The 57,671-nt window shown below is 72.8% G+C and carries 46 protein-coding genes; 29 read left to right on the top strand and 17 right to left on the bottom strand.

Going from position 1 to position 57,671, the window contains the following annotated elements; translation table 11 throughout:
* The first annotated feature begins 150 nt into the window (after positions 1–150).
* The 3 genes from DDW44_RS10365 to DDW44_RS10355 all read left to right on the top strand — a co-directional run bounded on the left by DDW44_RS10365 (position 151) and on the right by DDW44_RS10355 (position 3,256).
* Complete coding sequence (locus DDW44_RS10365) at positions 151–906, top strand: peptidase (protein WP_108906236.1); 756 nt, start codon at positions 151–153, stop codon at positions 904–906.
* A 155-nt stretch (positions 907–1,061) separates the two neighbouring features.
* On the top strand, positions 1,062–1,985 hold the full coding sequence (locus DDW44_RS10360) for a COG1470 family protein (protein ID WP_108908794.1): 924 nt from the start codon (positions 1,062–1,064) through the stop codon (positions 1,983–1,985).
* Positions 1,982–3,256 carry a hypothetical protein gene (locus DDW44_RS10355; protein WP_108906235.1) on the top strand — a complete coding sequence of 425 codons (1,275 nt, stop codon included), beginning with the start codon at positions 1,982–1,984 and terminating at the stop codon, positions 3,254–3,256. Before DDW44_RS10360 ends, DDW44_RS10355 begins: the two co-directional genes overlap by 4 nt.
* Positions 3,257–3,356: 100 nt before the next feature.
* On the opposite strand, the gene DDW44_RS10350 is transcribed toward DDW44_RS10355, so the two are convergent.
* Complete coding sequence (locus DDW44_RS10350; RefSeq protein ID WP_018889867.1) at positions 3,357–4,859, bottom strand: peptide MFS transporter; 1,503 nt, start codon at positions 4,857–4,859, stop codon at positions 3,357–3,359.
* A gap of 455 nt (positions 4,860–5,314) precedes the next feature.
* Between DDW44_RS10350 and DDW44_RS10345 the strand changes: the two genes are divergently transcribed.
* Both DDW44_RS10345 and DDW44_RS10340 read left to right on the top strand, forming a co-directional pair.
* Positions 5,315–5,992: a response regulator transcription factor gene (locus DDW44_RS10345; protein WP_051093123.1), complete on the top strand. Its 678-nt coding sequence runs from the start codon at positions 5,315–5,317 to the stop codon at positions 5,990–5,992.
* Between the two features lie 282 nt (positions 5,993–6,274).
* A complete protein-coding gene (locus DDW44_RS10340) occupies positions 6,275–7,543 on the top strand; it encodes an ATP-binding protein (RefSeq protein WP_108908793.1) in 1,269 nt (422 codons plus the stop codon).
* A 113-nt stretch (positions 7,544–7,656) separates the two neighbouring features.
* On the opposite strand, the gene DDW44_RS10335 is transcribed toward DDW44_RS10340, so the two are convergent.
* Positions 7,657–8,166: a GtrA family protein gene (locus tag DDW44_RS10335; RefSeq protein ID WP_108906234.1), complete on the bottom strand. Its 510-nt coding sequence runs from the start codon at positions 8,164–8,166 to the stop codon at positions 7,657–7,659.
* Between the two features lie 175 nt (positions 8,167–8,341).
* On the opposite strand from DDW44_RS10335, the gene DDW44_RS10330 reads away from it, so the two are divergent.
* From DDW44_RS10330 to DDW44_RS10320, 3 genes are read left to right on the top strand one after another with little or no spacing between them, the layout of a single operon-like run.
* On the top strand, positions 8,342–9,481 hold the full coding sequence (locus tag DDW44_RS10330; RefSeq protein ID WP_078503339.1) for a 5-(carboxyamino)imidazole ribonucleotide synthase: 1,140 nt from the start codon (positions 8,342–8,344) through the stop codon (positions 9,479–9,481).
* On the top strand, positions 9,478–10,017 hold the full coding sequence (purE, locus tag DDW44_RS10325) for a 5-(carboxyamino)imidazole ribonucleotide mutase (RefSeq protein WP_017945845.1): 540 nt from the start codon (positions 9,478–9,480) through the stop codon (positions 10,015–10,017). Before DDW44_RS10330 ends, purE begins: the two co-directional genes overlap by 4 nt.
* A gap of 9 nt (positions 10,018–10,026) precedes the next feature.
* Positions 10,027–11,223, top strand: a complete 1,197-nt coding sequence (locus DDW44_RS10320) for a dipeptidase (protein ID WP_170813480.1) — start codon at positions 10,027–10,029, stop codon at positions 11,221–11,223.
* A gap of 54 nt (positions 11,224–11,277) precedes the next feature.
* Here DDW44_RS10320 and DDW44_RS10315 read toward each other — a convergent pair whose 3' ends face one another.
* Positions 11,278–11,790, bottom strand: a complete 513-nt coding sequence (locus tag DDW44_RS10315) for a CGNR zinc finger domain-containing protein (protein WP_108906233.1) — start codon at positions 11,788–11,790, stop codon at positions 11,278–11,280.
* A 96-nt stretch (positions 11,791–11,886) separates the two neighbouring features.
* Here DDW44_RS10315 and DDW44_RS10310 point away from each other — a divergent pair, with 96 nt between their 5' ends.
* A complete protein-coding gene (locus DDW44_RS10310; RefSeq protein ID WP_018889873.1) occupies positions 11,887–12,249 on the top strand; it encodes a VOC family protein in 363 nt (120 codons plus the stop codon).
* A 12-nt stretch (positions 12,250–12,261) separates the two neighbouring features.
* On the opposite strand, the gene DDW44_RS10305 is transcribed toward DDW44_RS10310, so the two are convergent.
* Entirely contained in the window at positions 12,262–13,602 is a 1,341-nt protein-coding gene (locus DDW44_RS10305) for a UDP-glucose dehydrogenase family protein (protein WP_018889874.1), read from the bottom strand.
* Positions 13,603–13,796: 194 nt separating this feature from the next.
* On the opposite strand from DDW44_RS10305, the gene DDW44_RS10300 reads away from it, so the two are divergent.
* Positions 13,797–14,945 carry an acyl-CoA dehydrogenase gene (locus DDW44_RS10300; RefSeq protein WP_267805839.1) on the top strand — a complete coding sequence of 383 codons (1,149 nt, stop codon included), beginning with the start codon at positions 13,797–13,799 and terminating at the stop codon, positions 14,943–14,945.
* 124 nt (positions 14,946–15,069) lie between these two features.
* Here the strand turns inward: DDW44_RS10300 and DDW44_RS10295 are convergent, their stop codons facing one another.
* Positions 15,070–16,065, bottom strand: coding sequence for a YHYH protein (locus tag DDW44_RS10295; protein ID WP_244223996.1), 996 nt, complete (start codon positions 16,063–16,065; stop codon positions 15,070–15,072).
* A 511-nt stretch (positions 16,066–16,576) separates the two neighbouring features.
* Between DDW44_RS10295 and DDW44_RS10290 the strand changes: the two genes are divergently transcribed.
* Positions 16,577–17,152, top strand: coding sequence for a carboxymuconolactone decarboxylase family protein (locus DDW44_RS10290; RefSeq protein WP_027734737.1), 576 nt, complete (start codon positions 16,577–16,579; stop codon positions 17,150–17,152).
* Positions 17,153–17,390: 238 nt separating this feature from the next.
* Positions 17,391–18,314 carry an aminoglycoside phosphotransferase family protein gene (locus DDW44_RS10285; protein WP_027734736.1) on the top strand — a complete coding sequence of 308 codons (924 nt, stop codon included), beginning with the start codon at positions 17,391–17,393 and terminating at the stop codon, positions 18,312–18,314.
* A gap of 36 nt (positions 18,315–18,350) precedes the next feature.
* Here DDW44_RS10285 and DDW44_RS10280 read toward each other — a convergent pair whose 3' ends face one another.
* Both DDW44_RS10280 and DDW44_RS10275 read right to left on the bottom strand, forming a co-directional pair.
* Positions 18,351–18,791: an ATP-binding protein gene (locus DDW44_RS10280; protein ID WP_108906231.1), complete on the bottom strand. Its 441-nt coding sequence runs from the start codon at positions 18,789–18,791 to the stop codon at positions 18,351–18,353.
* 305 nt (positions 18,792–19,096) lie between these two features.
* Positions 19,097–20,314 carry an LCP family protein gene (locus DDW44_RS10275; RefSeq protein WP_170813470.1) on the bottom strand — a complete coding sequence of 406 codons (1,218 nt, stop codon included), beginning with the start codon at positions 20,312–20,314 and terminating at the stop codon, positions 19,097–19,099.
* Between the two features lie 118 nt (positions 20,315–20,432).
* Here DDW44_RS10275 and DDW44_RS10270 point away from each other — a divergent pair, with 118 nt between their 5' ends.
* Positions 20,433–20,981, top strand: coding sequence for an acyl-CoA thioesterase (locus DDW44_RS10270; protein ID WP_026164960.1), 549 nt, complete (start codon positions 20,433–20,435; stop codon positions 20,979–20,981).
* Positions 20,982–21,047: 66 nt separating this feature from the next.
* On the opposite strand, the gene DDW44_RS10265 is transcribed toward DDW44_RS10270, so the two are convergent.
* Positions 21,048–22,631 (bottom strand): LCP family protein, encoded by a 1,584-nt coding sequence (locus DDW44_RS10265; protein WP_483027305.1) that lies wholly within the window; start codon positions 22,629–22,631, stop codon positions 21,048–21,050.
* A gap of 189 nt (positions 22,632–22,820) precedes the next feature.
* Between DDW44_RS10265 and DDW44_RS10260 the strand changes: the two genes are divergently transcribed.
* Entirely contained in the window at positions 22,821–23,858 is a 1,038-nt protein-coding gene (locus tag DDW44_RS10260; protein WP_018889884.1) for a glycosyltransferase family 2 protein, read from the top strand.
* A gap of 290 nt (positions 23,859–24,148) precedes the next feature.
* On the opposite strand, the gene DDW44_RS10255 is transcribed toward DDW44_RS10260, so the two are convergent.
* The 4 genes from DDW44_RS10255 to DDW44_RS10240 all read right to left on the bottom strand — a co-directional run bounded on the left by DDW44_RS10255 (position 24,149) and on the right by DDW44_RS10240 (position 30,224).
* Positions 24,149–25,858 (bottom strand): LCP family protein, encoded by a 1,710-nt coding sequence (locus DDW44_RS10255; protein ID WP_206307317.1) that lies wholly within the window; start codon positions 25,856–25,858, stop codon positions 24,149–24,151.
* A 65-nt stretch (positions 25,859–25,923) separates the two neighbouring features.
* Positions 25,924–27,660, bottom strand: coding sequence for an LCP family protein (locus DDW44_RS10250; RefSeq protein WP_108906229.1), 1,737 nt, complete (start codon positions 27,658–27,660; stop codon positions 25,924–25,926).
* Positions 27,661–27,892: 232 nt separating this feature from the next.
* The gene (locus DDW44_RS10245) at positions 27,893–29,137 is read right to left on the bottom strand and encodes an LCP family protein (RefSeq protein WP_108906228.1); all 1,245 of its coding nucleotides are present in this window, start codon (positions 29,135–29,137) and stop codon (positions 27,893–27,895) included.
* Positions 29,138–29,471: 334 nt separating this feature from the next.
* A complete protein-coding gene (locus DDW44_RS10240; RefSeq protein ID WP_108906227.1) occupies positions 29,472–30,224 on the bottom strand; it encodes a TIGR03089 family protein in 753 nt (250 codons plus the stop codon).
* Positions 30,225–30,351: 127 nt separating this feature from the next.
* On the opposite strand from DDW44_RS10240, the gene DDW44_RS10235 reads away from it, so the two are divergent.
* The 3 genes from DDW44_RS10235 (at position 30,352) to DDW44_RS10225 (ending at position 34,351) form a co-directional block, all read left to right on the top strand.
* Complete coding sequence (locus DDW44_RS10235) at positions 30,352–31,833, top strand: peptidoglycan recognition protein family protein (RefSeq protein WP_108906226.1); 1,482 nt, start codon at positions 30,352–30,354, stop codon at positions 31,831–31,833.
* 135 nt (positions 31,834–31,968) lie between these two features.
* Positions 31,969–33,060, top strand: a complete 1,092-nt coding sequence (gene manB / locus DDW44_RS10230) for a mannose-1-phosphate guanylyltransferase (protein WP_108906225.1) — start codon at positions 31,969–31,971, stop codon at positions 33,058–33,060.
* A 250-nt stretch (positions 33,061–33,310) separates the two neighbouring features.
* Positions 33,311–34,351, top strand: coding sequence for a DNA-3-methyladenine glycosylase family protein (locus DDW44_RS10225; protein ID WP_108906224.1), 1,041 nt, complete (start codon positions 33,311–33,313; stop codon positions 34,349–34,351).
* A gap of 387 nt (positions 34,352–34,738) precedes the next feature.
* Here DDW44_RS10225 and DDW44_RS10220 read toward each other — a convergent pair whose 3' ends face one another.
* The 3 genes from DDW44_RS10220 to DDW44_RS10210 form a co-directional block, all read right to left on the bottom strand.
* Positions 34,739–36,037 (bottom strand): coenzyme F420-0:L-glutamate ligase, encoded by a 1,299-nt coding sequence (locus DDW44_RS10220; RefSeq protein WP_108906223.1) that lies wholly within the window; start codon positions 36,035–36,037, stop codon positions 34,739–34,741.
* Complete coding sequence (gene cofD / locus DDW44_RS10215; protein WP_026164965.1) at positions 36,034–36,990, bottom strand: 2-phospho-L-lactate transferase; 957 nt, start codon at positions 36,988–36,990, stop codon at positions 36,034–36,036. The genes DDW44_RS10220 and cofD overlap by 4 nt, the downstream gene beginning before the upstream one ends.
* Before the next feature lie 168 nt (positions 36,991–37,158).
* Complete coding sequence (locus DDW44_RS10210; RefSeq protein ID WP_027734723.1) at positions 37,159–37,662, bottom strand: cysteine dioxygenase; 504 nt, start codon at positions 37,660–37,662, stop codon at positions 37,159–37,161.
* 678 nt (positions 37,663–38,340) lie between these two features.
* On the opposite strand from DDW44_RS10210, the gene DDW44_RS10205 reads away from it, so the two are divergent.
* The 3 genes from DDW44_RS10205 (at position 38,341) to DDW44_RS10195 (ending at position 44,959) form a co-directional block, all read left to right on the top strand.
* Positions 38,341–38,604 (top strand): WhiB family transcriptional regulator, encoded by a 264-nt coding sequence (locus DDW44_RS10205; protein ID WP_017945871.1) that lies wholly within the window; start codon positions 38,341–38,343, stop codon positions 38,602–38,604.
* 797 nt (positions 38,605–39,401) lie between these two features.
* The gene (locus tag DDW44_RS10200) at positions 39,402–43,358 is read left to right on the top strand and encodes a glycosyltransferase (RefSeq protein WP_108906222.1); all 3,957 of its coding nucleotides are present in this window, start codon (positions 39,402–39,404) and stop codon (positions 43,356–43,358) included.
* A complete protein-coding gene (locus tag DDW44_RS10195; RefSeq protein ID WP_108906221.1) occupies positions 43,355–44,959 on the top strand; it encodes a DUF5719 family protein in 1,605 nt (534 codons plus the stop codon). Before DDW44_RS10200 ends, DDW44_RS10195 begins: the two co-directional genes overlap by 4 nt.
* 352 nt (positions 44,960–45,311) lie before the next feature.
* On the opposite strand, the gene DDW44_RS10190 is transcribed toward DDW44_RS10195, so the two are convergent.
* The gene (locus DDW44_RS10190) at positions 45,312–45,740 is read right to left on the bottom strand and encodes a metallopeptidase family protein (RefSeq protein WP_027734720.1); all 429 of its coding nucleotides are present in this window, start codon (positions 45,738–45,740) and stop codon (positions 45,312–45,314) included.
* 400 nt (positions 45,741–46,140) lie between these two features.
* Here DDW44_RS10190 and DDW44_RS10185 point away from each other — a divergent pair, with 400 nt between their 5' ends.
* The 8 genes from DDW44_RS10185 to DDW44_RS10150 all read left to right on the top strand — a co-directional run bounded on the left by DDW44_RS10185 (position 46,141) and on the right by DDW44_RS10150 (position 55,007).
* Positions 46,141–46,569: a DUF3499 domain-containing protein gene (locus DDW44_RS10185; RefSeq protein ID WP_108908790.1), complete on the top strand. Its 429-nt coding sequence runs from the start codon at positions 46,141–46,143 to the stop codon at positions 46,567–46,569.
* Positions 46,570–46,785: 216 nt separating this feature from the next.
* Entirely contained in the window at positions 46,786–48,162 is a 1,377-nt protein-coding gene (locus DDW44_RS10180; protein WP_108906220.1) for a phosphomannomutase/phosphoglucomutase, read from the top strand.
* A 422-nt stretch (positions 48,163–48,584) separates the two neighbouring features.
* Positions 48,585–48,767 carry a Trm112 family protein gene (locus DDW44_RS10175; protein WP_017945877.1) on the top strand — a complete coding sequence of 61 codons (183 nt, stop codon included), beginning with the start codon at positions 48,585–48,587 and terminating at the stop codon, positions 48,765–48,767.
* A gap of 51 nt (positions 48,768–48,818) precedes the next feature.
* On the top strand, positions 48,819–49,952 hold the full coding sequence (locus DDW44_RS10170; RefSeq protein WP_108906219.1) for an SIS domain-containing protein: 1,134 nt from the start codon (positions 48,819–48,821) through the stop codon (positions 49,950–49,952).
* Positions 49,953–50,163: 211 nt separating this feature from the next.
* A complete protein-coding gene (manA, locus tag DDW44_RS10165; protein WP_017945879.1) occupies positions 50,164–51,315 on the top strand; it encodes a mannose-6-phosphate isomerase, class I in 1,152 nt (383 codons plus the stop codon).
* A 164-nt stretch (positions 51,316–51,479) separates the two neighbouring features.
* Positions 51,480–52,457: a cation diffusion facilitator family transporter gene (locus tag DDW44_RS10160; protein ID WP_108906218.1), complete on the top strand. Its 978-nt coding sequence runs from the start codon at positions 51,480–51,482 to the stop codon at positions 52,455–52,457.
* A gap of 342 nt (positions 52,458–52,799) precedes the next feature.
* Entirely contained in the window at positions 52,800–54,257 is a 1,458-nt protein-coding gene (ahcY, locus tag DDW44_RS10155) for an adenosylhomocysteinase (RefSeq protein ID WP_017945881.1), read from the top strand.
* Positions 54,258–54,392: 135 nt separating this feature from the next.
* On the top strand, positions 54,393–55,007 hold the full coding sequence (locus DDW44_RS10150; protein WP_108906217.1) for a hypothetical protein: 615 nt from the start codon (positions 54,393–54,395) through the stop codon (positions 55,005–55,007).
* Positions 55,008–55,189: 182 nt separating this feature from the next.
* On the opposite strand, the gene DDW44_RS10145 is transcribed toward DDW44_RS10150, so the two are convergent.
* Complete coding sequence (locus DDW44_RS10145) at positions 55,190–56,149, bottom strand: RDD family protein (RefSeq protein WP_206307316.1); 960 nt, start codon at positions 56,147–56,149, stop codon at positions 55,190–55,192.
* Between the two features lie 176 nt (positions 56,150–56,325).
* Between DDW44_RS10145 and DDW44_RS10140 the strand changes: the two genes are divergently transcribed.
* On the top strand, positions 56,326–57,333 hold the full coding sequence (locus DDW44_RS10140; RefSeq protein WP_017945884.1) for a stage II sporulation protein M: 1,008 nt from the start codon (positions 56,326–56,328) through the stop codon (positions 57,331–57,333).
* The last annotated feature ends 338 nt before the right edge of the window (positions 57,334–57,671 follow it).

Raw genomic sequence — 57,671 nt, 5'->3', positions numbered from 1 at the left:
CCGGGCGCCGGGGACGCGCAAGCTGTTGTGGAGCACGGCGATCCGCCGTGCTCTTCGTCTTCCCTCCGCACGTGCCGGGGCGTACCTTGAGCGCCCGATCTGATGTGTCGTCAGTTGACTGCGGCGACTTCCGGCATGAGGGGATTCGAGGTGTCGTACCAGAAGCGGACAGCTCTCACGCTGGCGGTGGCGCTGGCGTGCTCGGTGGTGCTGACGGCCGCACCGACCGCCGGTGCCGCCGTCGTGGACGTCGACTACCGGTGCCAGACGCCCATCGGGCCCAAGGCCGCGGTGTCGCCCATCGACATCAAGGCCGTCAGGAGCGGCAGCGGCTACCGGCTCACGATGTCGTTCGGCAAGGGCGTCTCGTCCAGCCCGGTCGAGCTCGGCAAGGGAGCGATGAACCCGAGCGCGGTCATCGAGCTCGGCGGCGCGGAGGAGGGCAGCGTCCCCGTCTCGGGGCCGCCCAACGCCGAGGCGATCCCGCCCGACACCCCCATCAAGATCAACGATCTGACCGGGACGTACACCCCCGGGAAGAGCGGCAAGGTCACCTTCACCGCCGGGGTGCTCACCATCAAGGCACTCGGGACGACGACCACCTGCACCCCCGGGAACAACCCGAAGCCCTCGCTCGAGATGGACGTCCAGGCCTCGGGCGACGGGCAGCAGTCCGGGGGTTCCGGCTCGGGGTCCGGCGGATCCGGAGGTTCCGGGGGGTCCGGCTCCGGTTCCGACGGATCGGGGGGCTCCGGTTCCGCGGCGGGCTCGGGAGCCGGGGAGCTGCCGAGGACCGGTCCACTCGACTCCGCACCCGCGCTCGGCGCGCTCGGCGGCACCGTGCTCCTGACCGGAGCCGCCGGTGTGCTGTGGCTGACCCGGCGCGGACAGCGGTCCGCGGGCTGACCGTGCCGGCCCGTGCCCGACTCGCGGCCGCGGCCGGTGCCTTGCTGACCGTGCTCTGGCCCGCGGCGCCCGCCGCGCCTGCGGTGCCCGCGGCGCCTGCCATGCCTGCCGTGCCTGCGGTGCCCGCCGCGCCTGCGGTACCCGCCGTGCGCGCATTGCCTGGGCAGGACCGGAGCGCCGAGGCCGCGGAGGAGGCCGCGGAGACCGCCGAGACCGCCGAGACCGCGGCGGCCGCCGGGTCCGTGGCGGCCGGGCAGGAGTGGAGGGCCGAGCCCGCGACCGGCGGCAGACCGTACGTCTACCTGGAAGGCAGGCCGGGCGCGGTCCTGGAGGACGGGATCTCCGTGACCAACCCGGCAGCCGAACCGCTGACGGTCCGGCTGCGGGCCACCGGCACGGCCTGGCTGGCCTTCGCGGAGGACCGGGTGACCGTCCCCGCCCGCACCCGGGCCGATGTCCCCTTCGCCGTCACGGTCCCGGCCACCGCACCCCCGGGCGACCGCCCCGCGAAGGTCGTGGTGTCGGCCGGGGGACATGAGGCGGCCGTACGGGTCCATGTGCGCGTCACCGGCCCCGAGCTGGGCGCGCTCACCGTGGAGGACCTCCGGGTCGAGGGCCGCTCCATCCGCTACACCCTCGTCAACCGGGGCAACACCGTGCTGGAACCCCGCCTCGCCGTACGCGCCGACGGGCTCACCGGCGCACTGCTGCGGCGCCCCGCCCGGACCCTGCCGGTCGAACTGGGCCCTGGCCGGAGCCTCGAACTGTCCGAACCGTGGCCCGATCCGCCCGCCCTCGACTCCGTCGACATCACCCTCCGTGTCACGGCCCCGGGCGCCGTACCGGCCGAGGCGACGGCCTCCGCCAGGTATGTGCCGTGGGCCGCGGCGACGGGAACGGCACTGGCACTCGGAGCGGCGGCGGGCGCCCTCGCACTGTGGCGCGGCCGTGAACGGGGGCCCGGCCGCCACGGCCGCCGCCGCGGATCCGAGCCGTCCGGCGGATCCGAACGGTCCGGCGGATCCGAACGGTCCGGCGGACCCCGACGCCCTCCGGCACAGGCGGGAGACCGGTCGTGAACGGCGCATCCGCCGGTGCGCCGCGCAGGGCGGCGGCGGGCCGCGGCGCAGCCGCCCGGCTGACCGCCGTGCTCCCCGTAGCGGCAGTCACGGCTGTCGTGGCAGTCATGGCCGCCGTGGCCTTCGCGGCCGGACCCACCGCGCACGCCGCCGCAGCGGTCTCCACCGGCCGCGCCCCGTACGCCGCCGCAGCAGTCGCCAACGGCCCCGCCCCGTACGCCGTCGCGGACCCGCGCCCCGTCGTCCGTCTCTCCGCGGACGAGGCGGGCAAGGGCGGCGACATCACCGTCAGCGGCTCCGGCTGGCGGCCCGAGGCGCTGCTGATGCTGCTGATCTGCGGGCAGTCCGCACCCGGCACGGGCGTGATCGGCGGAACCAACTCCTGCGCCAACGCCGAGGGCCGGGCCGTCACCACCGACGCCGGAGGCGCCTTCAGCAGGAGCATGCCGGTGGCCGAGCCCCCGGAACCGTGTCCGTGCGTGGTGCACGTCGCCACGGTGACCGGCGAACGGGCCGTCGTGGATCAGCCGTTCACGGTCGCCGGCCACCCCACCGCCCCGCTGCCGCGGCAGACCTCCGGCGGCAGGCTCGCCGTGCTCACCACCGCCGAACTGACCGGGTCGAGCGGGCTGCTCGTCTGGTTCGGCGCTCCGCCGGGTCGGGAGCTCGTCTTCACCGTCGGCAATCTCGGTACCGCCCCGATCGAGAACCCCGTCTTCCGGGTCGGCACCGCGCACGGTGTGTTCGCCCCCCGATGGGAGGAGCGGCAGTGGCACGGAACCGTTCAGCCGGGCGCGAAGGCACAGATCAGGCTGCCCGTCCGGCTGCCCGCGGGGGCGTACGGCGACTACCGGGTGTCCGTGGGGTACGGCTCGAAGGTGCTCGTCGAGCAGCCCTGGGGTGTGGGCAGGCCCTGGGGCGTGACGCTGTTCTGGGTGCTGCTGGCCGTCGTGGTCCCGGTGGCGCTGTTCCGGATCGGGATGGCCGTCGTGGACCGCGTACGGCCGCGGCAGCCCGGCCGGCACCGCGCCGGGCACCCCGTCGCGCCACGCGCGGACCCGGCGGTCTCCACGACGCGGGACGACGGCGGTTCCGCGGTCTCCACGACGCGGGACGACGGCGGTTCCGCGGTCTCCACGACGCGGGACGACGGCGGTTCCGCGGTCTCCACGACGCAGGACGGCGGTCCCGGCACCACCGCGAGTTCGCCGCGGTACGCCCCGGACTCCGCACCGCCTGAGGACCGGCCCACGCCGCAGGGGCGGATGTGAGAGGACGGGCCTGCCCGGCACGCGGTGTGCGTGCCGGGCAGGCCCGTCCGGGGATTCCGCCGGTGCGGCGTGGGCCGGGCTCCGGCGGAATCCCGTGGCGTCAGCGGACGTCGCCCATGAGGGCGCGGATCCTCTTGCCCGCCATCATGAACGTCAGGCCCGCGGCGATCGCGACGGCCGCCCACATCGAGTAGTACGCGGCGTCGCCGAGCGGCTCGTTGAGCTTGGTCACCCAGCCGTTGAGGGCGTTGCCCGTCGCGGTGGCCAGGAACCACAGGCCCATGATCTGGCCGACGAACTGCTTGGGCGCCAGCTTCGTGGAGAGCGACAGGCCCACCGGCGACAGGCACATCTCGCCGAGGGTCTGGACGAGGTAGACGCTGAGCAGCCAGAAGATGGTGACCTTGCCGGTCTCGCTGTTCGCGGCGGCGGCGCCCGCCAGGCCCATGATGGCGAAGGAGCCGCCGATGAGCAGCATCGCCAGGGCGAACTTCATCGGGGTGCTGGGCTCGCGGTTGCGCTGGGCGAGCTTCACCCAGAGGGTCGCGAACAGCGGGGCCAGGACGATGACCATGGCCGGGTTCACCGACTGGTACCAGGACGCCGGGAACTCCCAGCCGCCGATCACGCGGTCGGTCTTGTTGTCCGCGAACAGCGTCAGCAGCGAGCCCGACTGGTCGTAGATCAGCCAGAACAGCACGGCCGTGGCGAAGAACCAGACGAACGCCTGGATCTTGGGCCGGTCGGCGGCGGTCAGCGCCGGGTTGCGGTAGATCGCGGTGAAGTAGACGACCGGCACGACGATGCCCAGGACCGCCAGCACGTTGACGATGTGCTCGATGTCGTACGTGCCGAGCAGCACGTCCACGGCGAGTGCGGCGACGGCCAGACCGCCCCACAGCAGGACCCTGCGCAGCGCGGTCCGCTTCTCCTCCGGCGTCGCCGGGGTGCCGGGCTCCTTGCCGACGTCGCCGAGGTGGCGGCTGCCGAGGACGTACTGGACGACCGCCAGCGTCATGCCGATACCGGCGACGGAGAAGCCGAGGTGCCAGTTGACGTTCTCACCGAGGTAGCCGACGGCCAGTGGGGCGGCCATGGCGCCGATGTTGATCGCCATGTAGAAGAGCGTGAAGCCGGCGTCGCGGCGGGCGCTGGACTGGCCCTCGTAGAGCCCGCCGACCATGGCCGAGATGTTCGGCTTCAGCAGGCCCGTACCGGCGGCGATGAGCACCAGACCGGCGAAGAAGGCGGTGTCCGAGGGGATCGCCAGGGTGTAGTGCCCGAGGGCGATGACGATGCCGCCGACGAGGACGGCCTTGCGCGCGCCCCACAGCCGGTCGGCGATCCAGCCGCCGGGCATGGCGGCCATGTAGACGACGGCGTTGTAGACGCCGTAGATGGAGGCGGCGAGCGCCTCCCTGCCCTGGAGCGGCCCGTCGAGCACCCCCGCGACCAGGTAGAGGACGAGGATGCCGCGCATTCCGTACCAGGAGAAGCGCTCCCACATCTCCGTCATGAAGAGCGTGGCCATACCGCGGGGGTGGCCGAAGAAGGTCTTCTCGCCAGGGGTGGGGGACGAGTCCTTCGTCAGGCTGGACGCCATGTCGATCCTTGCTTCTCGGGACGCGCCGCGTCGTGAGCGGTCACCGCGCCCGGTGGTTCGGCCGGCACCGGCGGGGAAGCCGTCCCGCCCCGCGCCCGGGGGCCCGCCCCCTGGGGGGACGAGGGACACTCCTCACCGGGATCCACACCCCGTCCGCGTTGCCGCGGATGGGGCCCGGCCCAGGTCGTTCACGGTCGCGGAGGCGGGCTCACACCCGACTCCGCACACAAAAGAGACCTTTGGCGTGAAAGCAGCCAAAGGTCCCCGTTCGTGCTGTAGGCGCCTTGACACCATAAGGCATGACAGCGATATGTATAGACCATTTGAGAGGTGGGTCACAGGTGTTCGTGGAACGCCTGCCCGTTCCCGGAGGCGCCGACCAGGATCGCATCGCCACTTCCGGAGGGCGTGCCCGGGACCCCCTGAGCCGCACCGCCGCGGACTACCATCGCCTCATGACCCGTGTACTGCTCGCCGAGGACGACGCATCCATCTCCGAGCCGCTGGCGCGCGCCCTGCGCCGGGAGGGGTACGAGGTCGAGGTCCGCGAGGACGGCCCGAGCGCGCTCGACGCCGGGCTCCGGGGCGCTGTCGATCTGGTCGTGCTGGATCTCGGGCTGCCCGGAATGGACGGGCTCGAAGTGGCGAGGCGGCTGCGTGCCGACGGCCACAGCGTGCCGATCCTGGTGCTGACCGCCCGCGCCGACGAGGTGGACACGGTGGTCGGCCTGGACGCCGGCGCCGACGACTACGTGACCAAGCCCTTCCGGCTCGCCGAACTGCTTGCGCGGGTACGGGCGTTGCTCCGCCGCGGTGCCGCGGAGCCCGCCGCCGTCCCCGCCACCCACGGGGTGCGGATCGACGTCGAGTCCCATCGGGCCTGGATGGGCGACGAGGAGCTCCAGCTCACGGCGAAGGAGTTCGACCTGCTGCGCGTGCTGGTGCGGGACGCCGGCCGGGTGGTCACCCGCGACCAGCTGATGCGGGAGGTCTGGGACACCACGTGGTGGTCCTCCACGAAGACCCTCGACATGCACATCTCCTGGCTGCGCAAGAAGCTGGGGGACGACGCGGCGAACCCGAGGTACATCGCGACGGTCCGGGGTGTCGGCTTCCGCTTCGAGAAGAACTGAGCGCGCGGTCCCGGGCCGCCCGGCCCTGGACGGCGCGCCTCGGACGGCGCGGGTCCGGCCCCGTGCCGGGCGCCCGTGCCGGGCGCGGACCCGGTCCCGGGCCGCTCGCGGCTCACCACCGGGCCGTTCCCGACCGGGCGGCTCACCACGGGGCCGCTCGCGACCGGCCGGCCCGGGTCACGAGAACAGCAGGTGGGTGGCCCGAGGCCGGGCGGCCCGCAGAACGGCAAGGACCGCGGGGCCCGGCCCCCGCAGGACCGCAAGACCCGCCCGGAGGGCACCGTGCGCCGCCGACTGATCAACTCCACCCTGGCCGTGGTGCTCGTGGTGATCGCCGTCTTCGGCGTGTCGCTCGTCATCGTCGAGACGCGGACCATCGGCAACAGCGCCCAGGAGAGCGTCGACTCCGAGGCGCTTCGGCTGGTCAGCGTCATCGAGGCCAAGGTGCTGGAACAGGAGCGGGTCGACGACGGGGTGCTGGCCGAGCAGATCGGTCCCGACCGCTTCGCCAGGATCGAGATTCCCGGAAACCCGCCGGTCGAAGTGGGGCAGCGGCCCTCCGGCAGCGTGATCCGCGGCACCGCGGCCGGTGAACTGGGCGAGCGGGTCACCGTCGAGGAGTCCCGCGCCACCGTGACCCGCGAGGTCGGCCGCTCCCTCATGATCATCGCGGCGGTGGCGCTGCTCGCCGTCGTCGCCGCGGTACTGCTCGCGGTACGGCAGGCCAACCGGCTCGCCTCGCCGCTGACCGACCTCGCCGAGACCGCGGAGCGGCTGGGCTCCGGTGACCCCCGGCCCCGCCGCAAGCGCTACGGGGTCCCCGAACTCGACCGTGTCGCCGACGTCCTGGACGCCAGCGCCGAGCGGATCGCCCGGATGCTCACCGCCGAGCGGCGGCTCGCCGCGGACGCGTCCCACCAGCTCCGTACCCCCCTGACCGCTCTCTCGATGCGGCTGGAGGAGATCTACGCCACCGACGACCCGGACATCGTCAAGGAGGAGGCGCACGTCGCCCTCACCCAGGTGGAACGCCTCACCGACGTGGTGGAGCGGCTGCTCACCAACGCCCGGGACCCGCGGACCGGGTCCGCCGTCGCCTTCGACCTCGACGAGGTCGTCAAGCAGCAGATCGAGGAGTGGCGCCCGGCGTACCGCAGCGCGGGACGCGCCATCGTCTGCTCCGGCAAGCAGGGGATGAGGGCCGTCGGCACCCCGGGGGCCGTGGCCCAGGTCCTGGCCGCCCTGATCGAGAACTCGCTGATGCACGGGCGCGGCACGGTGGCCCTGCGCACGCGGGTCACCGGCAACCAGGCCGTCATCGAGGTGACCGACGAGGGTCCCGGCGTACCGTACGACCTGGGGGCGCGGATCTTCGAGCGCGCCATCAGCGGGCGGAACTCGACGGGCATCGGCCTCGCGGTGGCCCGGGACCTCGCGGAGGCGGACGGCGGGCGGCTGGAGCTGCTGCAGCAGCAGCCCGCGGTGTTCGCCCTGTTCCTGAGCCGGGAGGCGCGCCCGCGCGAGCAGGAGCCGGAGCGCACGGTGCGCTGACGACGAGCCGGGGCGCGGCGAGCGATCCGCCCCCGGGAATGCACCGGGCGGTCCGGACCGGGGGGAATGCCGCCGGGTGGGCCGGACCGGGGGAACCCGCCGGGCGAGCCGGGTCAGCTGCCGACGCGGTCGGGCTGCTCCGTACGCCGCTGCTCCAGGAACGACTCCGCGGTCTGCACGGCCTCGCGGGCGGGCAGGGCCCGGAAGACCCAGGTGCGGTACGACCAGAACCGGAACAGCGTCGCCACGGCGATCCCGAGGAACTTGAACACGTTGCTCTGCAGCGGGCCGTCCCAGCCGAAGCCGTAGGTCGCGACGTACAGCACACCGTTCTCGATCACCAGGCCCACCGCGCTGAACAGCAGGAACAGGGTGAGCTCCTTGGTGCGGCCGCTCTTGTCCCGATCCCGGTAGGTGAAGTAGCGGAAGCCCACGTAGTTGAACAGGATGGCGACGACCGTGGCGAGGAGGCTGGCGCGCACCACCGGGATCTCGGTGGTCTGCCGCAGCAGGTTGAAGACCGCCATGTTGACCAGGAGGCCCATGGCGCCGACAGCGCCGAACTTGGCGACCTCGCGCGCGAGCCGGTTCAGTCGCACACGCAGTGCGCCCCGTTCGCTCATGGTGTTCGCTGGTCCCGTCCGGTCGACTACCTCAACCAGACCACTCTAACCAGCGCCTCACCCGCGTGCCCGGTGGACGGCCGCGCGGGAGCCCCGCCCGGCCCTCCACCCTTGTGGGATCGTACGAAGCGGAGGGGCGGACGGGACCGTACGGAGCTCCGGATACCCTGGGAGGGTGACGTTTCCCGTAGTCGGCATGGTCGGCGGCGGACAGCTCGCCCGTATGACACACGAGGCAGGCATCCCCCTCGGCATCAGGTTCAAGCTCCTCAGTGACACCCCCCAGGACTCGGCGGCGCTGGTCGCCGGCGAGGTCGTCGTCGGCGACTACCGGGACCTGGACACCCTCCGTGACTTCGCCCGCGGCTGCGACGTGATCACCTTCGACCACGAGCACGTGCCCACCGGGCACCTGCGGGCCCTGGAGGCGGAGGGCGTACCCGTCCGCCCGGGCCCGGACGCGCTGGTGCACGCCCAGGACAAGGGGGTGATGCGCGCCCGGCTCGACGCGATCGGCGCGCCCTGCCCGCGCCACCGCATCGTCGCCGACCCGGCCGACGCGGCCGCCTTCGCGGCGGAGGTGGGGGGCTTCCCGGTGATCCTGAAGACCGTGCGCGGCGGCTACGACGGCAAGGGCGTCTGGTTCGTACGGAGCGAGCAGGACGCCGAGCCGCCGTTCCGCGCCGGGGTGCCCGTCCTCGCCGAGGAGAAGGTCGACTACCGCCGCGAGCTCGCCGCCAACGTCGTCCGCTCCCCGCACGGCCAGGCGGTCGCCTACCCCGTCGTCGAGTCGCGGCAGGTCGACGGCGTCTGCGACACCGTGATCGCCCCCGCCCCGGACCTCGACGGGGAACTGGCCGGGCAGGCCCAGCAGCTCGCACTGCGCATCGCGCAGGAGCTCGGCGTGGTCGGCCATCTTGCGGTCGAGCTCTTCGAGACCACGGACGGCCGCATCCTCGTCAACGAACTGGCGATGCGCCCGCACAACTCCGGGCACTGGACCCAGGACGGAGCCGTCACGTCCCAGTTCGCCAACCACGTGCGGGCCGTGCTCGACCTGCCGCTCGGCGACCCCAGGCCCCGGGCGACGTGGACGGTCATGGCGAACGTCCTCGGCGGCGACTACCCGGACATGTACCAGGGCTATCTGCACTGCATGGCCCGGGACCCGCAGCTGAAGATCCACATGTACGGCAAGGACGTGAAGCCGGGCCGCAAGGTCGGGCACGTCAACACCTACGGCGACGACCTGGACGACGTGCTCGCGCGCGCCCGCCACGCGGCCGACTACCTCAGAGGAACGATCACCGAATGACCACCGCTCCCGACTCGGCCCCCCTCGTCGGCATCGTCATGGGCTCGGACTCCGACTGGCCCGTCATGGAGAACGCCGCCCAGGCCCTGGACGAGTTCGAGATCCCCTACGAGGTGGACGTCGTCTCCGCGCACCGGATGCCGCGCGAGATGATCGCGTACGGCGAGCAGGCGGCCGACCGGGGGCTCAAGGCGATCATCGCGGGCGCGGGCGGAGCCGCCCATCTGCCCGGCATGCTCGCCTCCGTCACCCCGCTGCCGGTGATCGGCGTGCCCGTGCCGCTGCGGTACCTCGACGGCATGGACTCGCTGCTGTCGATCGTGCAGATGCCCGCCGGCGTGCCGGTGGCGACCGTGTCGGTGGCCGGGGCCCGCAACGCCGGTCTGCTCGCGGCCCGGATCCTCGCCACCCGGGACGCCGACCTGCTGGCCCGGATGCGGGACTTCCAGCAGGAGCTGAACGACCAGGCGACGGAGAAGGGCAGGCGGCTGCGGAGCAAGGTGGAGGGATCGGCCGACTTCGGGTTCGGCAAGTAGGCTGCGACCGTGGATTTTCTCGCCGAAGCCCGTTCCCTGCTCACTTCCTTTCCCGTCGTGGACGGTCACAACGATCTTCCGTGGGCGCTGCGCGAGCAGGTCCGCTACGACCTGGACCGCCGTGACATCGCGACCGACCAGACGGGCAGACTCCACACCGACATCCCGAGGCTGAGGGCCGGCGGCGTCGGAGCCCAGTTCTGGTCGGTGTTCGTGCGCAGCGACATGGCCGGCGACCAGGCGGTCAGCGCCACGCTGGAGCAGATCGACGCGGTGGACCGGCTGCTGGCCCGCTACCCGGCGGACCTGGTGCGCGCCCTGACCGCCGACGACATGGAGTCGGCGCGCGAGGAGGGCCGTATCGCCTCCCTCATGGGGGCGGAGGGCGGCCACTCCATCAACAACTCGCTCGCCACGCTGCGTGCGCTGTACGCGCTCGGCGTCCGCTACATGACGCTGACGCACAACGACAACAACGACTGGGCGGACTCGGCGACCGACGAGCCGCGGTTCGGCGGGCTGTCCGCGTTCGGCCGCGAGGTCGTACGGGAGATGAACCGCACGGGCATGCTCGTCGACCTCTCGCACGTCGCCGCGACGACGATGCGGGACGCCCTGGACACGTCCGCCGCCCCGGTGATCTTCTCCCACTCCTCCGCCCGGGCGATCTGCGACCACCCGCGCAACATCCCCGACGACGTGCTGGAGCGGCTCCCGGCGAACGGCGGCGTGGCGATGGCGACGTTCGTCCCGAAGTTCGTCCTGACGGCCGCGGTCGCCTGGACCAGCGCGGCGGACGAGAACATGCGGGCGCACGGCCTCCACCCCCTCGACACGACCGAGGCGGGCATGAAGGTCCAGCGGGCGTACGAGGCGGAGCACCCGCGCCCGATGGCGACGGCGGCCACGGTCGCGGACCATCTCGACCACATGCGCGAGGCGGCCGGCATCGACCACATCGGCATCGGCGGCGACTTCGACGGCACCGCGTTCACCCCGGCCGGCCTGGAGGACGTGGCGGGCTACCCCAACCTGATCGCGGAACTCCTGCGCCGCGGCTGGTCCCGCCCCGAGCTGGCGAAGCTCACCTGGCAGAACGCGGTCCGCGTCCTCCGCGACGCGGAATCCGTCGCGCGCGACCTCCGGTCCCGCCGCGCCCCCTCGAACGCGACGCTCCAGTCGACGGCGAGCACGCCCGGGCGGTGACCTGCGGGCACCCCGCGCCCGCCTCGCCGCGCCCGCCTGCCTCGCCGCGTCCGCCTACCCGCCCCGGCGCGACCGGTAAGCCCGCATCTTCGCGCGGCTGCCGCAGACCGCCATGGAGCACCAGCGGCTGCGGCCCGCGGGACTGCGGTCGTAGTAGGCCCAGAGGCAGTCCTCCGCCTGGCACGCCTTCAGCCGCGCCCAGGTCCCGTCGGCGGTCGCCTCCGCGATGGCCGCCGCGACGCGGGAGGCCAGGTCGGCCGGTTCGGCCGCGGGGCGGAGGGTCGCGGAGCCGGTGTCGTCCACCCGGACGCGCAGCGGCGCGCCCGCCAGGATCCGGTCCAGGTCCGAGGCGCGGCGCCCGGGCGCGGTGTGACCGGCGTGCGCCAGGCACGCGGCCCGCAGCGCCTCGCGCAGTTCCCTCGCGGCCGGTACCTCCGCCTCCCCGAGCCCGAACGCCGCGCGTCCGTCCGCGGTGTCCAGCGCGTCCGCGCCCGTGTCGACGCTCAGCGTGTTGACCAGCGACTCGATCAGCGCGAGCCCGCCGGGTGCCGGAGCCCTGTCATTCATGGTTGCGACGTTACCGCCACTGCGGGAACATGTGGTCACGCGTTACCGGTAAAAGCTCTTCACCGGTAACCGTCCGTCCGTACGAGAGGAAGCACCATGGCCATCGCCACACTGGGGACCGTCGTCCTGGACTGCGCCGACCCGCGCGCACTCGCCGCCTTCTACGCAGAGATCCTCGGCGCCGCGGTGGAGCGGGACGGCGACGACTGGGTCACCCTCACCGGATACCGGGGCACGCCGCTCGCCTTCCAGGCGGCCCCGGGGCACACCGCTCCCGCATGGCCGTCGCCGGAGTCCTCGCAGCAGTTCCACCTCGACCTGACCGTCGAGGACATGGACGCCGCCGAGGCCCGGGTGCTGGCGCTCGGCGCGAAGCCGCTGGACGTCGACGACCGCTCACGCGGCTTCCGCGTCTACGCGGACCCCGCCGGTCACCCGTTCTGCCTCTGCGCCGGCTGAGACGGCGGCTGCTCAGGCGCGGGGCCGGCCCATCGCCCGGTACGTCCAGCCGGCCTCGCGCCACTTCGTCCCGTCCAGCGCGTTGCGCCCGTCGAGCACGATCCGGCGGAACGCCACCTCGCCCAGCGCCGCCGGGTCGAGCTCACGGAACTCGCGCCACTCGGTCAGATGCAGCACGACGTCAGCGCCGCGCACGGCCTCCAGTGCGCTGTCCGCGTAGCCGAGCGTGGGGAAGACCAGCCGGGCGTTGTCCATGCCCTTGGGGTCGTAGACGGTGACCTGGCCGCCCTGGAGGTGGATCTGCCCGGCGACGTTCAGTGCCGGCGAGTCGCGGACGTCGTCCGAGTCCGGCTTGAACGTCGCTCCCAGCACGGCGACCCGGGTGCCCAGGAAGGACCCGCCGCCCACGGCCTCCCGGGCGAGCTCCACCATGTGACCGCGGCGGCGCATGTTGATCGAGTCGACCTCGCGCAGGAACGTCAGCGCCTGGTCGGCGCCGAGCTCACCGGCGCGTGCCATGAACGCGCGGATGTCCTTGGGCAGGCAGCCGCCTCCGAAGCCGATCCCGGCCCGCAGGAACTTCTTGCCGATCCGCTCGTCGTGGCCGATCGCCTCGGCCAGCTTCACCACGTCGCCACCGGCCGCCTCGCACACCTCCGCCATGGCGTTGATGAACGAGATCTTCGTGGCGAGGAACGAGTTCGCGGAGGTCTTCACCAGCTCCGCCGTGGGGAAGTCCGTCACCACGAACGGCGAGCCCTCGGCGATCGGTGTGGCGTACACCTCGCGCAGCAGCTTCTCGGCCCGCTCGCCGTCCACGCCCACCACGATGCGGTCCGGGTGCAGGGTGTCCCGGACGGCGAAGCCCTCGCGCAGGAACTCGGGGTTCCAGGCCAGGTCCACTCCTTCGGGCGCATGCTCGGCGAGCAGACGGGCGAGCCGGTCCGCCGAGCCGACCGGCACGGTGGACTTGCCGACGACCAGCGCGCCGCCCTTCACCCGAGGTGCCAGCGAGGCGAACGCGGCGTCCACGTACGACATGTCGCAGGCGTACTCGCCGTGCTTCTGCGGGGTGTTCACGCAGACGAAGTGGACGTCTCCGCCGAAGTCCTCCAGCTCGTCCCACGACGTGGTGAAGCGCAGCCGCCCGCTGGATCCCTCCAGGCCGGCGACATGGCGGTGGAGCAGTTCCTCCAGGCCCGGCTCGTACATCGGGACCCGCCCCGCGGCCAGCGTCGCGACCTTCTCCGGGACGACGTCCAGGCCCAGGACCTCGAACCCCAGCTCCGCCATCGCCGCTGCGTGCGTGGCGCCGAGGTACCCGGTGCCGATCACGGTGATCTTGAGGGCCATGGGGTTGCTCCTGGGGGTGGGCGGAGGGACTGCGGGCCCGAGCATAACCGGGAGCGCGTGAGGGCATTTTCCCGCTGTCGGCAAGCTCACCTATGCCTGGGCGGGCCCTGACCACTAGAGTTTGTGTTACTTAACGGTAATTAGCAGTTGCTCAGGGGAGTGAAAGACCTTGGCGCCCAAGGGAGAGAAGCACAGTGCCTGACTTCGACCTGTACCGCCCGTCCGAAGAGCACGACATGCTCAGGGAGACGGTCCGCTCGCTGGCCGAGGCGAAGATCGCGCCGTTCGCGGCCGCAGTCGACGAAGAGGCCCGCTTCCCGCAGGAGGCCCTGGACGCGCTGGTGGCCGCGGACCTGCACGCCGTGCACGTCCCGGAGGAGTACGGCGGCGCCGGCGCCGACGCGCTCGCGACCGTGCTCGTCATCGAGGAGGTCGCCCGCGTCTGCGCCTCGTCCTCGCTGATCCCCGCGGTCAACAAGCTGGGCTCGCTGCCGGTGATCCTCTCCGGTTCCGAGGAGCTGAAGAAGAAGTACCTGGGCCCGCTCGCCAAGGGCGACGCGATGTTCTCGTACTGCCTCTCCGAGCCGGACGCGGGCTCCGACGCGGCCGGCATGAAGACCCGCGCGGTGCGCGACGGCGACTTCTGGGTCCTCAACGGTGTCAAGCGCTGGATCACCAACGCCGGTGAGTCCGAGTTCTACACGGTGATGGCCGTCACCGACCCCGAGAAGCGCTCCAAGGGCATCTCCGCCTTCGTCGTCGAGAAGTCCGACGAGGGCGTGTCGTTCGGCGCACCCGAGAAGAAGCTCGGGATCAAGGGCTCCCCGACCCGCGAGGTCTACCTCGACAACGTCCGCATCCCCGCCGACCGCATCATCGGCGCCGAGGGCACGGGCTTCGCCACGGCCATGAAGACCCTGGACCACACCCGCATCACCATCGCGGCGCAGGCCCTCGGCATCGCGCAGGGCGCCCTCGACTACGCCAAGGGCTACGTCCGCGAGCGCAGGCAGTTCGGCAAGCCGATCGCCGACTTCCAGGGCGTCCAGTTCATGCTCGCCGACATGGCGATGAAGGTCGAGGCCGCCCGCCAGCTGACCTACGCGGCCGCGGCCAAGTCCGAGCGGAACGACGGCGACCTCACCTTCCAGGGCGCCGCCGCCAAGTGCTTCGCGTCGGACGTGGCCATGGAGGTGACCACCGACGCCGTCCAGCTCCTCGGCGGCTACGGCTACACCCGCGACTACCCGGTGGAACGCATGATGCGCGACGCCAAGATCACCCAGATCTACGAGGGCACCAACCAGGTCCAGCGGATCGTCATGGCCCGCAACCTGCCGTAGCGGGTCCCCGCGTGCCGGAGCCGGCTGTACGACGGCACGCGCGCCATCCCCGGCGCCCCCTTCACCGGACCGGGAAGGGGGCGCCGCACACCGCGGCATCGGGTCGCCGGGTCGACTACGGCCGTCAGGCGCCCGGGCGCGGTCCCTGGCCGCCCCCCGCCTTGACGAAACTGTCCGCGACGGTACCCGCGAAGTAGCGGGGGACGAAGGGGAACGCGGCGGTCAGGACGTAGTGGTACGTCCCGTCCGGATACTCGGGCGTGACCGCGAAGCGCCCGTTGGCCTGGTCGAGCATGCCGTGTCCCTCGACGAACTCGAAGTCCTCGGTGTACGTACCGTCATAGGCCCCGCCGGGCCCGCCGCTCCTGGTCCCGGACCGCAGACGGTACGAGGGGGTCAGGTCGCTGATGCCGGAAGCCGGGTCCCGGGGGTCGGTGTAGCCGTAGCGGGCGTAGACGGGGAATCCGTCGCCGGCCCAGCCGAGCAGCGGCGAGTGGGCGGTGGACTTCAGTACGCCCGCGAGCCCCGTGGGTATGCCGTGGTAGTGGTACGCGCCGGTCGGCTGCACATGGGCGTTGTTGTCGTCCAGGCCCAGGGTTCCCTTCGGGCCGATGGCCTCGATCGTCCAGCCGGACCGCGGGTCGCGCTGGTACCACTCGGCGGCGAGGGGATCGAAGAGCACTCCGTTGATCGCTATACCGAAGGGCTGGGGCAGGGCGAGACGCGTGAGCTCCCGGGCCTTCGTGCCGTACCGCGGCAGCTCGAACGCGTAGGACTGCGCCGATATCGTGTTCGGGTTTCCCGGGTTGGGGAAGTCGCCCGTCGTGTGGTTGGGCAGCCCGTTGGCACGGATGGAGCGGGTGTCGCCGCTGACGGTGACGTCCATCTCCGTCCCGGTGGTGCTGTCGCGGATGGAGTAGCTGCCCGTCACCTCGGTCGAGGCGACGGTGGAGGAGGCGGCGGGAGCGGTCGCTCCGGTCGTCGCGGGGGAGTCGGCGACGCCCGTGACCATGGTCCTTCCGCAGGCGGACACGCCCAGGGCGGCGGCGAGGCCCCCGAGCAGGACGATCCGGCGTGAGGGACGTGGGGGGCGGGGCGGATCGGTCTCTTCTGGTGTCATGGGGCGAGTGTGGGGACCGCGCCTGTGGATGATCTGAGAACTCCCTGTGAGTAGGCGGGAATCAGCCGGGCGCTGCTCCGTTGGCCGGGGCGCGGGGCGCGGGGACGCGGAGACTCTGGAGGCCCGCGTGCTCACGGAGAGCAGCCGATCGCGGGGGCCCAAGCGGCCCGCTGCGTCAGCCGCGGCCACGCACCGTTGCACGCTGTACCCGGAGGCGGGCGGTCGGGGAGAGTCCGGTTGAAGTTCTCCCGCCGGTCTGGACAGCCTGATATCGGGACGGCGGGTCGGACCGTCCCTGCGGCAAGCAGTCCAAACCGACCGGTGAGGGCGGCGGGCACGCGGTGCGCGCGGTGCGCGGCCGAGCACGGCGGCGGTGCACGGCGGCGGTGCACGGCGGAGTACGAGCGGGACCGGGTCGCGCTCGTCCTGCCGTCGCCGCGCGGAGACGCCGCCGAGATGGCCCGGGGCCACCCGCGGAGTGCGGCCCGGGCGCGGAGAGAGAGGAGCCGTCATGCACACCCTGCGCCAGGAGAACCTGCCGAAGCTCGATCTGCCCACGGACGACGAGCTCGCCCCGGAGACGGTGGAGTTCCTCGCGTCGATGCCGCCGCTCAACGTGTGGCGCATGATCGCCAGAACCGGAGTGGCCCGCGAGTACCGGACCCTGCTGTCCGTGATGTTCGGAAAGGACTGGTTCCCCGGTGCGGACCGCGAGGTCATCGCGCTGCGCACCTTCCGCCAGAACGGCTCGGACTACGAGATTCCGCAGCACTTCGTGCTGGCGGAGGCCGCCGGACTCCCGCGCGAGGCGAGCCGGGCCGTGCTGGACGACGAGTTGGACCGGCTCTCGCCCTGGCACCGGCGGCTGTGCCGCATGGTCGACGACATGGCCGCCGACGCAAAGCTCGGCGCCGACCAGGTGCGGGAGCTCGTGTCGCACTACGGCAGTCAGGACATGGCCGCGCGAGCCATCATGATCATGGCGTGGTTCCCCATGCTGACGCGCTTCGTCGATACGACCGGCGTTCCGGTCGAGACGGTGCCCGATGCCTATGACGGCCTCTCGGTACCGACCGGACACGGCTGAGCGGACCGGCGAAGGGCTCGTCCGCGTCGTCGCGATCCCGTCGTGCTCCTCGCCGATCCCGTCGTGCTCCTCGCCGATCCCGTCGTGCTCCTCGCGGTCCTGCGACGAGGGCCGCCGGTCTCCGGGCCGGGCATGACCGTGTCCCCCCGCCGAGGGCATGATGCCGAAGCAGCCGCCGCATGGCCCCCGGCCCTGCCTGTGGCCGCGGTGGGAAGCCCACTCCCCCGGAGGACACCCCATGAGCTCGCCGCAGGGCATCGAAGTCCCCGCCGCCTTGGTCGCGTCGTACACGAGGAACGGTGGCGAGGGGGAACGGGCCTGGATCGCGCGGCTGCCCGCGCTGGTGGCGGACCTGCTCGACCGGTGGGAGCTGGAGCGCGACGGAGGCCTCGCCTCCGGCGAGGCCTCACTGGTGGTGCCGGTGCGCCGCACCGACGGCACCCGCGCCGCGCTCAAGCTCCAGATGCCCCGCGAGGAGACGACCGCCGCGCTGATCGGACTGCGAGCGTGGAACGGCGACGGCATCGTACGGCTGCTCGACCACGACCCGCCGAACGGCGCCTCGCTGCTGGAGCGCCTGGACGACTCACGCACACTGGCGTCGGTCGGGGACGACGACGTGGCCCTGACCACCCTGGCCGGGCTGATGGCCCGGCTGCACTCCGTCCCGGCACCGGAGGGTCTGCGCGGCCTCGGTGACGTCGCGCGCGACATGCTGGCGTCCGTACCGGCGGCCGTAGCCGCCCTGCCGGACCCCGAGGACCGGCAGCGGCTGCAACGCTGGGCGTCGGCGGTCGCCGAGTTGGTCGGCGAGCCCGGCGACCGGATGCTGCACTGGGACCTGCACTACGGAAACGTGCTCGCCGCCGAGCGCGAGCCGTGGCTGGCCATCGACCCCGAACCCCTCGTCGGTGACCCGGGTTTCGACCTGTGGCCGGCGCTGGACACCGGCTGGGAGAGGCTCCACGCCACCGGGGACGCTCCACGGGTGGTGCGGCGCCGCTTCGACCTGCTGACCGAGGCGCTCGGGCTGGACCGCCGGCGCGCGGCCGTCTGGACCCTGGCCCGACTGCTGCAGAACACCCTGTGGGACATCGAGGACCGCCGGACCGCCATCGACCCCTCCCAGACCGTCGTGGCCGAGGCGCTGCCCCGCCACTGAACACCGCACCACCGAGCGCGACGGCGGTGGGCCCGTTCACGGTACGAGGTCGAGCTCGGCCCACACGGTCTTGCCCGGTACGGGGCCCGCAATCACTCCCCACCGTGCGGCGAGCGCTTCGACGATCAGCAGGCCGCGCCCCGACTCGGCGCCGTCGGCGGGAGGGGTGAGGGTCCCGGGGCCGGGCGGCAGCCGGTCGCCTCGGGTGTCGGTGACCTCGATCCGCAGGCGCCCGCCCTCGTCCTCGACGGCGAGACGGAGCCGGAAGTCCCTGCCCGGTACCCGCCCGTGCAGCGCGGCGTTGGCGGCCAGTTCGGCGACGACTCGCGCCGCCGACTCCGACGGGATGGCCCAGCACGCCAGTTGGGCCCTGGTGAGCAGCCGGGCGAGCCGTGCTCCCCGGCGGGTGGGGGAGAGCAGGACGGTGAACTGCCGGGCAGGAGCGGAAGATTCGGTTCGGGTGATTTCCACGTTCACATCACTCAGCGTGGCCGGTTCGCTCGTACTCTGAACAGAGCGCCGCGTGTACGGACAGTGACTGTCCAGGCGTTGAGCCGCCCCGTCCATGGCGCGGCTCGGCTTCACCCCCGAGGCATGGGGGGACTTCGTGGCGTACGCGGTGGGAAGCTGACCGCCGGGCACGGGACGCCCGGGCCGGGGACCGCCCCGGCCGGCGGAACCCGGCCGCGGGCCCGCGCAACGGCGCCCCGGCGCGGGCCCGCAGAACCGGCGCCCCGGCACGGCGCCCCGGCACGGGTCCGCTTGCTCGAACCGTGACGTTCTCAGTCCGCGGTGACGGTGACCTTCTCGTCGTTCTTGATCTGGTTCGTCAGCTGGCGCACCTTCTCCTTGTCCCAGACCAGGTTGCCGCCGCGGCTGCCGGAGATGGGCATGTTCATCGACGTGCCGTCGCCGCCGTTGACGCTCTTCATCGCGAAGAACATCTCCGACAGGTCGAACAGGGACATGTCCTTGTCGACGATCAGCGTGTCCAGGCCCGAGCCCAGCGTCGGGTAGAGCCTGAACGGGTTGAGGATCGTGCCCGGCGTCGCTGCCTGGTTGGCCAGCGCGGCGAGGAACTTCTGCTGGTTCTTGGTGCGGTCCAGGTCACTACCGGCGAACGCGTACCGGGTTCGGACGAAGGCCAGGGCCTGCTCGCCGTTCAGGGTCTGCGTGCCCGCCTGGAAGTCGGCACCGGACTTCTCGTCCTTGAAGGCCTTGGGAATGTTCATCTCGACGCCGCCGAGCGAGTCCACGATGTTCGCGAAACCGGCGAAGCCGATCTCCGCGTAGTGGTCGATCCGCAGGCCGGTGTTGTGCTCCACGGTGCGGACCAGCAGCTCGGGGCCGTCCTCCGCGTACGCCGCGTTCAGCTTCACCCGGCGGCCCTGGGCCGGGAACGTCTTGCCCGACTCCGAGCCCACGAAGGACGGGATCTCCACGTCGGAGTCGCGGGGGAGCGAGATCATGGTGTTCCCGCTGCCGCAGGCGGCGAGGATCATCATGGAGTCGGTGCGCTTGCCGTCGGCGGAGCCGGTGTGCAGGCGCTTCTTGTCCTCCGCGGACATGCCCTCACGGCTGTCGGAGCCGACGATCAGATACGTCGTGCAGTCGCCCTCCTCGGGCCGGTCTATGACCTTGGCGAGGTCGACCTCCCGGCGCATCTTGGAGTCCGCCCAGAAGTAGGTGCCTATGGAGACCCCGAGAGCCAGCACCAGCACGGTGATCGAGCCGACCTTGAGGCGCCGGCGCCAGTCCGGGGCCGGGCGGCCGTAGGCGGGCGGTTCGCCGGGACCGCCGTACCCGCCGCGTCCCCTGCCGGACGGTGAACCGTAGACCTGGCCCGTGTTGTAGCCGCTGTCGTACGGGGCGTCGTGCCTGTCGTCGTACCCCTGCGGCTGCTGCGGGATCGGGCGTCGCCGCACATGGCGCATCACACGCGGCCCCTCGGGTTCCGCGCCCCGGCTGCCGTGTCCGTATCCATCGGGCCAGTCATTCATGCGCAACAGTGTGCAGCCCGTGGCCGAAAGCCCGACAGGGCGGGTGACAAATCACACCGGGGCTGTAGCGAACCTGATGCAATGCCGCGGTGCCCGGGGCCCGCATAGGGTGGAGGGCATGACAGACCAGGCCCAGCGCTCGGAGAGCGATATTCCGGGTAAGCCGACATCGGCTTCGCGTACCACCCTCAGCCACATCATGACGCACAGTGACACCAACCTCCTGGGGACGGTGCACGGTGGCGTGATCATGAAATTGGTGGATGACGCGGCGGGCGCCGTGGCCGGCCGGCACTCCGGCGGACCGGCGGTCACGGCCTCCATGGACGAGATGGTCTTCCTGGAGCCGGTCAGGGTGGGCGACCTCGTACATGTGAAGGCCCAGGTCAACTGGACCGGCCGGTCCTCGATGGAGGTCGGCGTCAGGGTGCTCGCCGAGCGCTGGAACGAGTCGGCCCCCGCGACCCAGGTCGGCTCCGCGTACCTGGTGTTCGCCGCCGTCGACGCGGACGGCAAACCCCGTCCCGTCCCGCCCGTGGTGCCCGAGACGGAGCGCGACAAGCGGCGCTACCAGGAAGCGCAGATCCGCCGCACCCACCGGCTGGCCCGCCGGCGCGCCATCAAGGAACTGCGCGAGCGCCGCGCGGCCGAGGGGTACGAGGACTAGGGAAGCCGAGGGGTACGAGGACCAGCTCAGTTGGGGAACCCGCCCCCGTCCCCTCCGCCGGGTGCGTCAGCGGCAGAGGACCTCGTCGCCGGTGACGGCGCCGAAGGCGCCCCTGGGCCGCGGGGTCTCCGCCCGGACGGGGGTCACCGAGGTGAAGCCGGAGCCCGCCGTCACATGGAGCGTCGGGCCCTGGCCCTTCACGGGGCGCAGCTCGGCGCCCGGCAGCGCCACCGCCAGGGACCTCGCCGAGCGGTCCCAGCGCGGGTCGTAGGTGATGAAGGTGCGCTTCACGTCGCGCTTGCCGCCGTTCAGCGGGGTCCGCGTGGTGTTGAACCCGGTCGCCCGCAGGGCGGAGTCCACCCGGGAGCCGAGCCCGTCCAGCTGCGTCCCGTTGTAGACCTGCACCCGGACCTGCTGCGGTGGGACGTCGACGACCTTGGCGGCGGGCGCGGACGCGGCCGCCCGCGGACGTTCCGGGGCGAGCGGCCTGTCCTCGCGCACGGCCCGGAAGAGCCGCTCCGCCTTCACCGGGTCCCACTTCACCGTCGAGCCGACGCCCTTCACCGGGAAGCTCGGGTCCTTCACGGGCACGGAGACGAACTCCGTCGACGCCGGGGTGAAGCCCCTCATCGCCTTGCCCAGCGTGAGGAACTGGTCGGTGCCGAAGCCCCGGTCGGCCCGTACCGAGTTCAGCGCCGCGGTGCTGACCTGGCGGAACTTCACCGGGTTCAGCAGCACCCCGCTGCTGGTGGCCTGCTGTACCAGCGCCGCCACGAACCGCTGCTGGCGCTGCATCCGCCCCAGGTCGGCCGCCCCGTCGACATGCCGGGCCCGCACGTACTGCAGTGCCTGCGCGCCGTCGAGCCGGTGCGTGCCCGCCTTGAGGTCGAGGCCGGAGTGGGTGTCCTTCATCGGCCGGGCGGTGCAGACCTCCACCCCGCCGATCGCGTCGACGGTCCTCATGAAGCTGCGGAAGTCGATTTCGAGGTAGTGGTCGACCCGCACCCTGGTCAGGTCCTCCACGGCCCGTACGGTCAGCGCGGGCCCTCCCTCCGCGTACGCCGCGTTCAGCTTCACCGCGTGCAGGCCGTGCTTCTCGCCGGTGGTCAGGTCCGTGTGGGCGGGGATCTCCGCGTACGAGTCGCGGGGGAGGCTCACGATGCTCGCCCGCCCCCGGTCCTCGGAGATGTGCACCAGCATGATCGTGTCGGTGCAGCGGCAGGGGGCTCCGCCCAGCCGGTACTTGTGGCGCTCCTCCTTGGTGACCGTGTCCCGGCCGTCGGTGCCGACGAGCAGGATGTTCGTCCCGTTGCCGTGCTCCGGGCGGTTCTTCATGTCCCTGAAGGGATCGACCCGGCCGATCCCGCTGTCCAGCCCCGTCACCAGGGCGTGACCGATGCCGCCCACACCGAGCACCAGCACCGAGAGGGTCGTCACCACCCGCATCCCCCAGCGGGGCCGCTCCGCCCGCCCCCGCCCGCGGGTGCGCGGGGCCGGCCCCCGGCGGCCGTTCCCCGCCGTCCCCTGCCGCTGTGCCGTACCGCGCCGACGCTGTGCCTCCGGTCCGGGGCGGCCCGCCGCCGGCTTGGGAACCGGTCTGGGGCGGCCCGCCGCCGGTCGCGGACGGGGCGAGCGGGGCGGTGTGGGCACGAGGGGCACCTCCGCGGGGCAGCAGACCGGTGATCCTGAGCACCGTAGGCCCATACGATCTGCGGCACGGGGAGGCCGGGGGGAGGCGCGCATCGTTGTCCCCCGTTCGCGGTAACGTGGCGGGCGACGCCGCTGTCTCCCCGAGGCCGTTGTCTCCCGGGGGACACCCCCCCGGACCCCGAGGAACCCATGCCAGCCGCCCCTCCCGCCGTCTCCGTGATCATGCCGGTCCTCAACGAGGAACGTCATCTGCGCGACGCCGTCCGCCACATCCTGCAGCAGGACTACGCAGGCGAGATGGAGGTGGTGATCGCCCTCGGCCCGTCGACCGACCGCACCGACGAGATCGCCGCGGAACTGGTGCGCGAGACGGCGTCGAATCCCTGGGGCCGGGTGCACACGGTCCCCAACCCCACCGGCCGTACGCCCGCCGCGCTCAACGCCGCGATCAAGGCCTCCCGCCACCCGATCGTCGTGCGCGTCGACGGCCACGGGATGCTGTCACCGGACTACATCGCGACCGCCGTCCGCCTGCTGGAGGAGACCGGCGCGCAGAACGTGGGCGGCATCATGCACGCCGAGGGCGAGAACGACTGGGAGCACGCCGTCGCCGCCGCGATGACCTCGAAGATCGGCGTCGGCAACGCGGCCTTCCACACGGGCGGCGAGGCGGGGCCCGCGGAGACCGTGTACCTGGGCGTCTTCCGCCGCGAGGCGCTGGAGCGGCAGGGCGGCTACAACGAGGAGTTCATCCGAGCCCAGGACTGGGAGCTGAACTTCCGCATCCGCGAGGCCGGCGGCCTGATCTGGTTCTCTCCGGAGCTGAGGGTCCAGTACCGGCCGCGCCCCTCCGTGAGGGCTCTCGCCAAGCAGTACAAGGACTACGGCCGCTGGCGCCATGTCGTCGCCCGCTACCACTCGGGCTCGATCAACCTCCGCTATCTCGCGCCGCCGACGGCCGTGTGCGCGATCGCCGCAGGTCTGGTGGTGGGTGCGACGCTGACCCCGCTCGGCTTCGTCATCCCGGCCGGCTACCTCGCGGCGATCACCGCGGGTTCGGTCCCGGCGGGGAAGGGCCTCCCCTGGAAGGCCCGTGTCCGGATCCCGGTGGCGCTGGCGACGATGCACATGTCGTGGGGTTTCGGCTTCCTGACGAGCCCGCGTTCGCTGGCGAGGAAGGTCATCGAGAGCCGCCGGCCGGCGGTGACCGCGCCGACGCAGGCCTGATCCCGCGGACCGCACCGAGCGCGGTGCGGTCCGCGGACGGCGCGGCTCCGCGGACGGCGCGGCTTCGAGGACGGCGCGGCTCGGCGGACGGCCCGGCTTCGCGGACGGGCTCCGCTCCGAGGACCTCCCCGCTCAGGGGGGGGGTACGCGCTCAGGGGACGGGGCCGTCCGACGGGCGTCCGACGGGCCGGGTGCCGACCGGGTGCCGAACGGCCCACCCGCTGAACCGCGTCCGCCCACCTGCGGCCGTCCGTCTGCTTCGCCGACCTGCCCTCCAGCCCCTCCGCGCGCTACCAGGTGAAGCCCGGCTGCACGTCCATGCAGGCCCCGGTGTCACCCGCGTTGAGCGGCTTCGCGGACGACGGCGCCTTGGCGTCGTTCCCGGCCGCGTCCTTCGGATAGGCGGTGCCCTCCCGCCAGTCCGCGCCCACCACCAGCGTCACACCCGACACGTCCGTGGACTTCAGCACCGAGGAGACCGGAAGGCCGATCGCCTCGGCCACCGCCCGCGCATCGCCCGCCAGCTCCGCGCTCGGGTAGAACACCACCGTCCGGTCCTGCGGATCGGTCCGGCTGTCCGCCGCCGCCCGGGTGAAGCCCTTGCCGGTCAGAACCCCCGCGATCTCGGTGGCCCGCCCCCGCGCGGCCCCCAGTTCATCGGTGTACGTACCGTTCTGCACCAGCACGCCGATCTCGCCCGCCGCCGGGGCGGGGTCCTCGGGCGCTGCCGGCGATGCGGGCGCCGCGGGCGCCGTGCGCCTGGACGCCTTTCCGTCGAGCGGGATGTCCTCGCGCACCATGCGGAACACCTGCTCGGCGTCCGGCTGCAGGGGTTCGACCTTGCCGGCGAAACCGGGGCGCCGGCTGTAGAAGTTCGGCATCGTCGTCATGGTGATGCGCTCCGTCGGCACCTGCTTGAACTCCTCGGCCAGGGCGTACAGCTTGGCCACCGTGTCCAGGCCCGCGTCGACCGTGAGAGCGGAGGTGGCGGCCTCGGCCAGGCTCTGCAGCTTGGCGGGGTCGGTGAGCTTGGTGCTCCTGCGCAGCTCCCGCACCATCGAGTTCATGTACATGTGCTGGGCTTCCGTGCGGGCCAGGTCGGTGCCGTCCTTGAAGCCGTACCGGGTGCGCAGCCACTGCAGCGCCTGCTCGCCCTTGACCGAGGTCGTGCCCGCCTTCAGCTTGAGACCGGAGCCCTGCCCACGGCTGTTGCGCGAGTAGACGTTGTCCTTGACGCAGACGGGCACCCCGCCGATCGCGTCCGCCATCGACACCACGCCGGCGAAGTCGACCTGCATGAAGTGGTCGATGGTGATGCCGGTGAGCTTGTACCAGGTGGCCACCGTGCAGCCGGGGCCACCGCGGCTGAGGGACTCGTTGGTGAGCGTCCAGCCGGTCTCCTCGTACACCTTGCCGCTGCGGTCCGTGCACTCCGGGATCTTCAGCACGGTGTCCCGGGGCATGCTGATCACCGACATGTTGCTGCGGTCCGCGGAGACGTGGACCAGCATCTGCACATCCGCCAGCGGCGGGCCGTCGAAGGTGTCCCGGGCGCCGCCGAGCGCCTTGTTCTCGGCCGAGTCCCGCGCGTCCGAGCCGATCAGCAGGATGTTCAGCGGAGTCTGGCCGGCGGCGTTCACCTTGTGGCCGGCCATCCCGTTCTTGCCGAGGTTGAGGTCGTCCGTCCGGATGTTGCCGTTCAGGTGCTCGTAGTAGAGGTAACCGGCACCCGCCGTGCCGAGTATCAGCAGGGAGAGCACGCAGGCCACCCACCGCAGCGTCCGGCGTCTGCCGCGCCGTCCCGGGCCACCCGGGCCACCCGGGCCACCGAGCGTCCCGGGCCGTCCGCTGCTCCCGCCGGCCGGTGCCGCCGCCGGTGGGGATCCCTCCCCGCCGTCGTCGGTGCCGGCCGAACCGTCCTGCTCCCGCACGGCGCCGCCGCGGCCCGAGCCGTGTTCCCCGGCGTGCCCGACACGCTCCCGCGTGTCCTCCCCTTGCACGCTGCTCCGTCCCACCCCTGGTCCCCCCTGTCTTCAGGCGCGCCGCGCGCCCCGGTGCTCCGGGGTCACTGGGCGCACACCTGCTTGTCTGCTTCGACCTTGTCCACCGGCGGCTTCGCCGGTGCGGTGACGGGCACCCCCGCGCCCTTGAAGTCGGCACCGAGCGTGAGAACCATCGCCGCTGTGTCCCCGGCGCCTCCGGCATCCTGTGTGCCGGGCTTGAGCGCGGTGGCGGGCAGACCCATGAGGTCGGCGAGCTTGCGGGCCTGGTCGGCCTGGTCCGGTGCGTACTGCAGTGTCGTCTTGTCCGTCTTCTCCGGGGCGTTGCTCTTGTTGGTCGACTTGAGCACGCCCTTCTCGACCTGCAGCCAGTTCAGCGTCTTCTGCGCCGCCCCCGGGGTGTCGCTGCCGTTGTAGACGTCGACCCGGACCTCGGAGGCGTCGGCCCTCGCACCCTCGAGCAGGGCGGCCTGCTTGTCCTTGGCCGCCGACTCCTTCTTCTTGACCTCGGTGAAGGAGACGTCGTTCTGGATCATGCTGAACACCTGTGGCGCCTTGACCTCGTCGAGGAGGACGGTGGCGCCGTCCGTGTTGTCGACCACGGGCACGGTCGCGAAGCTGATGTGCTTGATGTCGATCTTGCCGAGTTCCTGGGCCATGGCCGTCAGTTTGGGGATGTCCCCGATCGCGCTGTCGACGGTGAGCGCCTGGGTCGCGGCCTCCGCCACCGCGAACATCTTCTTCGGGTTGCCCAGCGTGTCTTCCTTCATCTGCCGGATCATCGACGCCACGAACTGCTGCTGCTGCTTGATGCGGTCGAGATCGCTCTCGTTGCCCAGGCCGTGCCGATTGCGGACGAAGGCGAGGGCGTCCTCACCCGCGACCCGCTGCTTTCCGGCCGGCAGATCCAGCTTGGACTCCCGGTCCTTGATGGGCTTGACCAGGCAGACCTCCACACCGCCGACGGCGGTCGAGAGCGTCTTCACCGCGTTGAAGTCGGCCATCATGAAGTGGTCGACCGGTACGCCGGTCATCTGCTTGACCGTGCGCATCGTGCACCCGGGGTCGCGGCCCCCGACGCCGAAACTCTCGTTGAAGCGGACGCCCTGGGAGCCCTTGATTATCTTGGTCGAGCCGTCGGGCTGCTTCGTGGGGCAGTCCGGGATGTCGGTGATGAGGTCGCGGGGGATGCTCAGCGCGGTGGCGTTGGTCCGGTCCTCGGAGACGTGGAACAGGAACGTGGTGTCGGCGTGGCCGCTGCTGCCCTTGTCGCCGTACCCCTCGTTGCCCGCCCCGGTGCGCTTGTCGGTGCCCAGGATGAGGATGTTGACCGGCCCGTCCTTGCTGAACCCCTTGGAACCGGCGTCACCGACGTCGACCGTGTTGAGGTTCCCGTTGAGCCGCTCGTACAGGTAGTACGCGAACGCCGAGCCGGCGACGAGGACGCAGGCCATCACGCCGCCGGTCCACACCGCCGCCGACTTCTTCCTGCTCTTCTGCTGCTTGCGCTTCCGGCGGCCCGCCGCGGTCTGCTGCGTACCGCGCCCGCCGCCGTCTCCACCCCGAGGGTTGCCGCCGCGCCCCGGGCGCCGGGTGCGCTGCCCCGGGACGTCGGCGGTCGTGGGCGTGCCGGAAGTGCCGCGGCGGCCGGCAGCTCTGCGAGACGCGCCGGCGGAGCGGGGGGAGGCCGGCTGCGGAGCGGAACGATCCAATCGCAGTTCGTAATTGCCCGTCTGCGGGTTCAGTACCCACTGGTCGGCGGGGTCGATGTCGTCCGCCTGCCCACGGCTCTGCGCATCCACGGTTGCTTGAGTCCTCCGTCGGTGCCACGCGCGGCGCCCCTCCCCCCGGGAGACGCTCGATTCGTCGGTCCGGTCGTGTGCGTCCTCGGCCGGGAAGGCCGGATGTACCGGATCGCGTCACACTATCCGCCCAGTTCAGCGCCGGGCGACGTCCGTGACAAATTCCACGCACCTTACAACCGGGCAATCCACTCAATCCGCATGGACTGCCGGTGACTCTTTGGGCAGGGCTTTACCCGCACCTGGCCGACGTGGCGTTGGTACCGGAGAACGTCGGCGTCGCGGACGGATTCTGCGACCCCGTGGCGGTGTCACGTTCCGTGTCGCCGACGGTGCTCGTGGTCGTCTCCTTGGGCACCACGCGCACCGGCGCGTCCTGCCGCAACCGCTCGAAGAGCCGGCTCGCCGCCGGCTGCACCAGGACGTCGCGGTTGGGGTCGTACGGGTGCGACCGGCGCGGCACGGTGAGGAACTGCACGCGCTCCGTCGGCACCCCGCGCAGCGAACGGGCGAGGTCGAAGAGGTCCTTGAGGGAGTCCAGGCCCGGATCGGTGGTGAGCGACCTGGTCGCCGCGTCCAGCACGGGATAGAGGCGGGCCGGGTTCAGCAGCACCCCGTTGCTCTGCACCTTGTCGAACAGCGCGCCGAGGAACTGCTGCTGGCGGTCCATGCGTTCGGTGTCGCTGCCGTTGCCGAGGGACTTGCGGGCCCGGACGTAGCCGAGGGCCTGCTCGCCGTTCAGCGTCTGCCTGCCGGCGTTCAGCTTCAGCTGGGCGTCCCGGTCGTCGATGGCCGCCGGCAGGCAGACCGTCACCCCGCCCACGGCGTCGACCATGCTCTTGAAGCCGTGGAAGTCGACGACCATGTGGTGGTCGATGCGGACACCGGTGAGCCGTTCGACGGTGCGGATCGTGCACGCCGCACCGCCGATGGCGAACGCCGAGTTGAACTGGGCGTGCTGGGCCCGGCTGCGGGTGCCCTCGGCGGTGCGGCAGCTCGGAATGCCGACCAGGAGGTCGCGGGGCACGGACACCGCGGTCACACTGCGGCGGTCGCCGGCGATGTGCAGCAGGATCGTGGTGTCGGAGCGCTGGACGCCCCTGTCGCGGCCGTACTTGCGGTTCTCGGCGCCGGCGCGGCTGTCGGAGCCGATGAGCAGGATGTTCTGCGCGCCGTGCGGGGCGGGCAGCGGACGCTCCTTGTCGTAGCGCTCCAGCTCCTCCACGGCGGTCAGGTCCGTGGTGATGTTGCCCTCGAGGCTGCGGTACAGCCACCAGCCGACACCCGAGACCAGCATCACGAGGAGCGAGACACCCAGCGCCGCCCACCGCAGACTCCGCCGCCTGCTCCGCTGCCGCCGCCTGCTCCGCTGCCTCCGGACGCCCCCGTGCCTCCCGCCGCCCGTGCCGGACCCCGCACCGGGGGCGCGGTCCGCGGTGTCGTCCGGTTCGGCGGGAGTGCCGGCGCTGTCGGTCACGTGGTGTCGGTCCTCCCGGTGGTCGGTCGCAGTACCCACCGCCGATGATCCACCGGACCCGCCGCCGCGGCCTGCGGGCCCGGGGTGCACTGGGCCGAACGGGTGAACTCCGAGCCGCTCGCCGCGCGACGCCGCAGCTCAGGGCGTGTGTGGGCGGTACGGCCCGGGTGGGGGGCCTGCGCCGCATGCGCCCGCGCGAGGGCGCGTACGCGTGCGCGGGCGGGGCGTGTACGCGTGCGGGGCGCGGGGCAAGCCTTCTGCCGGCTGAACGCCTCGAACGCCGGTCCGCGCGCCCGCGCGAGGGCGGGGCGCCCGAACCGCCGGAGTCCGCGGATCAGACCGCCGTGTCCGTCACCCGCTCGCTCTCGACGCGCTTCCCCAGGTCCTGCGCCGGAAGCCGGTCCAGGTTCCGGCAGAGCACGACCGAGCCGCCGGACGCGAGCGGTGCGTACAGTCCGGCGGACAGTCCCTCCCAGGTCGCGTAGCCGCGCCCGGACAGCAGCCGGGAGCCCGGCGCCAGACCCAGCTCGTCCGCGTCCGCGCGGGCGCGCGCCACGAGCTGCGCCCCGGTGAACTCCGCGCCTGCGACGGCGAGCGCGGGAGCGTCCGCGTCGACGGGCGCGTACGGGGCGAAGCGGTCGCCCTGGCCGGGGACCTCGACCGCGTAGTCCACGAAGCCCTCCGGCGCCTGCGGGAACCGCCCGCCGAGCGGGCGCAGCGCCAGCGCGATCCGCTCACCGGAGCAGGCACGGGCGGTGTCGAGGGTGTCCGGGCCGCTCACGACCAGGTCCGCGGCCGCCGGGTCGCCGCCGACGTCCGCGACGACTCCCACCGAGGAGCAGGCGAGCAGCCACACCGCGGTCTGCCAGTGGGCGGGCAGCAGCAGGGCGAGCCGGTCGCCCGGCTCGGCGGACAGGCCGTCCTGGAGCAGGTTCGATGTCTTGGCCACCCAATTGGCGAAGGTGGCCACGGACAATTCCACGCGCTCACCGGTGGCGTCGTCGTAGAAGGTGACCAGGGGGCGTGCGGGGTCCGCGGCGAGCGCGGATCGCAGCAGGTCGGCTGGGGTGCGGTCGCTGGCGTTCACCCGCGCAAGGGTACGCCGCGGCCGCCGCGCGGGTGCCGCCGTCCCGGTGACCCCGTCCCCCGGACGGGCCGAACGCGCCCCGGATTCCCGTCGGGCGGTCGCCCCGCCGCCGCCCGAGGATCGTGCCATGCGTGCCTACCTCGCCTCCTCCATCGGTGCCGCCTGTACCGCCGCCCTCGTCCTTCCCGCACTCACCCCCGAGGCCTCCGCGGCGTCGCGCGTGCCGGATGTCCCGGGCTCGACACAGTCGTTGCCCCTGGTCCCGCTGCCCGGCCGCGAGCGCGCGGCCGGCGGGACGGTCGCCCAGGGGCTGCCGCAGCGCGAGACCCGCCCCTTCTCCCTCGTGGGTGTCGTCTGGGAGGACCCGGACCGCGAGCTCCACGCCTCGGTCCAGGTCCGTACCCGTGCCACCGGCTCGGGTGCGTGGTCCCCGTGGCAGGACGTGGAGAGCCACGACGCCGCACACGCCCCGGACCCGGGCTCCCCGGAGCGGGCCGCCGGCACGGTGCGGGGAGCGACCGCTCCCCTGTGGGTCGGTGCGTCGGACGCCGTCGCGGTCCGGGTCCGGCCCGAGTCGGCTCCGGGTGCGCCCCGCTCCGCCACGCCGCCCCTTCCGGGCGGTCTGCGGCTGGAGCTCGTCGACCCGGGCGACGGACTACCCCAGACCCCGCGACCGGAGACCCCGCAGCCGGGCAGCCCCCAACCGGAAGTGCCCCAGCCGGAAGTGCCGCAGCCGGGAAGCCCGGTGAATCCCGCGCCGCAGAAGCCCCCGCCGCTGAACCCCCTCCCGGAGCGGCCCGAGATCGCCGTACCCGGCGAAGGCGTGTACGAGGAACTGCCCGGATTCGTGGTCGACCCGGCCCTCACCGCGTCGCTCACGCCCGAGTCCGCCGCGGCCTCCGCCGTCAACGCGGACCTCGCGCCCCTCGGCGCCGACGCGATCCTCCCGCTGACCAAGGCGGAGACGGAGGCGCAGGCCATGGCGTACGGGTTCGCCAAGCCGTACATCGGACCGCGGCCCGGCATCGTCACGCGCAAGGGCTGGGGTGCGGACGAGGCCCTGCGCGAGAAGCAGTTCGTCTACACGAAGACGGTCCAGGCCGCCTTCGTCCACCACACCGCCACGGGCAACCGGTTCACCTGCGCCCAGTCGGCCTCCGTCCTGCGCAGTATCTACCGCTACCACGTGGAGAGCAGCGGCTGGCGGGACATCGGCTACAACTTCGCCGTCGACAAGTGCGGAAACATCTACGAAGGCAGGGCAGGAGGCGTGGCCAAACCGGTCCTCGGCGCACATACACGCGGATTTAACACGAACAGCATGGGTATCGCCGTGCTCGGAACGTACAGTTCGACCGCTCCGCCCAAGGCCGCGGTGGAGGCCATCGCCAAACTCACCGCATGGAAGCTCGGGCTTTTCGGGGTCAACCCGAAGTCCACGACATATCTGACGTCAGGTGGCGGCAACAAGTACGCGAAGGGGACGAAGGCCAAGCTCAACGTCATCTCCGGGCACCGGGACGGATTCGCCACCGACTGCCCGGGGACCCTCCTCTACGGCCAGCTCGGCACGGCCCGCACCGTCGCGGCCAGACTCCAGGGCCGCTGAGGACCCCACCCGCCGTCATACCGCGCGCCCGCCGGACCGTTTGGTCCGGCGGTGCCGCATACGTACGGACAGGCTGCATACACTGGCCGGTCATACGCACGAATCGCCCGGCCCCAGCAGGAAGCAGAGAAGGCATTGACCCAGGCCCAAGAAGCGATCCTCCTGGTCGGCGGCAAAGGCACACGACTTCGCCCACTCACCGTGAACACGCCGAAGCCCATGGTCCCGGCGGCGGGGGTGCCGTTCCTCACGCACCAGCTCGCGCGGGCGCGCGCCGCGGGTGTCGAGCACATCGTGCTGGCGACGTCGTACCTGGCGGAGGTCTTCGAGCCGTACTTCGGGGACGGTTCGTCGCTCGGACTGCATCTTGAGTACGTCACCGAGGTGGAGCCGCTCGGCACGGGCGGGGCGATCCGGAACGTCGCCTCCCGGCTGCGGTCCGGCCCGGACGACCCGGTGCTCGTCTTCAACGGGGACATCCTCACGGGACTCGACATCCGGGCCCTCGTCGGCACCCACCGGTCCTCGGGGGCCGAGGTGTCGCTCCATCTGTCCCGTGTCGAGGATCCGCGGGCGTTCGGCCTGGTTCCCACGGACGCCACCGGCAGGGTCACGGCGTTCCTGGAGAAGCCGCAGACGCCCGAGGAGATCGTCACCGACCAGATCAACGCCGGCGCCTACGTCTTCCGCCGCTCCGTGATCGACCGCATCCCCACGGGCCGGCCGGTCTCCGTCGAGCGCGAGACCTTTCCCGAACTGCTGAGTTCCGGGGCCCACCTCCAGGGCATGGTCGACTCCACGTACTGGCTGGACCTCGGCACTCCGCAGGCGTTCGTCCGCGGCTCCGCCGACCTGGTGCTCGGCCGTGCCCCGTCCCCGGCGGTGCCGGGGCGCTGCGGGGACCGGCTCGTCCTGCCGACGGCCAGGGTCGCCGCCGACGCCAAGCTGACCGGGGGGACGGTCGTGGGGGAGGGCGCCACCGTGGGCGAGGGCGCCCGGATCAGCGGCAGCACCCTCCTGGACGGCGCGGTGGTCGAGGCCGGCGCGGTGATCACGGACTCGCTCGTCGGCGCGGGCGCGCGCGTGGGTGCCCGTACGGTCCTCACGGACACGGTCGTCGGCGACGGCGCGGTCATCGGAGCCGACAACGAACTGCGCGACGGGGTCCGTGTCTGGTGCGACGCCCACCTCCCGGCGGGCGCGATCCGCTTCTCCTCCGACCAGTAGCGACGGCCGGGCCCGACGCCCCGAGCCGCGCCGGCTGTCCCGGGGCATGCCAGTGGTCGCCGGCCATGCCGGCTGTCCCGGGGCACGGCGGTGGTCGCCGGCCATGCCGGCTGTCCCGGGGCACGGCGGTGGTCGCGGGGCGTGCCCGGCTGTCCGGTGCCGCGGTCGCGAGGTCCCGCTGCGGAACCGTACGGCGACCGCCTAGGCTCGGTACCGACCTCGGCACCCCGGCGCACCCAGGACCTTCTCCGTGGCAGGACGCTTCGCCCCCCGGCCCGCCGTCACCCGCACCACGGTGCGCGGCGGCGAGGCCGCCGTACCCGCCTCCAGACCCGCGCCCGGACCCGCACCCGGAACGGCGTCCGCACCCGGGGCGACGACCGTAGGGCGGGAGCGCACCTATGTCCCCCCGGGACCGCTGGACCTCGGGCTGGTGCTCGGGCCGCTCCGGCGCGGCCCGGGCGACCCGACGTTCCGCACGGCCCCCGACGGCTCCGTCTGGCGCGCCACCCGGACTCCCGCGGGCCCGGGCACCCTGCGCGTGAGGGCGAAGGGCACGGCGGTGCACGCGGCGGCCTGGGGTCGCGGAGCCGAGTGGCTCCTCGAACAACTGCCCGCGATGCTGGGGGACCTGGACGACCCGGCCGCCTTCGAGCCGCGGCACCGCCTCGTCGCGGCCAGCCACCGCCGCCGCGCCGGACTGCGCCTCACCCGTACGGGACTGGTCCTGGAGAACCTGATCCCGTCGATCCTGGAGCAGAAGGTCACCACGGACGAGGCCTACCGCGCCTGGCGTCTCCTCGTACGCAAGTACGGCGAGCCCGCCCCCGGCCCGTGCCCCGACCGGATGCACGTCATGCCGGACGCCCGCACCTGGGCGATGATCCCCTCCTGGGAGTGGCACCGCGCGGGAGTCGACGACAAGCGCGCGTCCACGATCCTGCGCGCGGTCCGCGTCGCGCGCCGGATGGAGGAGGCCGCCTCGATGGAGCCCGGGGCGGCCATGGCGCGCCTGGAACTGATCCCCGGGATCGGCCCCTGGACCTCCGCCGAGACCATCCAGCGCAGCAACGGAGCACCGGACGCGATCACCGTCGGGGACCTCCATCTGCCCCGCATCGTGGGCTACGCCCTCGCGGGAGACCGGGACGCGGACGACGCGGTGATGCTCGAACTCCTCGCCCCGTACGCCGGCCAGCGCCACCGAGCGGCCCGCTTCATCCTCCTCGGCGGCCAGGTCCCGCCCCGCCGCACACCGAAGATGCCCCGCTGGGACATCGGCAGGCTGTGAGCGGCCCGGCGGGCACCGCCAGGGGACCGCCCCGGCCCGACGCCCTCGGCCCGACGCCCTCGGCCCGACGCCCTCGGCCCGACGCCCTCGCCCGTTGGTGCCGTGCCCCACGGGCCACGTTCCGTCGCCCGGCTCCCGGCATCCTTTCGCTCACGCGTGCCGTGCCCCCGTCGCCCGGCTCCCGGCACCCTTCTGCTCACGCGTGCCGAGCCCCGTCGCCCGTGGCTGCCGCCGGTTCCTCACCCGGCCCGATGACACCCGCCTCCGCGCCGCGCCCCCGCCGCCCCCCTGACGCGCCGCGTCCTTGCGACGGGTGCTCCTGGCGCAGGCCGTGCACACGTCACCCCGGCCGCGGCGGCGGCCCGCCGCGCCCCTCGCGCGCCGTACTCACCGCACCTCGATGAACGCCTCCGCGTCCCGCGCCGGCCGCTCTCCCGGAGCCTGTGCCGCGTGTCCGATCGCGACCGCGCCCATCGGGTCCCAGCCCGGCGGCAGGTCGAGTACCTCCCGGACGACATCGCGGCAGAACATCGTGGACGACACCCATGCCGACCCGAGCCGCTCACCGGCCAGCGCGACCAGGAAGTTCTGCACGCCCGCGCCCGCGGCGACGACGAACATCTCGCGCTCCGCCGCGTCCCGGCGCTCGTCGCCGTAGTGGTGCGAGCCGTCCGTGACCATGCAGGGCACCGCCAGGTACGGCGCGTTGCGCAGGACGTCGCCGCGCCGGACCCGCTTCGCGATCGACTCCTCCGATCTGCCGTCGCGGCGCAGGTCCGCGATCCACGCGTCGCGCATCGCGTCGAGGAGACGCAGCCGGGAGGACTCCGACTCCAGGAGCACGAAGCGCCAGGGCGTCGTGTGGTGCGGGGCCGGTGCGGTCACGGCTGCGGCCACCGCGCGGCGGACCGCATCCGGGTCCACGGGAGCGTCGGTGAAGGCGCGCACGGTGCGGCGCCGGGTCACCGCCTCCCGTACCGCCTCCGAGGTGCCGAGCCGGAACATGTCGTCCGCCGCGGGCCGTACCAGCGCGCGGGCGCCGTCGGCCCCGTCCGCGACGACATGGCCCAGCCCGCGGACCACCGCCACCGGCAGTCCCGCCGCCTTGCCCTTGACCAGATCGCCGGCCGCCGCCAGCTCGTCGGCGGTGGCGACGACCGTCACGTCGAGCCGGTTGCCGTGCGTGTCGGCGCCGCCGCGCAGATCGTCCAGGACCCGCACGCCCGCGGCGCCGATGGCGACATCGGTGAGCCCCGCCCGCCAGGGCCGGCCGAAGGTGTCCGTGATCACCACGCCCACCTCGACGCCGAGCGCGTCCCGGAGCCCGTCGCGGATGCGCGAGGCCGAGGCGTCCGGGTCCTCGGGCAGCAGCAGCACCGTCCCGGCGGGGGTGTTGGAGGCGTCCACCCCGGCAGCGGCCATCACCAGGCCCTGCCGGTTCTCGACGATGCGCAGGGCGCCGCGGCGGGCCACCACCCGTACCGTCTCCGCGTCGATCGCCGCCTCGCGGTCGCCGGCCTCGACGATCCGGCCCTCCGCCTTGCTGACGATCTTCGAGGTGACGAGCAGCACATCGCCGTCCACCAGGCCGGGACCACCGGCAGCGATCAGCTTCGCGATGTCGTCCCCGGGCCCCACCTCGGGCAGTCCCGGCAGCGCCCACACCCGGTAGGACGGTGCGGTCATCCCCGGACCTCCTCGGCGAGCGCCAGCGCCTCGCGCGCCATGGCGGCCGTGGCGTCGAGATCGGTCATCATCAGCGGCACCGCCCGGCAGCGGATGCCCGCCTCCTCGACCTCGGCCACCGCCGCCGCGTCCGCCGTGTCCACGAGCCAGCCGTCGAGCAGCCCGGACCCGTAGTGGCGTGCCACGGCGGCCGCGGTCGACTCGACCCCGACCGCCGCCAGCACCTTGTCGGCCATGCCGCGCACGGGGGCGTTCCCGACGATGGGGGAGAGGCCCACGACCGGTACGCCCGCGTCGGCGATCGCCTCCCGGATGCCCGGCACCGCCAGGATCGTCCCCACGCTCACGACCGGGTTCGACGGCGGGAAGAGGACGACGTCGGCCTCGGCGATCGCCTCCAGCACCCCCGGTGCGGGCTTGGACTGCTCGGCCCCGACGGGCACGACGGCGTGGGCGTCGACGGACGCCCGCAGCCTGACCCAGTACTCCTGGAAGTGGACGGCCCTGCGTTCGCCGTCGATGTCGACGGCGACATGGGTCTCGACGCGGTCGTCGGACATCGGCAGCAGCCGCACCCCGGGCTGCCACCGCGCGCACAGCGCCTCGGTGACGGCGCTCAGCGGATAGCCCGCGCCGAGCATCTGGGTGCGGACGATGTGCGTGGCGAAGTCGCGGTCACCGAGCCCGAACCACTCGGGACCCACTCCGTACGCCGCCAGCTCGCTCTTGACCTGGAAGGTCTCCTCGGAGCGTCCCCAGCCCTGCTCCTCGTTGATGCCGCCGCCGAGCGTGTACATCACCGTGTCGAGGTCAGGGCAGACCTTCAGCCCGAACAGATGGATGTCGTCACCGGTGTTGCCGATGACCGTGATGTCGGCTTCGGGGGCGGCCGCCTTGAGGCCACGCAGAAATCGAGCACCGCCGATGCCGCCGGCCAGAACCACAATGCGCATGCTCAGAGTGTGTCAGGCGCCGGCGCACCCGATGAGGGCGCGGTCCGCGGGTGACGGGCCGGGGGCACGGGCGATCCGGCGCGGTGACGGGGGCGGGCCCGCCGGGCGGCGCCCGCGGGCACCGTCAGACGGCGACGGCGTCCTGCTGGGCGGCGCCCGCGGGCACCGTCAGACGACGACGGCGTCCTGCCGGGCGGCCGGTGAGCAGTGGGCCGTGTGCATCGGCATCTCGGTCAGGCCGGGGAAGTAGACGTGCAGGCTCACGACCGGCTCGAGCGAGTCGTTGACCACCTCGTGCGCATATCCGGGTGCGAAGACCCGCTGTGCCCCGGCGGGCAGCGTGCGGTCGGCCCGTGCGGTGCGCTCCGTCAACTCGCCGTCCAGGACCGTCAGTACACCGGAGGACGGTCCGTGGTCGTGCAGCCCGCTGCCCTGCCCCGGTACCCAGGACAGCAGCCAGACCTCGTAGCCGGGGCCGGTGCGGAGCCGGTGGTACCAGCGCGTCGTGGCGTCGTACCGGACGAGGTGAGCCCACTGGGCGCGGTCCTCGGCGATGGAGCGGGCGAGTCCGGCGAACTCGGCCACCGTCGAGGGGTGCTCCTTGGCGGGCTGGAGCAGGTGCGGGACTTCGAGGATGTCGCCGGCGATCTGGAGGTCGCTGTCGCTGTTCATGGGGTGCGGTGGTTCCTCGGCAGAAACGGAAGGTCAGTGCTGGGGTGTCGCGAAGCCCGCCGGGAAGCGGCGGGGGGAGAGCTGGAGCGCTACGGCATCAACAGCTGGAACAGCAACAGCGCGCCTGGACAGCGCTGCGGAACCCACGGATCGCGTGGGTCGCGGAGGGCGCTGTGGTCGCTGGCATGCACTCCAAGGTGACGACCGCGGCCCCGGATGTCAACTCAATGACCGATTTGGCGGCAATGTTTCACCTCATCCGGTTACTCCGGTCGGAGAAAGGTTTGTGCGTCGATGTGGCCGGAGACATGGCGCTGCGACTGCGCTCTCAAACGCTGCCGCGCTCTTGTGACCGGACTGTGATCCGGATCGCTTGTGCGGCCGGATCGCAACAAGATCGAAGCGCGAGACGTCCTTCCTCGTGGGCGCCGGTGGACGCCGGTGTGGCACCGGGGGAGGGGAGGGCGTGGTCAGACCGGCGGCAAGTGTCATGGTTTTTGGTGATTTGAACACTTTCCGCATACGCTTGGTTCCGCAGAGTGAATACGGGGCTCAATAGCAGATCTCGGCTTGACTGGCCCGGATCCACACACTTGTAATTTCACTCGTGTCGTTCGGCCGAAATCGGTACGGCTCACGGCCGGATCACGGGGACGCAAAGACAGACGAGGGGCGCACATGACCGAGCTGTTCCAGCAACTGCTGGTCGAGGACGCGGACGAGGAACTCGGCTGGCAGGAGCGCGCGTTGTGCGCCCAGACCGACCCCGAGTCCTTCTTCCCCGAGAAGGGCGGCTCGACCCGCGAGGCCAAGAAGGTCTGCCTCGCCTGCGAAGTCCGTTCCGAATGCCTCGAGTACGCCCTCGCCAACGACGAGCGGTTCGGCATCTGGGGCGGCTTGTCCGAGCGTGAGCGCCGCCGGCTGAAGAAGGCCGCGGTCTGAAGTAGGCCGCGCGCTCTGCACTGCCTGCAGAAGGCGGCGGTCTGCACGGCCTGAAGAAGGCGGCAGTCTGCACGGCGGTCTGCAGGGGCCGCCTGTCGGGACGGGCCGCGGCGCGTCCCGGCAGCCGTCGACCCTCGTTCGCGGGCCCCGCTCGCCGACCGCTTCCGCCGACCGCTTCCGTCAACGGTTCCGTCGACCGCGTCCGCCGCTGCACATGACGCCCGTGACCGCCGCCGAGACCGCGGCGTCCGGACGCCGACCCCGGTCCTCGGTCCTCAAGCCCGGTCCTCCACCCCCGGTCCTCCGTCCCTGTGCGCACGCCCCCCGCCGCCGGCCGGTACGTCCCGCATACCCCGCACACCCCGCACCCCGTGACGCCGTCCGTCCGCATGGTCCGCGTCTCCACCGGATCCACGCGTCACCCAGGGAGGGTGCGCCGCCGGTTCCGCTGCCGGGCGAGGACCATCCCATGTCGCCGCCGCCCACCGGGCGACGGCCGAGGCGTGCACCGTCCGCCCGGCGTCCGCTACCGACCACCGACCCTGAGCACCGACCACCGACAACCGCCCGGCGCCCCCACCGACAACCGCCCGGCGTCCGCCCGTCACCGCCCGCCGCCCGCCCACCCGGCGTCCGCCAAGGGCCACCCCGGAGCCGTCCACCCCGTGTCGGCGGCCCTCGGCCCCGCGTCGGCAGCCCTGGCCACGCCGCTTCCCCGGACCGTTAGTGTGGGGCCCCGTCCCAGACGCTCCAACGCCCCCTCGCGGGGGCGAACCGGCCGGAGGGCCCGTACCTCAATGTCCGCCACCCCTGCGGGGTTTGATCCCGCCACCCCGGCGGGATTCGTTCCCGCCACCCCGCCCGAGTTTCCGCGGCACGTCGTCACCGCCGTGCTCGTCTCCCACGACGGCGCCCGGTGGCTGCCCGACGCCCTCGCCGGGCTCCTCGGTCAGGAGCGCCCCGTGCAGAACGTCGTCGCAGCCGACACCGGCAGCGCCGACGAGTCGGCGCGGCTGGTCACCGAGGCGCTCGGCGCCGACCGGGTCCTGCACCTCGCGCGCCGCACCGGGTTCGGTGCCGCCGTCGACGAGGCCGCCCGCACCGCCCCGGTGCTCACCGCGGACGACCTGCCCTATCTGAAGCGGCCCAGCGGCTGGGACCCGGTGACCAGGACCTGGCGCGACGAGGCGTACGACATGCCGGAACTGCCCCACGGCGAACCGGTCCAGTGGCTCTGGCTGCTGCACGACGACTGCGCACCCGCCCCCGACGCGCTCGCCGAACTGCTCCGTGTCGCCGATGCGGAACTGTCCTCCGGGCGGACCGCCGCGGTCATCGGTCCCAAGCTGCGCGGCTGGTACGACCGCAAGCAGCTGCTCGAGGCCGGCGTGTCCATCGCCAACAGCGGCCGCCGCTGGACCGGGCTCGACCGCCGGGAGCAGGACCAGGGCCAGCACGACCAGGTCCGCCCGGTGCTGTCCGTCTCCTCCGCCGGCATGCTCGTGCGCCGCGACGTCTGGGAGGAACTCGGCGGCTTCGACCGCCGGCTGCCCCTCATGCGCGACGACGTGGACTTCTGCTGGCGCGCGCACGCCGCGGGCCACGGCGTGTTCGTCGCCCCCGGCGCCGTCCTGCGGCACGCGGAGGCCGCCGCCCGCGAGCGGCGCACCATCGACTGCGCGGGCCGCTCCGTCGTCGGCGCCCACCGCGTCGACAAGGCGGGCGCCGTCTACACCCTGCTCGTCAACGCGCGCGGCAGGGCGCTCCCCTTCGTGCTGCTCCGCCTCGTCCTCGGCACCCTGCTGCGGACCCTCGCCTATCTCGTCGGCAAGGTGCCCGGCCAGGCGGTCGACGAGGTCATGGGCCTCCTCGGCACCCTGCTGCGCCCGGAGCGGATCCTCGCCGCCCGGCGCAGGCGCGGCGACTCCCACGTCGACGCGAGCGAGCTGCGACCGCTCTTCCCGCCGCCCGGCGCCACCATCCGGGCCACCTTCGAACAGGTCGCCGGCAGCCTGGGCGCCGGCCGGGACTCCGACTCCGGGGGCTCACGGCACGGAGCAGTCGAGTCCGGTCCCGGCGGAGACGAGGCCGACTTCCTCGAGGTCGAGCAGTTCGCCCGGCTCAAGAAGATCGCGCGCAAGCCGGGGCCCGTCCTCTTCGCGCTCCTGCTCGCCGTCTCCCTCGTCGCCTGCCGCGGTCTCCTCGGCGGCGGCGCGCTCGCGGGCGGCGCCCTGCTGCCCGCGCCGGACGACCTCTCCGGGCTGTGGAGCCGCTACGCCGACGCATGGCATCCCCTCGGCACCGGCGGGACGCAGACGGCACCGCCGTACCTCGCCGTCCTCAGTGCCCTCTCCGTCCTGTTCCTCGGCTCCACCGGCTTCGCACTCACCCTGCTGCTGGTCTGCTCGGTGCCGCTCGCGGGCGTCACGGCGTACTTCGCCTCCCGTCCGCTGATCGAGTCCCGTCTGCTGCGGGCCTGGGCGAGCGTGGCCTACGCCTTCCTGCCCGCGGCCACCGGTGCCCTCGCCACCGGGCGGCTCGGCACCGCCGTCCTCGCGGTCCTCCTCCCGTTGATCGCCCGCGCCGCCGTCGCGGCCCACGGACTGGCCCGTACCGACGGCACCCGCGGCAGCTGGCGGGCCACCTGGGCGTACGCACTGCTGCTGACGGTCGCGATGGCCTTCACCCCTGTCGTCTGGCCCCTCGCCGTCGTCCTCGGCCTCGCGGGGCTCGTCCTGCGCCGTACCGACATCACCGCCCACGGGCTGCGCTTCCTCGCCGTGACCGGCACCCCGCTGCTGGTCCTCGCCCCCTGGTCGCTGTCGCTGCTGACCGAGCCGTCCCGCCTTCTGCGCGAGGTGGGACTCGAGTTCGACACCGGCGCCGCGTCCCCGCTCGACCTGCTGGGGATCAGCCCCGGCGGTCCCAAGACCGTCGGCGGGCTGCTGCTCATCGGCGTCGTCCTCGCCGCGCTCGCCGCCCTGCTGCGCGGCGAACGGCGGTTCGCGATCCGCACGGCGTGGACGGTCGCGGTCACCGCACTGGTCTTCGCGGCCCTGACCAACGGCTCGGGCTGGGCCGGACCCGCCACCCTCGTCTACGGCATCGCGCTGATCGCCGCCGCGGTCCTCGGCGCCGAAGGCGCCCGGGAGCGCGTCGCCGCCCAGAGCTTCGGCTGGCGCCAGCCCGCGGCCGCCGTCATCGCCCTCGCGGCGCTGGCGGCGCCGCTGCTCGCCGCCGTCAACTGGATGATCAGTGGCGCCGCGGGACCGCTGGAGCGCCGCGACCCGGTGCAGGTCCCGGCCTTCGTCGCCGAGGAGAGCGGCACCCGCGACCAGCCCCGCACGCTCGTCCTCGGCGGCTCGTCGCCGGCGGAGGTGTCGTACACGCTGGTCCGCGGCTCTGGTGGGCGCCTGGGCGATGCCGAGCTCAGCGAGGCCGCCGGCAGCGACCCGCGTCTCGACAAGGTCGTGGCCAACCTCGTGGCCGGCTCCGGCGCCGACCAGACCAGCCAGCTCAGCGGCTTCGCCATCCGGTACGTCCTGGTCCGTGACGGCGCCCCGCGCCAGATGAGCAGGGTCCTCGACGCCACTCCCGGTCTCTCCAGGCTCAGCCAGCTCGACGGCAGCGCGCTGTGGCGCGTGGACAGCCAGATCGCCCGCGTGGTCATCGTCGACGGCACGGCGGAGCCGCTGCCGGTGGCCTCCGGACCGGTCGAGGCCCACACGGACATCCCCAAGGGCCCCGGCGGCCGGGTGCTGCGCCTCGCGGACCGCGCCGACGAGGGCTGGCAGGCCACGCTCGACGGCCGCCCGCTGGAGAGCACCGTAGTGGAGGGCTGGGCCCAGGGCTTCGAGCTGCCCGCCGAGGGCGGGCGGCTGGACCTCACCCACGAGGCCCCGGCCACCCACACCGCGTGGACCTGGACGCAGGGCGCGCTCGCCGTCGTCCTGGTCGTGCTGGCCCTGCCCGGGCGGCGCCGTGAGATCGACGACGACCTGCCCGACGAGGAGGCGGTGATCCCGGCCCAGCCCGTCGAGGGCGAGGGCCGCCGGGCCCGCAGGCTGCGCGCGGCACAGGCCGAGGCCGCCGGCGCCGAGGCCGGGCCGGACCAGGGGAACGGGCCGGACCCCGGGACCGATACCGCGGACCCGTACACGGCGGTGCCCCACCAGCCGCAGTACGGCGCCGAGTGGGACGCACCGGCACCCGCGGCCGAGGGCGTCCCGGCCGGCACCGGACGGGGCTCGTACGAGGACGGCCGGTACGCCGACGCGTACCCGGGCGGCTACCAGGACGACCCGCGGCAGCACACCTACCCGCAGACTCCACAGGGCCAGGAGCAGCCGTACGAGACCGGGCAGCAGCCGTCCGGGCAGTACGGGACAGCGCAGTACGGGACCGGGCCGTACGAGACCGGGCCGTACGGGGCTGAAAGGTACGGGGCCGAGCAGTACGGGTCCCGTCAGCACGAGGCCGGGGAGTACGGGGCCGGTGAGTACGAGCCGCGTTACGAAGCGCAGTACGACCGGCAGTTCACCCCGCAGTCGTACGACCAGCAGGCGTATGACACGCGGCAGTACGACCCCCAGCGGCACGGCTCGCAGGAGCTCGACCAGCGGCAGTTCGACCAGCGGCAGTACGACCCGCAGGAGTACGACCCGCACCGGGCGGGGCCGGGGCCGGAGACGGACCGGTACGACACCTACGGCTACGAGAACGAGCAGCGTCCCGACGGGAGCAGCAATCAGTGAACCGCACGACTCTCTCGCTCCTCGCGGCCGTGACGTCCCTCGCCGCCGTGACCGGATTCGCCGCGCTCACCGCGCCGGACGGCGGGACGGCGACGCGGGCGGAGGCACCGGCCCGGCTGCCGGTGGAGCGCTCCAGCCTGCTCTGCCCGGCCCCGGCGACATCGGACATCGCGGAGACGGTGTACACGTCCATCACCCCGCGGTCCGGCGCCGCCGGCGGCGGCAGCAGCTCCGCCGCCTCCTCCACCACCTCGACGGCCGAACTCAGGCCCTCGGTCACGACGTTGAGGGGAGAGGCCGGCGACGCGGACGGGACCGGTGAGGAGAAGAAGGACGGCGGGGAGAAGAAGGACGGCGAGGACGAGGCGGGGCAGGACGGGAGCACCAAGAAGTCGCCGTCCGAAAAGCCCGTCGTCGCCCTCGCGCAGCCCGGAAAGCCCGTCGGCGCCAAGGTGAGCGGCAGCGCGGCTCCCGCGCTCGTCGGCACCGCCACCGGCGCTCTCGCGTCCGGCTGGACCGCCCAGCAGACCACCACGGTCAGCGCGGGGAGCGGCCGTGGCGTCCTCGGCGTCAGCTGCACCGCACCCGACACGGACCTCTGGTTCCCGGGCGCGAGCCTCGCCAAGGACCGGCAGGACTACGTTCACCTGACCAACCCCGACGACACCGGCGCGCTCGTCGACGTCGAGCTCTACGGCAAGGACGGCGCGCTCAAGTCCTCGCTGAGCGACGGCATCCAGGTCCCCGCGGGGGCGAGCGTCCCCGTACTGCTCTCCACGCTGACGACCGATCCCGCCGAGGACGTGACCGTGCACGTCACGACACGTACCGGGCGGGTGGGCGCGGTGGTGCGGGGCGCCGGGGACGAGACCGGCAGCGACTGGCTGCCGGCGTCCGCCGATCCGTCCGGCACGCTGGTGCTGCCCGGCGTCCCGGCGGACGCGACCTCCGTGCAGCTGGTGGCGTTCGCCCCCGGTGACGACGACGCGGAGCTGAAGGTGCGGCTGGCGAGCGCGACCGGCACGATCAACCCCGCCGGTGCGGAGAGCCTTCGGGTCAAGTCCGGCATGACGGCCTCGCTCGACATGAAGGACGTCACCAGGGGCGAGGCGGGCTCGATCCTCCTGGGCCCGGCCGAGGGCGCCCCGGCGGCGCCGGTGGTCGCCGCCCTCCAGGTCACCCGGGGCAAGGGCGACAAGCAGGAGATCGCCTACATTCCGGCGACCGCGCCGGTCACGGAGCGGGCCACCGCCGCCGACAACCGTGCCGAGGGCTCGGTGCTCTCCCTCACCGCGCCCGGCGGGACCGCCCGGGTCAAGGTGACGGCCTCGGCCGGTACCGAGGGCGGAACCCAGGCCGTCAAGACGTACACGGTCAAGGGCGGCACGACGCTGGCGGTCAGCCCGCCCGTCCCGGCCGGACTGAAGGGCTCCTACGCGCTGATCGTCGAGCCCCAGTCCGGCGGTCCGGTCCACGCGGCCCGCGCACTGCTGCTCCCGGAGGACGGCATCGAGATGTTCACCGTCCAGACCCTGCCGGACGACCGCGGCCTGGTCGAGGTCCCGGCGGCGCGGCAGGACCTCTCCGTCCTCGGCGACTGACGGAGCCCGCCGACCCGGCCCGCCACGGTGGCCGGCGGCTGCTGTGCGCGGCCGGGTCGGCTGGGCGGGGTGGGCTCACCGCGGGGAGTAGCTCCACGCCTGCGCCGGGGCGGCTCCCGGCCCTGAAGAGGTTCGTGGGCTCGTGGGCTTCCCTGCCTGCCTGCCTGCTCACGGCCGGTCCTGTGCGTGCCGGAGTCTTGCGCAGGCTCGTCCCGGTCCGGTCCTGCCGGTGCCGGGGTCGTGTGCGGGCCCGTCCCGGTCCGGTCCAGTACGTGCCGGGTGCCGCGGGCGTGCCCGGCAGTCGCTCGGCCCTGGGGCCGGACCCCGAGTCACGCCACGGCGATCATCACCGTCAGTCCTGGCCGTAGCGAGGGTCCACCGACTCCGGCGAGAGGCCGAGCAGGTCCGCGACCTGCTCCACCACCACCTCGTGCACCAGCAGCGCCCGCTCGTCGCGGTTCTTGGTGCGGATCTCGACCGGCCGGCGGTAGACCACGATCCTGGCCGGCTTGCCCCTCTCCGCCGGCACCGAGCTGCCCAGCGGCACGCTCTCGCCGGGCGACTCCGGCACGTCCAGCACCAGGAAATCCACCTCGGCCAGCTGGGGCCAGCGCCGCTCCAGTCGCTCCACCGAGTCCTGTACGAGATCGCGGAACGACTCGGCCCGGCTGACGGAGAGCGGCACCTGCGGTGGCGCGACGGGCCCGCGCATCCCCCGGCCGTGGCGGTCGCGGCGGCGCGGCCTGGGCTCGGTGGGGCGGGGCGGTACGGGACTGTCCATCACTGACGCAGGGTAGCTCTCCCGGACCGGCCCTCAGCGGGGCCGTGCCTCTCCCGAACCCCCGGACATCGCCCTCGTGGGTGACGGGCCACCACCCTGAGGCGTGAACGTTTCGACGCCCCCGGGCGCCGTATCCCGCCCCCCTGGGGCGCCGGCTCCCCGGACCACCCCGGGGGCACCCTCTCGGCTTGTCGCCTATTGAACATTCAAGCCAAGATTCGGCTCTGTTCGAGGCCTCTCCCGGATCGCTGAACTCGCGGTGAATGACGCAATTTGTATGCAGTGGTGACCGGATCGCATGGGGCCCCGGATCGTGTGCCGTTCCTGCCATGCAGGTCAGTACAGTTGGCCGGAACGCGGCCGTGCGGGACCTCGCAGCGCGACACGGTCGAGTGACGTGGTGGAGAGTCGTCGCGGCCCGCTCAAGAGTGCGGTACCGTCCAACGTCGTGAGCCCTGTACGTCGCTGTTCGCGCACCGCGTGCGGCCGTCCTGCCGTCGCGACACTGACGTACGTCTATGCCGACTCGACCGCGGTCCTCGGCCCTCTCGCCACCTACGCCGAGCCCCATTGCTACGACCTGTGCGCGGAGCACAGCGAGCGGCTCACCGCACCCCGCGGCTGGGAGGTCGTCCGGCTCTCCGACGCCTCCGGTCCGGCCAGGCCCAGCGGTGACGATCTCGAGGCGCTCGCCAACGCGGTGAGGGAGGCGGCCCGTCCGCAGGAGCGCGCGGCCCAGGCCGGCGGCGGCGCGGGAGCCCGTAGATCCGACCCGATGGAGGTCGCACGGCGGGGGCACCTCAGGGTGCTTCGCTCGCCGGACTCCTGAAGCGGCGCCCGCGCCCCCCTTCCCTCCGGACCCTGGTTCCCCCCCGGCCTCGGTTCCCTCCCGCCCGGTTCCTCCCGCGCCCCGGTAGACGGTTGGCCGGGTCCTGCCGGGGAGCCCTCACCGATTCGCCGCCCGTCGTTTTCGGGCCTGCCCCCGGCCGCCACCGCCCCTGCGGGTAGTTTGTTGCGACCACAGGGAATTCGGGAAGGTTGGGCCGTGGCTGCATCCTCTGCTGCTGATCTGTCACAGATCGTGAAGGCGTACGACGTGCGCGGGGTGGTGCCGGACCAGTGGGACGAGTCGCTGGCCGAGCTGTTCGGATCGGCCTTCGTCCAGGTCACCGGCGCGGACGCGATCGTCGTCGGTCACGACATGCGGCCCTCGTCGCCCGGCCTCTCCGCTGCCTTCGCCCGGGGCGCCGCCGCCCGCGGCGCCGACGTCACCATGATCGGTCTCTGCTCGACGGACCAGCTGTACTCGGCGTCAGGGCAGCTCGTGCTGCCGGGCGCGATGTTCACGGCGTCCCACAACCCCGCCCGGTACAACGGCATCAAGATGTGCCGCGCGGGCGCGACGCCGGTGGGCCAGGACACGGGTCTGACGGAGATCCGGGAACTGGTCGAGTCCTGGAGCGCGTCCGGTGTTCCCGCCCCCGCGGCCGCCCCGGGGTCGGTGACCGAGCGCGACACCCTCGACGACTACGCCTCCCACCTGCTCTCCCTGGTGGACCTGGCGACGATCCGCCCGCTGAGGGTGGTCGTGGACGCGGGCAACGGCATGGGCGGCCACACCGTGCCGAAGGTCTTCGCGTCCCTGCCGGTCGAGCTCATCCCGATGTACTTCGAACTGGACGGTACGTTCCCCAACCACGAAGCCAACCCCCTCGACCCCAAGAACCTCGTGGACCTCCAGAAGCGGGTACGGGAGGAGGGCGCGGACCTCGGCCTGGCCTTCGACGGCGACGCCGACCGGTGCTTCGTCGTCGACGAGCGCGGCGAAGGGGTCTCCCCGTCGGCGATCACGGCCCTGGTCGCGGCACGCGAGCTGGCAAGGAACGGCGGCGGCGTCGTCATCCACAACCTGATCACCTCGTGGTCGGTGCCCGAGGTCGTGCGCGAACAGGGCGGCACGCCGGTACGGACGCGGGTCGGCCACTCCTTCATCAAGGAGGAGATGGCCCGCAGCGGCGCCATCTTCGGCGGTGAGCACTCCGCGCACTACTACTTCCGCGACTTCTGGAACGCCGACACGGGCATGCTCGCCGCCCTCCACGTCCTGGCTGCCCTCGGGACCCACGACGGACCGCTGTCCGACCTGGTCGGCCGGTACGACCGCTACGCCGCCTCCGGCGAGATCAACTCCACGGTCGAGGACCAGGCGGGCCGCACGGCCGCCGTCCGCGAGGCCTTCGCGGGCCGCGACGGCGTCACCTTCGACACCCTCGACGGCCTCACCGTCTCCACCGCCGACTGGTGGTTCAACCTCCGCTCCTCGAACACCGAGCCCCTCCTCCGCCTCAATGTCGAGGCCCGTGACGAGGCCACGATGTCGGCCCTGCGGGACGAGGTCCTCAGCCTGGTCCGGAACGGCTGAAGCCACCTGCCGGGAAGGATGCCGTCCGCGGCCGGTCGGTCCCCGAACCGGCGGCCGCGGCGCACCGGCCCGCGGCGCACCGGCCCGCGGGTCTGCCGCGCACGGGTCTGCCGCGCACGGGTCTGCCGCGCACGGGTCTGCGGCACGGGCCCACTGCGCACCGACCGGCGGCGCGGGCCTCCCGCGTCGGCGTCCCGTCCCGTCCCGGGATGGAGGCCGCTGCCGTCGGGCGTGGCCCGCGCCCGATCCCCTCCCTCAGGATCGCGCCGGATCCCGGAGCCGCCGAGGGACGCACCCGGCCACCACGCGGCACCCCATCCACCGCATCCACCCCACCCGCCCCACCGCACGCCGAGCCGCGCAGGCTGCGCCCCGGCGGTAGGCTGACGTGGCCCCATCCGCATGTTCGAAAGGACGATCCCATGCCGCTCGAAGCCGGCCTTCTGGAGATCCTCGCCTGTCCGGCCTGCCACGCCCCGCTCGAGGACGCGACGGCTGCCGAAACCCCCGAGCTGATCTGCACCGGCAAGGACTGCGGCCTGGCGTACCCCGTACGGGACGGCATCCCCGTACTGCTCGTGGACGAGGCCCGCCGCCCCGCGTAGGCGTCGAGCCCCCACCTGTCCGGCTGTTCGGCGAATCGGAGGCCCACCCCCATGCTCGACGAGTCACTCCTCGACGCCCCGGAAGCCCTCGCCCGCGCCGACCGTCGCGGTCTGCTCCGCGGCGCCGCGGAGGCCGGGGCACGCGTACGCACCGCCGCCCGGCACGCGGCCGAGGCCGGCATCGCCGAGCTGACCCCGGAGGGCCGCCCGCGCGCCGTGCTGATCGCGGGCCCCGGCACCGCGGCCACGGGCGTCGCCGACCTCCTCGCCGAACTTGCCGGACCCACCGCACCCGTCACCCGTCTCCACCCCACCGGCGTCGCCCCGGCGGCAGGCGCCCTCCGCTGGGCGCTCCCCGGCTGGGCCGGCTCCGTCGACCTCCTCCTCATCGCCACGACCGACGGCAGCGAGCCGGGCCTCGCCCTGCTCGCCGAGCAGGCGTACCGGCGCGGCTGCACCGTCGTCGCCGTCGCTCCGCAGCGTTCCCCCCTCTCCGACGCCGTCGCCCGCGTCCACGGCCTCGTCGTCCCCATGGCGACCGCGCCGCACGAGCTGGACGAGGAGACCTCGAGCGCTGCGAGCCCCGGCGCCTTCTGGGCACTGTTCACCCCGCTTCTCGCGCTCCTCGACCGGGTCGGCCTGATCTCCGCCGCCCCTGAGGCGATGCAGGGCGTGGCCGACCGCCTCGACAGCATCGCCGAGCGCTGCGGCCCGGCGATCGCGACGTACAGCAACCCCGCCAAGACCCTCGCCGCCGAGCTCGCGGACACGCTCCCGCTGATCTGGACGGAGGGCGCGGCAGGTCCCGTCGGCCGCCGGTTCGCCGCGGTACTGGCCGAGCTCGCCGGCCGGCCCGCCATCGCCGCCGAGCTGCCCGAGGCGCTGCCCGCCCACGGCATGCTCCTCGCCGGCGACTTCGCGGCCGGAGCCGACCCGGACGACTTCTTCCGCGACCGTGTCGATGAGCCCCAGGCCGTCAGGGCGCGGGTCCTGCTGCTGCGGGACAGCCTGGACAACGGGTTCACGGCGGCCCCCGCCGCGCGCGAACTCGCGCTCAGCCACGACACCGCCATCAGCGAACTGGAGCCGGAGGACGGCAGCGCGCTGGAGACCCTCGCCGAGCTCCTCGCGGTGACGGACTTCGCCGCCGGGTACCTGGCCCTTGCGAGCAACGGCCACGCCTGACCGCGCACCCGCGTACCGGCCCCGGCACCCGGACGATGGTTCCGGCACCCGTGCACCGGCCCCGGCACCCGGATGACGGCCCCGTCGCGGACCTGCCCCCGCGTCCCTCCGGCGGACAGGCCCCATCCGCCCGGACCGCAACACCGCCGGTCACACCGCAGACACCCACCAGCCACGCATCCGCCACGTACCGAGTCGAGGATCACCCCTCATGGACCGCCTCTCCAACACCGTTCGCCCCTACGCCTGGGGCTCCACCACGCTCATCCCGGAACTCCTCGGCGTCGCCCCGACCGGCCTGCCGCAGGCGGAGATGTGGATGGGCGCCCATCCCGGTGCCCCGTCGCAGACCGGCCGTGGCTCCCTGCACGACATCATCGACGCGGATCCGGCACGCGAGCTCGGCCGCCCGGCCCTCGAGGCCTTCGGCCCGCGCCTCCCCTTCCTCCTCAAACTGCTCGCCGCCGGCGCCCCCCTGTCCCTGCAGGTCCACCCGGACCGGTCGCAGGCGCAGGCGGGGTTCGCCGCGGAGGAGGCGGCCGGTGTCCCCCTCGATGCGCCCCACCGCAACTACAAGGACGACAACCACAAGCCCGAGCTGGTCTGCGCGCTCACCCCGTTCGACGGCCTCTGCGGCTTCCGCCCGCCCGTCGAGGCGGCCGACCTCATCGGAGCTCTCGACGTCGACTCCCTCAAGCCGTACGTCGACCTCCTCCACGCACACCCCGAGGAGGCCGCGCTTCGCGAGGTCCTGACCGCGGTCCTGTCCGCCGACCCGGAGGAGATGGCCCACACCGTCGCCGAGGCCGCGGCGGCCGCGGAGCGTCTCGGCGGGCCCTACGCCCCCTTCGCCGCCATCGCCCACCACTTCCCCGGCGACCCGGGCGTGATCGCCGCCATGCTGCTGAACCACGTACGACTGCAGCCCGGTGAGGCGCTGTTCCTCGGAGCCGGGGTGCCGCACGCCTACCTCGGCGGACTCGCCGTGGAGATCATGGCGAACTCCGACAACGTTCTGCGGTGCGGACTGACCCCCAAGCACGTCGACGTCCCCGAACTCCTGCGCGTCGTGCGCTTCGAGGCGGGCGACCCCGGCGTGCTGCGGCCCGAGGCCTCGCCGTCGGGCGAGGAACTGTACGACACCCCGATCGACGAGTTCCGGCTCTCCCGCTTCGTACGGCCGCGGGGCGCGGCTCCGGTGGACCTCACCCTGCCCACACCGCAGATCCTGCTGGCGACGGCGGGCCGGCCCGAGGCCGGGGAACTCACCCTCGCTCCAGGGGAGTCGGTGTTCGTTCCCGCGGGCGAAAAGGTCGAACTGTCCGGTACGGGTACCGTCTTCCGGGCCACCGTGGCGGTCTGACTCGGCGCCCGCCGGGGCTCCTGCAACAATGCCCGCCGTAACGCAGGAGCCCCACCCAGGGCACCCCGGGAGCCTCGCACCCGGCACCCCGGGAACACCCCTCCGGGCCCCCGGAAGCTCCGGGTGTCCCGGGAACCGCAGCAACGAAGGGACACCACGCACCCATGAGCGCGTCAGGCGGAACCAAGGCGATCGTCGCGGCCCTCGTCGCGAACCTCGCCATCGCAGTAGCCAAGTTCGTGGCGTTCCTCTTCAGCGGGTCCTCGTCGATGCTGGCGGAGAGCGTCCACTCGGTCGCCGACTCCGGGAACCAGGGCCTGCTGCTCCTCGGCGGCAGGAAGGCCAAGCGGGCGGCGACCCCGGAGCACCCCTTCGGCTACGGCCGCGAGCGCTACATCTACGCCTTCCTGGTCTCGATCGTGCTGTTCTCGGTCGGCGGCATGTTCGCGATCTACGAGGGCTACGAGAAGATCGTGCACCCGCACGCCATCACGGACTGGTACTGGCCGATCGGTGTGCTCGTCTTCGCGATCATCGCGGAGACCATCTCGTTCCGCACCGCCATCAAGGAGTCCAACGCGGTGCGCGGCAAGCGCTCCTGGAAGGAGTTCGTCCGGCACGCCAAGGCGCCCGAGCTCCCGGTGGTCCTCCTCGAGGACCTCGGTGCGCTCGTCGGCCTGGTCCTCGCCCTCTTCGGCGTCGGACTCGCCCTGATCACCGGCAACGGCGTGTGGGACGGCATCGGCACCCTGTGCATCGGCATCCTCCTCGTCCTGATCGCGCTGGTCCTCGCGGCCGAGACGAAGTCCCTGCTGCTCGGCGAGGCGGCGGGCGTGGAGGATGTCGAGAAGATCAAGGCGGCGACGGTCGACGGCGACGCGGTGACCGGCATCATCCACATGCGCACGCTGCACCTCGGCCCCGAGGAGCTGCTGGTGGCAGCCAAGATCGCGGTGCGGCACGACAACACGGCGGAGCAGGTCGCCGCGGCGATCAACGCCGCCGAGGACCGCATCCGTACCGCGGTCCCGATCGCGCGCGTCATCTACCTGGAGCCCGACATCTACAGCGAGGAGGCCGCCGCGGCGGGCGCGGACCCGGCCGCGACCCCGGGCGGCCCCGGCCCCGAGACGGCTCACTGACGACGCCCCGCGTCCCGGCGAGAGGGCTCCGTACCGCCGTGCCGGTACGGAGCGCCTCCTCGATCCGGCCGGAAACGGAGCACGGGCGGGCTGTGGGCGGCGACGCCGATCGGTGTAGATTCGTGACCAGAGCCAGACGTCGCTGCTGATGGCGGTCGGGCGGTCCGCGAGCGGGCCGGCCGAGGGAGAGAGGGCCTCCGACGGACTGCGCTGCGGACGTCCCACGGCGTCCGGACACGCACGTGCGGCACCCGTGTGTGCTGTTGCGCGTGTCCGTTTCGCCGTAGCGACCGCAGAGCCATCCCGCCCGAACACCCTCGACCCCGTGAGGAGCAGCTCGCGATGACGACTGTCGCAGCCGGTCAGGACTTCAAGGTCGCCGACCTCTCCCTGGCCGATTACGGCCGCAAGGAGATCACTCTCGCCGAGCACGAGATGCCCGGCCTGATGGCCATCCGCAAGGAGTACGCCGAGTCTCAGCCTCTGGCCGGTGCCCGGATCACCGGTTCCCTGCACATGACGGTGCAGACCGCCGTCCTGATCGAGACCCTGGTGGCGCTGGGTGCCGAGGTCCGCTGGGCCTCGTGCAACATCTTCTCCACCCAGGACCACGCTGCGGCCGCCATCGCGGTCGGGCCGGACGGCACCCCGGACAGCCCGCGGGGCGTACCGGTGTTCGCCTGGAAGGGCGAGACGCTGGAGGAGTACTGGTGGTGCACGGAGCAGGCGCTGACCTGGCCCGATTCGCCCACCGGCGGCCCGAACATGATTCTGGACGACGGTGGTGACGCCACCCTGCTCGTCCACAAGGGCGTCGAGTTCGAGAAGGCCGGTGAGGCTCCCGACCCGGCCACCGCGGACAGCGAGGAGTACGGTCACATCCTGCGTCTGCTCAACCGCACCCTCGCGGAGGACCCGCAGAAGTGGACCCGGCTGGCGTCGGAGATCCGGGGTGTGACGGAGGAGACCACGACCGGTGTCCACCGCCTGTACGAGATGCAGCGCGACGGTGTCCTTCTCTTCCCCGCGATCAACGTCAACGACGCGGTGACCAAGTCGAAGTTCGACAACAAGTACGGCTGCCGGCACTCCCTGGTCGACGGGATCAACCGCGCCACCGACGTTCTGATCGGCGGCAAGGTCGCCGTGGTCTGCGGCTACGGCGACGTCGGCAAGGGCTGCGCGGAGTCGCTCCGTGGTCAGGGCGCCCGGGTGGTCATCACCGAGATCGACCCGATCTGCGCGCTGCAGGCGGCGATGGACGGCTACCAGGTCACGACGCTGGACGAGGTCGTGGACACGGCGGACATCTTCATCACCACGACCGGGAACAAGGACATCATCATGGCCTCGGACATGGCCAGGATGAAGCACCAGGCGATCGTGGGGAACATCGGCCACTTCGACAACGAGATCGACATGGCGGGCCTGGCCGCACTGCCGGGCATCGTCAAGGACGAGGTCAAGCCGCAGGTGCACACCTGGACCTTCCCGGACGGCAAGGTGATCATCGTGCTGTCGGAGGGCCGCCTGCTGAACCTGGGCAATGCCACCGGCCACCCGTCGTTCGTGATGTCCAACTCCTTCGCGGACCAGACGCTGGCGCAGATCGAGCTGTTCACCAAGCCGCAGGAGTACCCGACCGACGTGTACGTGCTGCCCAAGCACCTCGACGAGAAGGTCGCCCGGCTGCACCTCGACGCGCTCGGCGTGAAGCTCACCACGCTCCGCCCCGAGCAGGCCGAGTACATCGGCGTCCAGGTCGAGGGCCCGTACAAGCCGGACCACTACCGCTACTGATCCACCGCGGGGTGGGCCCCCGGTCATCGACGACCGGAGGGCACACCCCCGGCAGTGGCACACGCGCACCAAGGCAGGCCCCCGCACCCCCGTGTCGGGGGCCCGCCCATTACTCCGGAGAAGTCAGGCACCCCCATGCCCCGCGGCCGCTATTCGCTCCATGATCCGCACGATCACACCCCCCTCGGCGAAGAGCACTTCCACTGCGCGCCCGGCCCCTCCGGCTGGCGCTACGTCTCCCAGCGGACCACCCCCTCGGGCGAGCACACGGGCTCCGTCGATCTGGCCCTCGACGAACGCGGCCGCCCCATCCGGCTCGAACTCCACGCCGCCGGCTGGCAGGTACGTGGCGCCGCCCTCGACGGCGTCACCTGGGTACGCACCGACCCCGCCGGCACCCACGCGGCCGAAGGCAATGTCCGTGCCCACGCCTTCACCGGTACCTCCCCCGCCTTCCTCGTCGCCACCGCCCGGCTGCTCCGTCTCGCACCCGGCGACCCGGCGACCCGTGTCCGCCTGGTCGCCTTCACCGATCCGGTGCTCGCGCCCCGAACCGTCGACCGGTCCTGGGCCCTGGTGAAGAGTGAAGCGCACGGCACTGACAACGGCCCGCTGACCGTGGACGAGTACCGGATCGGCTGCCTGGACACCGGCGAGCAGTACACGGTCCACATCGCGGGCGACGTGGTCCTCGCCGCGCCCGGCATCGAACTGGAGGATCTCGAGACCCCGCCCTCCCACTTCACCTGAACGAGTCCGCCGTCAGCTGAGAGAGCCGCTCTCCACGCGAACGGGTTCGCCGGAGCGGCGGCATCCCGGACGAGGGCTCGCCCCGAGCCCGTGCTGCCCGAGAGCCTCCCGGGAACGGCCGCCCTGATCCCGGACGCCGCTCCGGAGCAGGCCCTGCCGCGGTCCGGCCTCCCGAGCCGCCCTCAGGCGGGCGGCGCGAACCCGGTCGCCGCCGGCCCCGACTCCTCGGCACCGCCGTCGACACGGGCCGCCCCCGGCGCGGGGTGCGCCGTCGCCGTCGGCCGGACGGCGGGCAGCGCCGTTCCGGCATCGCCGACGGGCGGTGCGGTGCCGATCGGGACCGAGGCGCTCGCGCGGGGTGAAGGGTTCGCCGTGACCGTCGGAGCAGGGGACGGCGCCGCGTAGGCCCGCCGCGTGTCCCGGGTCTGCCGCTCCTGCACCACGGCAGCCAGGTACGCACCGGCCGGCACCCCCGGCGGCACGGGTGTGCCCGTGCAGGCGGCCAGGTCACCGGCCAGCCGCTCCGCCAGGGACCGGCCCACCTCCGCGTCGAGCAGGTTCATCCGCGTCAGGTACTGGCGTACCGCGAGCCACAGATCGTCCGGCACGCCGGAGAGGTCGACCTCGGTGAAGCGCCCGACCAGCCAGGGCGGCGGCGGAGGCAGGTACAGGGACCGGGCGGCCGGTATCCGCTCGCGGACGACCAGGGTCCCGGCGAACACGTCGCCGAGACGCCGTCCGCGTGCCGAAACCAGCGAGGCGATACAGGCGACGGCTCCGAAGGTCATCAGGATCTCCACCACCCCCATCGCCCCGCGCACCAGCGCGTGCCGGAACCGGATCGGACCTCCGTCGTCGCGGACCACCCGCAGCCCGCACGCGAGCTTGCCCAGGGAACGACCGTGGCTGAGCGTCTCCACGGCGATCGGCGCGCCGACGAGGACAAGGACGAACGACGCGATCGACACCGCCGTGGCCGCCGCCTGGTCCAACGACGCCGTCGCCATCGCCAGCCCGATGGATATCAGGAGGTACACCGCCAGCACGAGGGCGAGGTCGATCACCACCGCCAGGGCGCGGCTCGGCAGCCTTGCCGGCTGAAGCCCCAGTACGACGGCATCCCCGGTCACAACCCCGCTCACGGCGCCCACCCTCTCTCCACTGACCTCGGGACGTTCCACGGCCTTCGCGGTCCCTCAGTACGCAAGTCTGCCAAGCTGACGTCAGGCGCACCGCAGTAGTACAAGCGGATGTACGCGTCGTTGTACGCACCGCCCCCGCGGCGGGCCCGGACCAGTGCCTGGAGCAGCAGCCGACCATGGACCTCGACGTCTTCGCCATGACCCACCGGGCGGAATGGGACCGCCTCGACCACCTCCTGGGCCGTGGGCGCCGTCTCAGCGGTGCCGAGGCGGACGAGCTCGTCGCGCTCTACCAGCGCACCGCCACCCATCTCTCACTGATCCAGTCCAGCGCACCCGACCCCGCGATCACCGCCAGGCTGACCCAACTCGTCGCCCGTGCCCGGGCCGTGGTCACCGGAACCCGCCGCGCCTCATGGAGGGACGCGATCCGCTTCCTGACCGCGGGCTTCCCGGCGGCGGTCTACCGCTCCCGGCACTGGTGGATCCCCACCGCCGTTCTCTCCACGCTGCTCGCCGCCGTCATCGGCTGGTGGATCGGTACCCACCCCGAGGTCCAGGCGGCCATCGCCGCCCCCGACGAACTGCGTGAGCTCACCCGTCCCGGCGGGCAGTACGAGACGTACTACTCAAGCCACCCCGCGGCGTCGTTCGCCGCCCAGGTCTGGACGAACAACGCCCAGGCCGCCGCGTTCTGCCTGGTCTTCGGTGCCTTCCTGTGTGTGCCGGTGCTCTGGATCCTCTTCCTCAACATGGCCAACCTCGGCATCGGGATCGGCCTGATGTCGTCGGCGGGACGTCTCGACACGTTCCTGGGCCTCGTCCTGCCGCACGGCCTCCTCGAACTCACCGCGGTCTTCGTCGCCGCCGGCACCGGTCTCCGTCTCGGCTGGACCGTGATCGACCCTGGACCGACGACCAGGCGGGCCGCACTCGCCCAGCAGGGCCGTGCCGCGATCGGCATGGCCATCGGACTCGCCCTGGTCCTTTTCGTCTCGGGCGTGATCGAGGGCTTCGTGACGCCCTCGGGGCTTCCGACCTGGGCCAGGATCACCATCGGGGTCGTCGCCGAGCTGGCCTTCCTCGCCTATGTCTACATCCTTGGCGGCCGAGCGGCCCGAGCCGGCGAGACAGGAGACATCGACGCTTCGGACCGCAGCGCCGAGGTACCGACGGCGGCCTGATGTGCGACCACGGGGTGGAGACTGCTAGTCTCCTCTTCGCCCACGGCCCATTGACACAGGCAGTGTGGGGAGGTAGATTCTAACGGTTGCCTCGGAGGGACACCCTTCCGAGCGTCACCGTCTGGTGTCTCTCTCGCTTCCTACGGAAATGGCATTTCCGGGGAAGCCATCCTCGAATCCTTATCCGGATCGCGAAGCCGATTGGCTCGGCTGCGGAAGATTCTGATAACGTCGAGGACGTCGAAAGGCAGCCGAAAGGCGACAGGCCCTCCAACGGCCACTGGAAATGGATTCCGAACCGGAAACGGAACGGAAAACGGATCTGGTAGGGTTGGAAA

The organism is Streptomyces tirandamycinicus (assembly GCF_003097515.1).
GTDB classification, from domain to species: domain Bacteria; phylum Actinomycetota; class Actinomycetes; order Streptomycetales; family Streptomycetaceae; genus Streptomyces; species Streptomyces tirandamycinicus.
This window is presented reverse-complemented; position numbering and strand designations above follow the sequence as displayed.

Excerpts from the sequence above, each read along its gene's own strand:
- ahcY (WP_017945881.1), top strand. The coding sequence starts at position 52,800 with ATGACGACTGTCGCAGCCGGTCAGGACTTCAAGGTCGCCGACCTCTCC.
- DDW44_RS10315 (WP_108906233.1), bottom strand. The coding sequence starts at position 11,790 with ATGAATGACAGGGCTCCGGCACCCGGCGGGCTCGCGCTGATCGAGTCG.
- DDW44_RS10200 (WP_108906222.1), top strand. The coding sequence starts at position 39,402 with ATGTCCGCCACCCCTGCGGGGTTTGATCCCGCCACCCCGGCGGGATTC.
- DDW44_RS10350 (WP_018889867.1), bottom strand. The coding sequence starts at position 4,859 with ATGGCGTCCAGCCTGACGAAGGACTCGTCCCCCACCCCTGGCGAGAAG.
- DDW44_RS10160 (WP_108906218.1), top strand. The coding sequence starts at position 51,480 with ATGAGCGCGTCAGGCGGAACCAAGGCGATCGTCGCGGCCCTCGTCGCG.
- DDW44_RS10285 (WP_027734736.1), top strand. The coding sequence starts at position 17,391 with ATGAGCTCGCCGCAGGGCATCGAAGTCCCCGCCGCCTTGGTCGCGTCG.
- DDW44_RS10290 (WP_027734737.1), top strand. The coding sequence starts at position 16,577 with ATGCACACCCTGCGCCAGGAGAACCTGCCGAAGCTCGATCTGCCCACG.
- DDW44_RS10345 (WP_051093123.1), top strand. The coding sequence starts at position 5,315 with ATGACCCGTGTACTGCTCGCCGAGGACGACGCATCCATCTCCGAGCCG.
- DDW44_RS10140 (WP_017945884.1), top strand. The coding sequence starts at position 56,326 with ATGGACCTCGACGTCTTCGCCATGACCCACCGGGCGGAATGGGACCGC.
- DDW44_RS10275 (WP_170813470.1), bottom strand. The coding sequence starts at position 20,314 with ATGAATGACTGGCCCGATGGATACGGACACGGCAGCCGGGGCGCGGAA.
- DDW44_RS10150 (WP_108906217.1), top strand. The coding sequence starts at position 54,393 with ATGCCCCGCGGCCGCTATTCGCTCCATGATCCGCACGATCACACCCCC.
- DDW44_RS10210 (WP_027734723.1), bottom strand. The coding sequence starts at position 37,662 with ATGAACAGCGACAGCGACCTCCAGATCGCCGGCGACATCCTCGAAGTC.
- purE (WP_017945845.1), top strand. The coding sequence starts at position 9,478 with ATGACCACCGCTCCCGACTCGGCCCCCCTCGTCGGCATCGTCATGGGC.
- DDW44_RS10170 (WP_108906219.1), top strand. The coding sequence starts at position 48,819 with ATGCTCGACGAGTCACTCCTCGACGCCCCGGAAGCCCTCGCCCGCGCC.
- DDW44_RS10270 (WP_026164960.1), top strand. The coding sequence starts at position 20,433 with ATGACAGACCAGGCCCAGCGCTCGGAGAGCGATATTCCGGGTAAGCCG.
- DDW44_RS10235 (WP_108906226.1), top strand. The coding sequence starts at position 30,352 with ATGCGTGCCTACCTCGCCTCCTCCATCGGTGCCGCCTGTACCGCCGCC.
- manA (WP_017945879.1), top strand. The coding sequence starts at position 50,164 with ATGGACCGCCTCTCCAACACCGTTCGCCCCTACGCCTGGGGCTCCACC.
- DDW44_RS10190 (WP_027734720.1), bottom strand. The coding sequence starts at position 45,740 with ATGGACAGTCCCGTACCGCCCCGCCCCACCGAGCCCAGGCCGCGCCGC.
- DDW44_RS10305 (WP_018889874.1), bottom strand. The coding sequence starts at position 13,602 with ATGGCCCTCAAGATCACCGTGATCGGCACCGGGTACCTCGGCGCCACG.
- DDW44_RS10295 (WP_244223996.1), bottom strand. The coding sequence starts at position 16,065 with ATGACACCAGAAGAGACCGATCCGCCCCGCCCCCCACGTCCCTCACGC.
- cofD (WP_026164965.1), bottom strand. The coding sequence starts at position 36,990 with ATGCGCATTGTGGTTCTGGCCGGCGGCATCGGCGGTGCTCGATTTCTG.
- DDW44_RS10260 (WP_018889884.1), top strand. The coding sequence starts at position 22,821 with ATGCCAGCCGCCCCTCCCGCCGTCTCCGTGATCATGCCGGTCCTCAAC.
- DDW44_RS10220 (WP_108906223.1), bottom strand. The coding sequence starts at position 36,037 with ATGACCGCACCGTCCTACCGGGTGTGGGCGCTGCCGGGACTGCCCGAG.
- DDW44_RS10310 (WP_018889873.1), top strand. The coding sequence starts at position 11,887 with ATGGCCATCGCCACACTGGGGACCGTCGTCCTGGACTGCGCCGACCCG.
- DDW44_RS10175 (WP_017945877.1), top strand. The coding sequence starts at position 48,585 with ATGCCGCTCGAAGCCGGCCTTCTGGAGATCCTCGCCTGTCCGGCCTGC.
- DDW44_RS10205 (WP_017945871.1), top strand. The coding sequence starts at position 38,341 with ATGACCGAGCTGTTCCAGCAACTGCTGGTCGAGGACGCGGACGAGGAA.
- DDW44_RS10335 (WP_108906234.1), bottom strand. The coding sequence starts at position 8,166 with ATGAGCGAACGGGGCGCACTGCGTGTGCGACTGAACCGGCTCGCGCGC.